The 56,943-nt window shown below is 71.6% G+C and carries 49 protein-coding genes, 2 tRNA genes and 6 pseudogenes; 31 read left to right on the top strand and 26 right to left on the bottom strand.

The features are described 5' to 3' along the window. Window position 1: 1 nt before the first annotated feature. The gene (locus ORI94_RS01845; protein ID WP_266071887.1) at window positions 2–1,093 is read left to right on the top strand and encodes a Yip1 family protein; all 1,092 of its coding nucleotides are present in this window, start codon (window positions 2–4) and stop codon (window positions 1,091–1,093) included. A 69-nt stretch (window positions 1,094–1,162) separates the two neighbouring features. Here the strand turns inward: ORI94_RS01845 and ORI94_RS01840 are convergent, their stop codons facing one another. Continuing rightward, a complete protein-coding gene (locus ORI94_RS01840; protein ID WP_266071975.1) occupies window positions 1,163–1,651 on the bottom strand; it encodes a phosphoribosyltransferase in 489 nt (162 codons plus the stop codon). A gap of 23 nt (window positions 1,652–1,674) precedes the next feature. Then, on the bottom strand, window positions 1,675–2,250 hold the full coding sequence (gene dcd, locus ORI94_RS01835; protein WP_037702868.1) for a dCTP deaminase: 576 nt from the start codon (window positions 2,248–2,250) through the stop codon (window positions 1,675–1,677). Between the two features lie 567 nt (window positions 2,251–2,817). Between dcd and ORI94_RS01830 the strand changes: the two genes are divergently transcribed. Next, a tRNA-Gly gene (locus ORI94_RS01830) sits at window positions 2,818–2,891 on the top strand. A gap of 351 nt (window positions 2,892–3,242) precedes the next feature. Here ORI94_RS01830 and ORI94_RS01825 read toward each other — a convergent pair. After that, a complete protein-coding gene (locus ORI94_RS01825; protein WP_266071886.1) occupies window positions 3,243–3,686 on the bottom strand; it encodes a PIN domain-containing protein in 444 nt (147 codons plus the stop codon). After that, the gene (locus ORI94_RS01820) at window positions 3,683–3,949 is read right to left on the bottom strand and encodes a CopG family transcriptional regulator (RefSeq protein WP_266071885.1); all 267 of its coding nucleotides are present in this window, start codon (window positions 3,947–3,949) and stop codon (window positions 3,683–3,685) included. The genes ORI94_RS01825 and ORI94_RS01820 overlap by 4 nt, the downstream gene beginning before the upstream one ends. 590 nt (window positions 3,950–4,539) lie before the next feature. Here ORI94_RS01820 and ORI94_RS01815 point away from each other — a divergent pair. Continuing rightward, entirely contained in the window at window positions 4,540–5,373 is an 834-nt protein-coding gene (locus ORI94_RS01815; protein ID WP_266071884.1) for a PIG-L family deacetylase, read from the top strand. 647 nt (window positions 5,374–6,020) lie between these two features. On the opposite strand, the gene ORI94_RS01810 is transcribed toward ORI94_RS01815, so the two are convergent. After that, complete coding sequence (locus tag ORI94_RS01810) at window positions 6,021–6,626, bottom strand: lytic polysaccharide monooxygenase auxiliary activity family 9 protein (protein WP_266071883.1); 606 nt, start codon at window positions 6,624–6,626, stop codon at window positions 6,021–6,023. Window positions 6,627–7,128: 502 nt separating this feature from the next. Here ORI94_RS01810 and ORI94_RS01805 point away from each other — a divergent pair. After that, a complete protein-coding gene (locus ORI94_RS01805; protein ID WP_266071882.1) occupies window positions 7,129–7,899 on the top strand; it encodes a calcium-binding protein in 771 nt (256 codons plus the stop codon). A gap of 471 nt (window positions 7,900–8,370) precedes the next feature. Here ORI94_RS01805 and ORI94_RS01800 read toward each other — a convergent pair. Continuing rightward, window positions 8,371–9,068, bottom strand: a pseudogene (locus ORI94_RS01800) (replication initiator); the annotation flags it as partial. A gap of 422 nt (window positions 9,069–9,490) precedes the next feature. On the opposite strand from ORI94_RS01800, the gene ORI94_RS01795 reads away from it, so the two are divergent. Then, complete coding sequence (locus ORI94_RS01795) at window positions 9,491–10,099, top strand: hypothetical protein (protein ID WP_266071881.1); 609 nt, start codon at window positions 9,491–9,493, stop codon at window positions 10,097–10,099. 125 nt (window positions 10,100–10,224) lie between these two features. Here ORI94_RS01795 and ORI94_RS01790 read toward each other — a convergent pair. After that, window positions 10,225–10,810, bottom strand: a pseudogene (locus tag ORI94_RS01790) (transposase family protein); the annotation flags it as partial. Between the two features lie 138 nt (window positions 10,811–10,948). Here ORI94_RS01790 and ORI94_RS01785 point away from each other — a divergent pair. Continuing rightward, a pseudogene (locus ORI94_RS01785) lies at window positions 10,949–11,511 on the top strand (Uma2 family endonuclease); the annotation flags it as partial. 834 nt (window positions 11,512–12,345) lie between these two features. On the opposite strand, the gene ORI94_RS01780 reads toward ORI94_RS01785, so the two are convergent. Both ORI94_RS01780 and ORI94_RS01775 read right to left on the bottom strand, forming a co-directional pair. Next, window positions 12,346–14,430: a hypothetical protein gene (locus ORI94_RS01780; protein ID WP_266071880.1), complete on the bottom strand. Its 2,085-nt coding sequence runs from the start codon at window positions 14,428–14,430 to the stop codon at window positions 12,346–12,348. Between the two features lie 455 nt (window positions 14,431–14,885). Next, the gene (locus ORI94_RS01775) at window positions 14,886–15,131 is read right to left on the bottom strand and encodes a hypothetical protein (protein WP_266071879.1); all 246 of its coding nucleotides are present in this window, start codon (window positions 15,129–15,131) and stop codon (window positions 14,886–14,888) included. A gap of 220 nt (window positions 15,132–15,351) precedes the next feature. Here ORI94_RS01775 and ORI94_RS01770 point away from each other — a divergent pair, with 220 nt between their 5' ends. Continuing rightward, entirely contained in the window at window positions 15,352–16,650 is a 1,299-nt protein-coding gene (locus ORI94_RS01770; protein ID WP_266071878.1) for a sensor histidine kinase, read from the top strand. Between the two features lie 15 nt (window positions 16,651–16,665). Continuing rightward, a complete protein-coding gene (locus tag ORI94_RS01765) occupies window positions 16,666–17,325 on the top strand; it encodes a response regulator transcription factor (protein ID WP_266071877.1) in 660 nt (219 codons plus the stop codon). A gap of 545 nt (window positions 17,326–17,870) precedes the next feature. Here ORI94_RS01765 and ORI94_RS01760 read toward each other — a convergent pair. Beyond that, window positions 17,871–18,386 (bottom strand): annotated as a pseudogene (locus ORI94_RS01760) (transposase); the annotation flags it as partial. Between the two features lie 212 nt (window positions 18,387–18,598). Next, window positions 18,599–19,543, bottom strand: a complete 945-nt coding sequence (locus tag ORI94_RS01755) for an alpha/beta fold hydrolase (RefSeq protein WP_266071876.1) — start codon at window positions 19,541–19,543, stop codon at window positions 18,599–18,601. Between the two features lie 194 nt (window positions 19,544–19,737). Between ORI94_RS01755 and ORI94_RS01750 the strand changes: the two genes are divergently transcribed. Further along, window positions 19,738–20,685, top strand: coding sequence for a helix-turn-helix transcriptional regulator (locus ORI94_RS01750; RefSeq protein WP_266071875.1), 948 nt, complete (start codon window positions 19,738–19,740; stop codon window positions 20,683–20,685). 229 nt (window positions 20,686–20,914) lie between these two features. On the opposite strand, the gene ORI94_RS01745 is transcribed toward ORI94_RS01750, so the two are convergent. After that, window positions 20,915–22,378 (bottom strand): helix-turn-helix domain-containing protein, encoded by a 1,464-nt coding sequence (locus tag ORI94_RS01745; RefSeq protein WP_266071874.1) that lies wholly within the window; start codon window positions 22,376–22,378, stop codon window positions 20,915–20,917. Window positions 22,379–22,682: 304 nt separating this feature from the next. On the opposite strand from ORI94_RS01745, the gene ORI94_RS01740 reads away from it, so the two are divergent. Beyond that, window positions 22,683–23,219: a DUF4232 domain-containing protein gene (locus tag ORI94_RS01740; RefSeq protein WP_266071873.1), complete on the top strand. Its 537-nt coding sequence runs from the start codon at window positions 22,683–22,685 to the stop codon at window positions 23,217–23,219. A 188-nt stretch (window positions 23,220–23,407) separates the two neighbouring features. Next, window positions 23,408–23,491, top strand: a pseudogene (locus ORI94_RS35290) (DUF6584 family protein); the annotation flags it as partial. Window positions 23,492–23,684: 193 nt separating this feature from the next. On the opposite strand, the gene ORI94_RS01735 reads toward ORI94_RS35290, so the two are convergent. Beyond that, window positions 23,685–25,016, bottom strand: a complete 1,332-nt coding sequence (locus ORI94_RS01735) for a phosphatase PAP2 family protein (RefSeq protein ID WP_266071872.1) — start codon at window positions 25,014–25,016, stop codon at window positions 23,685–23,687. 724 nt (window positions 25,017–25,740) lie between these two features. On the opposite strand from ORI94_RS01735, the gene ORI94_RS01730 reads away from it, so the two are divergent. Then, on the top strand, window positions 25,741–27,120 hold the full coding sequence (locus ORI94_RS01730; protein ID WP_266071974.1) for a hypothetical protein: 1,380 nt from the start codon (window positions 25,741–25,743) through the stop codon (window positions 27,118–27,120). Between the two features lie 354 nt (window positions 27,121–27,474). Here ORI94_RS01730 and ORI94_RS01725 read toward each other — a convergent pair whose 3' ends face one another. Next, entirely contained in the window at window positions 27,475–28,047 is a 573-nt protein-coding gene (locus ORI94_RS01725) for a DM13 domain-containing protein (protein WP_266071871.1), read from the bottom strand. 442 nt (window positions 28,048–28,489) lie between these two features. After that, window positions 28,490–29,602 carry an acyltransferase family protein gene (locus ORI94_RS01720; protein WP_266071870.1) on the bottom strand — a complete coding sequence of 371 codons (1,113 nt, stop codon included), beginning with the start codon at window positions 29,600–29,602 and terminating at the stop codon, window positions 28,490–28,492. Window positions 29,603–30,301: 699 nt separating this feature from the next. Here ORI94_RS01720 and ORI94_RS01715 point away from each other — a divergent pair. The 5 genes from ORI94_RS01715 to ORI94_RS01695 all read left to right on the top strand — a co-directional run bounded on the left by ORI94_RS01715 (window position 30,302) and on the right by ORI94_RS01695 (window position 35,583). Beyond that, window positions 30,302–30,958 carry a fasciclin domain-containing protein gene (locus tag ORI94_RS01715; protein ID WP_266071869.1) on the top strand — a complete coding sequence of 219 codons (657 nt, stop codon included), beginning with the start codon at window positions 30,302–30,304 and terminating at the stop codon, window positions 30,956–30,958. 143 nt (window positions 30,959–31,101) lie between these two features. Then, window positions 31,102–32,076: a YihY/virulence factor BrkB family protein gene (locus ORI94_RS01710; RefSeq protein ID WP_266071868.1), complete on the top strand. Its 975-nt coding sequence runs from the start codon at window positions 31,102–31,104 to the stop codon at window positions 32,074–32,076. Between the two features lie 129 nt (window positions 32,077–32,205). After that, window positions 32,206–32,790: a sigma-70 family RNA polymerase sigma factor gene (locus ORI94_RS01705; protein ID WP_266071867.1), complete on the top strand. Its 585-nt coding sequence runs from the start codon at window positions 32,206–32,208 to the stop codon at window positions 32,788–32,790. Further along, on the top strand, window positions 32,787–33,539 hold the full coding sequence (locus ORI94_RS01700) for an anti-sigma factor (RefSeq protein ID WP_266071866.1): 753 nt from the start codon (window positions 32,787–32,789) through the stop codon (window positions 33,537–33,539). Before ORI94_RS01705 ends, ORI94_RS01700 begins: the two co-directional genes overlap by 4 nt. A gap of 415 nt (window positions 33,540–33,954) precedes the next feature. Beyond that, on the top strand, window positions 33,955–35,583 hold the full coding sequence (locus ORI94_RS01695) for a molybdopterin-dependent oxidoreductase (protein WP_266071865.1): 1,629 nt from the start codon (window positions 33,955–33,957) through the stop codon (window positions 35,581–35,583). Here ORI94_RS01695 and ORI94_RS01690 read toward each other — a convergent pair. Together ORI94_RS01690 and ORI94_RS01685 are read right to left on the bottom strand one after the other, a co-directional pair. Further along, window positions 35,570–35,785, bottom strand: a pseudogene (locus ORI94_RS01690) (hypothetical protein); the annotation flags it as partial. The gene ORI94_RS01695 and the pseudogene ORI94_RS01690 sit on opposite strands and share 14 nt — an antisense overlap. A 398-nt stretch (window positions 35,786–36,183) precedes the next feature. Continuing rightward, window positions 36,184–36,585, bottom strand: a complete 402-nt coding sequence (locus tag ORI94_RS01685; protein ID WP_266071864.1) for a RidA family protein — start codon at window positions 36,583–36,585, stop codon at window positions 36,184–36,186. A 115-nt stretch (window positions 36,586–36,700) separates the two neighbouring features. Here ORI94_RS01685 and ORI94_RS01680 point away from each other — a divergent pair, with 115 nt between their 5' ends. Then, a complete protein-coding gene (locus ORI94_RS01680) occupies window positions 36,701–37,081 on the top strand; it encodes a winged helix-turn-helix transcriptional regulator (protein WP_266071863.1) in 381 nt (126 codons plus the stop codon). A 58-nt stretch (window positions 37,082–37,139) separates the two neighbouring features. On the opposite strand, the gene ORI94_RS01675 is transcribed toward ORI94_RS01680, so the two are convergent. From ORI94_RS01675 to ORI94_RS01665, 3 genes are all read right to left on the bottom strand, one after another. Continuing rightward, the gene (locus tag ORI94_RS01675) at window positions 37,140–37,481 is read right to left on the bottom strand and encodes an SCO4225 family membrane protein (protein ID WP_266071862.1); all 342 of its coding nucleotides are present in this window, start codon (window positions 37,479–37,481) and stop codon (window positions 37,140–37,142) included. 95 nt (window positions 37,482–37,576) lie between these two features. Beyond that, complete coding sequence (locus ORI94_RS01670) at window positions 37,577–38,260, bottom strand: response regulator (protein ID WP_266071861.1); 684 nt, start codon at window positions 38,258–38,260, stop codon at window positions 37,577–37,579. Beyond that, on the bottom strand, window positions 38,257–40,680 hold the full coding sequence (locus tag ORI94_RS01665; RefSeq protein WP_266071860.1) for a histidine kinase: 2,424 nt from the start codon (window positions 40,678–40,680) through the stop codon (window positions 38,257–38,259). Before ORI94_RS01665 ends, ORI94_RS01670 begins: the two co-directional genes overlap by 4 nt. Window positions 40,681–41,066: 386 nt before the next feature. Here ORI94_RS01665 and ORI94_RS01660 point away from each other — a divergent pair, with 386 nt between their 5' ends. Beyond that, the gene (locus tag ORI94_RS01660) at window positions 41,067–41,513 is read left to right on the top strand and encodes a DUF5707 domain-containing protein (protein WP_266071859.1); all 447 of its coding nucleotides are present in this window, start codon (window positions 41,067–41,069) and stop codon (window positions 41,511–41,513) included. Window positions 41,514–41,590: 77 nt separating this feature from the next. On the opposite strand, the gene ORI94_RS01655 is transcribed toward ORI94_RS01660, so the two are convergent. Beyond that, the gene (locus tag ORI94_RS01655) at window positions 41,591–42,304 is read right to left on the bottom strand and encodes an ABC transporter (RefSeq protein WP_266071858.1); all 714 of its coding nucleotides are present in this window, start codon (window positions 42,302–42,304) and stop codon (window positions 41,591–41,593) included. Between the two features lie 82 nt (window positions 42,305–42,386). Here ORI94_RS01655 and ORI94_RS01650 point away from each other — a divergent pair, with 82 nt between their 5' ends. Beyond that, window positions 42,387–42,608, top strand: a complete 222-nt coding sequence (locus tag ORI94_RS01650) for a hypothetical protein (RefSeq protein ID WP_266071857.1) — start codon at window positions 42,387–42,389, stop codon at window positions 42,606–42,608. A gap of 868 nt (window positions 42,609–43,476) precedes the next feature. Here ORI94_RS01650 and ORI94_RS01645 read toward each other — a convergent pair. From ORI94_RS01645 to ORI94_RS01635, 3 genes are all read right to left on the bottom strand, one after another. Then, a complete protein-coding gene (locus ORI94_RS01645) occupies window positions 43,477–45,435 on the bottom strand; it encodes a copper resistance CopC/CopD family protein (RefSeq protein WP_266071856.1) in 1,959 nt (652 codons plus the stop codon). Window positions 45,436–45,652: 217 nt separating this feature from the next. Then, window positions 45,653–46,300 (bottom strand): GNAT family N-acetyltransferase, encoded by a 648-nt coding sequence (locus ORI94_RS01640; RefSeq protein ID WP_266071855.1) that lies wholly within the window; start codon window positions 46,298–46,300, stop codon window positions 45,653–45,655. Continuing rightward, window positions 46,293–48,515, bottom strand: a complete 2,223-nt coding sequence (locus ORI94_RS01635; RefSeq protein ID WP_266071854.1) for a penicillin acylase family protein — start codon at window positions 48,513–48,515, stop codon at window positions 46,293–46,295. The genes ORI94_RS01640 and ORI94_RS01635 overlap by 8 nt, the downstream gene beginning before the upstream one ends. 76 nt (window positions 48,516–48,591) lie before the next feature. Between ORI94_RS01635 and ORI94_RS01630 the strand changes: the two genes are divergently transcribed. The 3 genes from ORI94_RS01630 to ORI94_RS01620 all read left to right on the top strand — a co-directional run bounded on the left by ORI94_RS01630 (window position 48,592) and on the right by ORI94_RS01620 (window position 50,592). Next, window positions 48,592–49,353 carry a siderophore-interacting protein gene (locus ORI94_RS01630; protein ID WP_266071973.1) on the top strand — a complete coding sequence of 254 codons (762 nt, stop codon included), beginning with the start codon at window positions 48,592–48,594 and terminating at the stop codon, window positions 49,351–49,353. Window positions 49,354–49,438: 85 nt separating this feature from the next. Continuing rightward, a complete protein-coding gene (locus ORI94_RS01625) occupies window positions 49,439–49,735 on the top strand; it encodes a type II toxin-antitoxin system VapB family antitoxin (RefSeq protein ID WP_042163385.1) in 297 nt (98 codons plus the stop codon). Window positions 49,736–49,971: 236 nt separating this feature from the next. Then, window positions 49,972–50,592, top strand: coding sequence for a LytR C-terminal domain-containing protein (locus tag ORI94_RS01620; protein ID WP_266071972.1), 621 nt, complete (start codon window positions 49,972–49,974; stop codon window positions 50,590–50,592). 238 nt (window positions 50,593–50,830) lie between these two features. On the opposite strand, the gene upp is transcribed toward ORI94_RS01620, so the two are convergent. Next, window positions 50,831–51,466, bottom strand: coding sequence for a uracil phosphoribosyltransferase (upp, locus tag ORI94_RS01615; protein ID WP_042163381.1), 636 nt, complete (start codon window positions 51,464–51,466; stop codon window positions 50,831–50,833). A gap of 263 nt (window positions 51,467–51,729) precedes the next feature. Between upp and ORI94_RS35460 the strand changes: the two genes are divergently transcribed. From ORI94_RS35460 to ORI94_RS01575, 8 genes are all read left to right on the top strand, one after another. Then, window positions 51,730–51,900, top strand: coding sequence for a hypothetical protein (locus ORI94_RS35460; RefSeq protein WP_332429424.1), 171 nt, complete (start codon window positions 51,730–51,732; stop codon window positions 51,898–51,900). A gap of 374 nt (window positions 51,901–52,274) precedes the next feature. After that, window positions 52,275–52,817, top strand: a complete 543-nt coding sequence (locus ORI94_RS01605; RefSeq protein WP_266071852.1) for a hypothetical protein — start codon at window positions 52,275–52,277, stop codon at window positions 52,815–52,817. 47 nt (window positions 52,818–52,864) lie between these two features. Continuing rightward, window positions 52,865–53,296 carry a tRNA adenosine(34) deaminase TadA gene (gene tadA / locus ORI94_RS01600; protein WP_266071971.1) on the top strand — a complete coding sequence of 144 codons (432 nt, stop codon included), beginning with the start codon at window positions 52,865–52,867 and terminating at the stop codon, window positions 53,294–53,296. Window positions 53,297–53,363: 67 nt separating this feature from the next. Then, window positions 53,364–53,448, top strand: a tRNA-Ser gene (locus ORI94_RS01595). Window positions 53,449–53,571: 123 nt separating this feature from the next. After that, on the top strand, window positions 53,572–53,751 hold the full coding sequence (locus ORI94_RS01590) for a hypothetical protein (protein ID WP_266071851.1): 180 nt from the start codon (window positions 53,572–53,574) through the stop codon (window positions 53,749–53,751). Further along, entirely contained in the window at window positions 53,748–54,041 is a 294-nt protein-coding gene (locus ORI94_RS01585; protein WP_042163363.1) for a Dabb family protein, read from the top strand. Before ORI94_RS01590 ends, ORI94_RS01585 begins: the two co-directional genes overlap by 4 nt. Before the next feature lie 162 nt (window positions 54,042–54,203). Next, window positions 54,204–55,142 (top strand): RNA polymerase sigma factor SigF, encoded by a 939-nt coding sequence (locus ORI94_RS01580; protein WP_416237754.1) that lies wholly within the window; start codon window positions 54,204–54,206, stop codon window positions 55,140–55,142. Window positions 55,143–55,386: 244 nt separating this feature from the next. After that, window positions 55,387–56,304: an RNA polymerase sigma factor SigF gene (locus tag ORI94_RS01575; protein ID WP_266071849.1), complete on the top strand. Its 918-nt coding sequence runs from the start codon at window positions 55,387–55,389 to the stop codon at window positions 56,302–56,304. 164 nt (window positions 56,305–56,468) lie between these two features. On the opposite strand, the gene ORI94_RS01570 is transcribed toward ORI94_RS01575, so the two are convergent. Beyond that, complete coding sequence (locus tag ORI94_RS01570; protein WP_042163358.1) at window positions 56,469–56,666, bottom strand: hypothetical protein; 198 nt, start codon at window positions 56,664–56,666, stop codon at window positions 56,469–56,471. Window positions 56,667–56,943: the final 277 nt, after the last annotated feature.

Genomic DNA, 56,943 nt, shown 5'->3' with positions numbered 1-56,943 from the left:
GATGTCACAGCTCAGCCGCAAAGCCGGGCCCGGAACCCCGGGCCCGGCGCGCGGCTCGCCGGGACCAGGTACGTTCGACGACGTGGCTGGATTCAGAATCGGACGCGGCCGGGACAACAACGGCGCTCCTCACGCGCGACCGCACAACCCTCCGTACGGACAGCAGACGCCGCCGGGGCCGTCCTACGGCTCCCCGCAGGCGCCTCAGCCGTACCCTCCCCAGCAGCCGCCCTACGGCAGAGGCGGCAGCGGCGGCGGCAACGGTGGGGGCAACGGGGGCGGCTGGCCGCAGATGAACCGCGGCCCGGCCGGACCGGGCGGCGGCTACGGCGGCCCGCACGGCCCCGGGCGCGGCGGCGGACACGGCGGCGGTCACGACGAGCCCGAATACTTCGGCGACGGCGGCGCGTACCCTCCCGGCGCCCACGCCCCGCACTCCCCCCACGCCCCGCACGACCCCTACGCGGCGAACAACCCGGGCCACACCCAGGCCTTCCAGATCAACGACGACCACTACCCCGGCGACGCGGCCCCCCTGCCGGGTCCGGTGGGGCCCCGGCTGCGCTGGAAGGACCTGCTCAAGGGCGTCGTCACCGCCCCCGACCGGACCTTCCTGCAGATGCGTGACTACACGGTGTGGGGCCCCGCCCTCATCGTGACCTTCCTCTACGGCCTGCTCGCGGTCTTCGGCTTCGACGGCGCCCGCGAGGAGGCGATCAACGCCACCATCACCAACGCCATACCCATCGTCCTGATGACGGCCGTGGCGATGGTGGTCAGCTTCCTCATCCTGGGCGTGGTCACCCATTCCCTGGCCCGCCAGCTCGGCGGCAACGGGAACTGGCAGCCCACGGTCGGCCTGTCCATGCTGATCGCGTCCCTCACGGACGCCCCGCGCCTGATCCTGGCGATGTTCGCGAGCGGCGACGCCACGTTCGTCCAGATCATCGGCTGGGCCACCTGGGTCGCGGGCGGCGCGCTCCTCACCCTGATGGTCAGCCGCTCCCACGACCTCCCCTGGCCGAAGGCCCTGGGCGCCTCGGCGATCCAGCTCCTGGCCCTGCTGTCCCTGATCAAGCTGGGCACGCTGTAGCGCGGCGAGCAGCACACGAGGAAGGGGGCTCCCGGCGGGGTGCCCCCTTCCTCTCCCTCTTCGCCCGCTCTACGCGTCGAGAACCTGCCCGGCCCGCCCGACGACGGGCGGCTGCGCGGACCACGGAAAGTCGATCCACTCGTCGGTCCGCTTCCAGACGTACTCGCACTTCACCAGCGACTGCGTCTTCTCGTACACGACGGCGCTGCGCACCTCGGCGACGGCTTCGAGGCAGAAGTCGCGGACGAGCCTGAGCGTCTTGCCGGTGTCGGCGACGTCGTCGGCGATCAGCACCTTCTTGTCGGTGAAGTCGACGACGTCGGGCACGGGCGCCAGCATGACCGGCATCTCCAGCGTCGTCCCCACGCCGGTGTAGAACTCGACGTTCACGAGATGGAGGTTCTTGCAGTCGAGGGCGTAGGCGAGCCCGCCGGCGACGAAGACACCGCCACGGGCGATGCTCAGCACGACGTCGGGCCGGTACCCGTCGTCGGCGACGGCCTGCGCGAGCTCACGCACGGCGACACCGAACTGCTCGTACGTGAGCTTCTCCCGCACGCCGCTCGCGTCACCCGCGCCGCTCACACCTGGGTCCGGTGGAAGTTGAGGAAGGACCGCGAGGCGGTGGGCCCCCGCTGCCCCTGGTACCGGGACCCGTACCGCTCGCTGCCGTACGGGAACTCGGCGGGCGAGCTGAGCCGGAACAGACACAGCTGGCCGATCTTCATACCGGGCCAGAGCTTGATGGGGAGCGTGGCGAGGTTCGACAGTTCGAGGGTCACGTGACCGGAGAAGCCGGGGTCGATGAACCCGGCGGTCGAGTGCGTGACCAGCCCGAGCCGCCCCAGCGAACTCTTCCCTTCGAGCCGCGAGGCGAGATCGTCGGGGAGCGAGATGACCTCGTACGTGCTGGCCAGCACGAACTCACCGGGGTGCAGGATGAACGGCTCGTCCCCCTCCGGCTCGACGAGCCGGGTCAGATCGGCCTGCTCGACGGAGGGGTCGATGTGCGGGTACCGGTGGTTCTCGAACACCCGGAAGAAGCGGTCGAGGCGCACGTCGACACTGGACGGCTGCACCATGGATTCGTCGTAGGGATCGATCCGTACCCGCCCGGCGTCGATCTCGGCCCGGATGTCCTTGTCTGAGAGAAGCACTCCCCGAGGATACGCAAGACGCGCAGGCCGGCCACCATCCCGCCGCCCCACGCGCCCATGCCCCAGGTGTGCTGCCCCGGCCCGCCGACCGGTCTCACGACCGGCGGGCCGGACCCGGCCCTGCCGCTCTACCGCTTCTCGAAGACCACCGGTACGACGCTGCGAAGCCGCGCACAGCGCGGACAACGCAGCAACCGACCGGGGCCGAGTCGCTCGGCCTGCCGCATCGGGAACGAGGTGGCGGTGAACACGTGCCCATCGGCACAGCGGACGACGGTGCGCTGCATCAAGTCCGAGAGTCCCTTCCCCAAGAACCGCATCTGGCTTCCTGCCCTGACGACAAAAGCCACGTTACGGGATCAAAGAGACGGCCTCGCAGGCGGCACTCCACACCCGGCCACCCCCCGCCCGGGGCCCCCACCGTACGCCCCAACTTCAGCCCTCCGCACCCGCTTCCACCCCTGAGACATCATCAGGCCCCCGGGTACGGGAAACACCGGGGACCTGGCATGGGGTACAGTGGGCGGGCATCCGGACACCGGCCGAGGTCGGCGTTCTGGATCACAAGCGGGTGTAGTTTAATGGTAGAACATCAGCTTCCCAAGCTGAGAGCGCGAGTTCGATTCTCGTCACCCGCTCCATGCGAAACCCCCAGGTCATCGACCCGGGGGTTTTGTCGTCCAGACCGGTGGGCGGGTGCCGCACCATCGGCTCGTCGATGGTGCGGGCGGGCAGTGCCCGCCCGCAGGAGATGCGTGCGGGTCGGCACCGGACCAGGGAAGGCGGCGCCCTGTCACGGGTTCGGCGGTTCTGCTTGGAGACGGCGCTGTCCACGTCGTCCGCCGTCGTAGCCGTCCGGTGCATGTAGGCGAACCGTGTTCTCAGCGACCGTCCCCACCCTGCCACACAACATCCGTGCGTGTCAGAGCCGCACGAGCTGCCCGAGCACCGTCACTTCCCGAGCGAAGAGCGCGAGTTCGGCTCTCGTCGCATCAGAGCGGGAGATCGTCGGGGAGTACCCGGAACGCCTTGTGGTGGCCCAAGGGGCGTACGGCCCGGAAGTCACGTCGGTCGAGGGTGAGGATCGCGTCCGTGTCGTAGTCGGCGGCGAGCGCCACGTTGACCGCGTCGGCGAGGTCGAGGTCGAGCGCGCGGTGGCGGACGCGGACGGACTGGGCGGCGCCCAGGTGGTCCTCCGTGATCTCCGGCATGACGACACGCCCCCGGTTCATCCAGCGCCGGAGGTCGTCGACCGCGCCGAGGGCGGCCTCCCTGCCGAGCTCGCGCGTGGCGACGTGATCCAGTTCGGCCAGCAGCAGCGGGGACATGACCAGGAGGCCGGCCGCCATGATCGCCTCGTTCGCCGCCCGGTGTTCCGGGTGAGCCGAGTCCAGGGCCGCCAGGAGGCCGGACGTGCCGGCGATGACAATGATCACGCGACGGTTCCGGAATCCGAGTCGGTCTCACGGCGGACAGCGTCGGCGACCGCGTCACGGACCTCCGACCTGGAGGATGTGCGCCCCGTCCCCTCAAAGGTGCGCGAGAACAGCGGCTCGTCCCAGACCCTGTTCGCCATGGCCGCGAGGTGGATGCCCTGGCGGATGATCTCGGCCTCACTCATCCCCCGACGCTTCGCGGCCTCCTTGATGATCGCCAGGTCTTCGGGGTCGGCGTAGACGTTCGTGCGCTTCATGGACATGTACCAAGAATAGTCCATGTACCAGATTGACACACGCAGGTGCCTTGTCCTTCGGTTCATCGGATGCCGCAATCGCAGGGGGGCAGAACTGGCCGCGCCCGTCATGGGTGTGAGGCATTGAGCTACGGCACCGCACCGTGCTCGCCGCCTCTTGCACCGAACCACTTCTCGTGGAGGTCGAAGTCCGTAGGGGTGATCCCACATTCTGTGATCTCCCGAGCCGAGGCGAGGGCCCGGCAGCCATGTGCGACCGCATCTGTCGCGCTCAGCCGCTCTACGCATCCCCGGGCCCGCACACCGGTCGGAATCTCACAGCTGGTGTTGGACGGAAGCCGAATCCGACGTGGTGCTGAGACGTGCAGGTCGCGCCTGTCCCCCGGTCGCGTTGAACGCCGACGCTCGAAGGCCAAGTGGCCGCGCCGGGAACAGCCGGTGCGTCCGGCGCGGTTGCACCGACCGAGGGGCCGGCGCCAGACGGCGGGAGCACTGAGGCCGCAAGGTCATCCGCCCCACCAGGATCCGGGCTCCAGGATCGCGGCACGCCCGCCGCGTACTCGGACCAGGACTTATATCCGCAGGAGGACTGTTTCATGACTGACCGACCCTTGACGCTCATGGCAGTACACGCCCACCCCGACGACGAGGCCACCGGAACCGGAGGTGTTCTAGCGCGGTACGCGGCGGAAGGCATCCGCACGGTTCTCGTGACGTGTACCGACGGTGGTTGCGGTGACGGGCCGGGGGGTGTCAAGCCGGGCGATCCCGGGCACGACCCGGCGGCGGTCGCCTTGATGCGTCGTCAAGAACTCAAAGCGAGCTGTGACGTCCTGAAGGTCAGTGATCTGGAGATGCTGGACTATGCCGACTCCGGGATGACGGGCTGGCCGAGCAACGACGCCCCCGGATCCTTCTGGCAGACCCCCGTGGAGGAAGGCGCGGCCCGACTCGCGGAACTCATGCGGCACTACCGACCTGATGTGGTCGTCACCTACGACGAGAACGGCTTCTACGGCCACCCCGACCACATCCAAGCCCACCGCATCACGATGGCGGCGCTGGAGATGACCGCGCTGACACCGAAGGTGTACTGGACCACGATGCCCCGCTCGGGGATGCAGCAGTTCGGCGAGATCATGCGCGAGTTTCATCCGGACATGCCGGAGCCGGACCCTGCCGAGGCCGCCGCGATGGCCGAGATCGGCCTCCCCGACGATGAGGTCACCACGTGGGTGGACACCACCGCGTTCAGCGGTCGGAAGTTCGACGCGTTGGCCGCGCACGCCAGTCAGGGCGAGAACATCTTCTTCCTCAAGATGGGAAAGGAGAGGTTCGGCGAGTTGATGGGCACGGAGACCTTCGTACGTGTCCAGGACGCCACCGGCGCGGCCCTGCCCGAGAATGATCTCTTCGCCGGACTGCGCTGATCCACCCGTAGGACCGGCCGGGAAAGCGCATCGACCGCACGGCGCAATCGAGCGGGTCGCTTACAGCGCTTCGGCGGTGCTCCCTCGAAGGACTTCCCGCGCCTTCGAGTCGGCGGCGTGCCCATGGCGTGCCCGTACGACGGGTCGACCACGGTCAACAGCGGTGCGATCCTGCGCCAGCAGGGGTCACGCTGGAAGCAAACGGCCAGGCCGGAAGTGTCCGGCTACGCAAGCCCCGTCGCTTCCCAAGCTGAGAGCGCGAGTTCGATTCTCGTCACCCGCTCCAAGCGGAACCCCAGGTCAGCGCCCTGGGGTTTCTTTTCGTCTGGTCCAGTTCGGCGGCGGTGTGCCCTGAGTCGCATGGTTGCGCCACTTGTGACGCCGACCTGCTGCAGCTTCTGCCCCTCCTGCTCGGTCGGCCGACGGACCCTCACCGGTAATGCCATACCCGCCCCTGCCCCACGCCGTCCTGACATCCAGCACAACGGCGGTCCGGCAAAGGTTCCCGGTCACAGCGCAAGGAGCGCAGCAAGCCCCGTCGGGGCAGGGTGACCGAATGGGTCCCCTGTCCCGACGGAGCTCGGTCGGTCGGGCGGCGGGTCACCGGCGCCTGGCAGAGGCCGGTGCCGTGTGCGGCGCTTCCCGGCTCAGCCGAAGTTCACGTCGCTGCACCACATGTAGGCCTGGTCGAGGTGCGAGGCCTGCCAGATCACGAACAGGACGTGGTGTCCGGTGTAGCCGGAGGTCTGGACGGGGAACGTGATGTCCTGCGCCGGGGCGAAACGGCCGGTCTGCGTGATGAAGTCGAGGTTGCCCCAGCCCAGGGTCTGGGTCTTGGGGTTGAAGCCCTGCTTGCTGACGTAGACCTTGAAGTAGTCGGCACCGTGGGACGCCTGGTCGTACAGGTGGACCGAGAAGTTGTTGCCGACGGTGGTGGTCTTCCACTGCCCGGGCGTGTTCAGGCTGGCGTTCCTCGAGAGGTTGTTGCTACAGAGCGTCCCGTCGGGGGTCCGCGCCTGGAACTGGCCACCGAGGCCGTCGCGGAGCGCACTCATCCAGTTCCACATGGTGTCGGGATTGGTCTGGAAAGCCTGCCAACACATGGGGTCTTCGGTCCGCATGGCCGGGTTCGTGTGGTTGCTGCCCCACGTCTTCCAGCACTGATACGCGCGGGAGGCGGGGCCGACGATGGTGCCGTGAGCCTGGGCGGGGGCCGACCAGGTCAGTGCGCCGGCGACTACGGCGAACAGCATGACGAGCACCTGGAGAGGCCGGCGGAGGGGCGACCGCGAACGCCCGGTCAACGAACTCTGTTTGCGCATGTGGGGGGAACTCCTTCCAGTTGCAAGCTGTAGTGGGAGCGCTCCCAACGGTAGGCCCGCTGAGTGAAATGTCAATGGAGCAAACGGAGTTGATCACAGGGATGGTCGGCGAGAAGGCAATCTGCCGTGAGCCGGGAGTCAGGACCGTTCCCGGACCGGAACACGAGGATGCGGCCTGGACCGATCTGCGGAGCGACGTCAGGACAGACGTCGGCTGGCGATTCCTGCCACGGCGGCACCGGTGACATGACTGACCGAAGAAGCCCAACCATCACTCCGGAGGGACATCGGCTCACCATGTCGCCGCGTCACTTCGCGGTCTTGCGGATCCGGAGCAGCAGGGAAGACTGCCTTCACGACCGGGTCCGCCCGGTCCCCGTCAGCACCACGCCAAGCAGGTCGGCCCACCGTCACTCCACCGAGACGAGGTCTCATGAACCGAAACCGAGCCGCCGTCGGCGCGGTCGCCGTGGCCCTTTTCACCACCGGCCTCGCCGTCGGCCCGGCAGCCGCAGCCACCGCCACCGAGGCGAAGGCCCGCGTCGGAGCCGACTGGGCAACTCAGTCGATCCTCTTCACCGCCGCCGCAGGGCAGGCCAACAACCTCAACATATTCTCCATGTACACCAGCGACGGGATCCGGCGGATCGGCTTCAGCGACGTGGTCCCGCTCGAACCGGGCGACCACTGTGCGTACTCCAGAGCCGAGGACACCACCTCCGTCGTCTGCGAACTGCCCGCCGACAGCCCTCGGCCCGACAGGATCGACGTCTTACTCGGCGACGGCAACGACAAGATCGCCGCCTTCACCCCCGGGATCGGCACCGTCAGCGGCGGCCCCGGCGACGACGAACTGCACGCCCATACCGCCCGCGCGGTGCTGGGCGGCGCGGGGAACGACATGGTCATGGGACCCGCCGCCCTGCACGGCGGCGACGGCACGGACCACCTGATGGGCGACAGCGGCAACCAGCAGATGTGGGGCGGCCGGGGCGATGACATGATCGAGGGCTACGGCGGTGACGACACCGTGCACGCCGGCCCCGGCGACGACCACGCCATGGGCGGGGACGGCCGTGACCTCGTCCTCGGCGGCCCCGGCAACGACACACTGGACGGCGAAGGCGGTGACGACATCGTCTGCGGTGGCACCGGAAAGGACGTCCTCGAAGGCGGACCCGGCCGCAACATCGTTCTCCCGTAAGTGCGCCTCCATGCCCCGAAGGTCCTGTCCCGCCGCGCGAAACAGCGCCGCGGGCGCCGAGCCACCGCCGTCGGCGACCCGCCACCCGAGCCGCGTCGACCGCGAACGCCGCAGACGGCAGGTCGCCGCGCGACGGTCCTGAATGTCGCGCTGCCCGAGGGGGGCACCACCCTCGGGTTCTCCACCGGCAGCCTCCAGTGGATCACCCTCGGCATCGGGTGCACGGGTCCGTCCAGCCAGATCCCCCTTGACGGCACTCCTGCGGAGACTGTCACTGGCAGTGCCGCCTTCAGCCTCAGCCGCGCACGCCGCGTTGAGCATCGGGCCGCAAGACCGGTCGACCACTCAGCGGCGGTGCCATCCGGCGCCGCCGAGCGCCGAGTACGGCTTTCGGACTTACCCCACTCACTGTGCGCACAGCGCGTTGGAGTGTCCGGCATTCCTGGCGGGCCGTCCTCGGATGGCTCGTGTTCACGGTGCCGTGTCTGGGGATCGGCAGCGCCGTCGGTACACACAGCGCGATGACGGCCGACCACCGCGTGGGCGAGGCCGGTCGGGCGGAGGCGATGGCCGCCGACGGGCACCCGGAGCGCAGGTCCACCGCGGCCGGGGCAAAGGGCTGCGCTGGAACTGTGTGCTCACCCGAAGTCTCCGCCGGCCAGGCATCCGACCGAGCCCGGCGCCGTCGACCTCGTGGTGGCCGTGGAAGCCGAGCATGTGGGCCCAGGCCCGCAGGCGGAGGTCTGCCAGTTCCGGCCGTGCGCCAAGGGTCCAGGCGGTGCGGATCAGGCGGCGGGCGTGGTCGGTGGTGCGGGCGTGGGCCGGCTCGGCGAGGAAGCGGATCGGTCGGTCGGTCGGTCGGTCCAGGGGGCCGGTCGTCGTCTCGGCGCCCTTGGTGGCGTACTCGGCGATTCAGGCGGCCACGGCACGCTCGGTCGGTTCCTGGCCGCCGTCGAAGTCGGCGGAGCGGACCGGGCGGACGTCGAGTTGCCGACCGAAGGCGAAGGTGTGGGCCCGGCCGTCGATTCTCGGGCCGTCCACGCGGGAAGCGACGGCGGGGCGGCGGCGCGGATGGCGTCGGTCGGCAGCTCGGCCGTGGCCCAGGGCGGGGACGGGGTGTCGCCGCCTTCCGGGCCGTCGAGGCGGATGACCGCGGGGAAGTGGACGGCAGAAGGCGCGGCAGTACGAGACTTCCGGTTCGCGCTGCATCCAGATTCTTCCGGCGGGAGTCCCCGTGGTCGCGTTGTCGGACCGTCCAGTTGGTTTCCGCTGCGCTCTTCGAGATGCATGACGAATGGAGCGCCTCACCTCTCCGCCCCCCGAAGACTATATGGGTGATATCTACCGCAAACTCTCTTTTAGTTCCTCCGTGCCACCCAACGCACCGAAATGCAACCGCCAGTTGATTCCCAACACCATGACGAGGGACACTATCCGGCAGATGCGTGTTCCCGACCGAGTGGCACTCGCTTCAGCATCCTCCCGTGCACGTAACCGGAGGCTATTTACCCAGAGATTACTGGGCAGTTGACCTCAGAGTTTCGTGGTAGCGTCATTGTCCGGAGGGACAGTGCAACCTGAAAGGGAAATCGTGAACACGGAGAAGATCGCCGCACGCCGCCTCTCACTGGAAGAGGTGACGAAGCTCGGCGTAAAGGACAGGATCTTCGTCTCCGCCGACACGGCAGAACTCAAGCTTCCCGACTGCTACGCCCCTGCTTTCCTGACCAAGCCCGGCGAGAATTTCGAGGGCGGCTCGGTCACGGCGAGAACCGTATTCCAAGAAGAGGTGTCCTGCCTTCCCGACGACGAGAATGAAGCCGGGATTTACTTGGCCGACGAGAACGGCTCGGTGACCATCGAGGTCCTCCAGTCCGCCGGTGTCGTGCTGGACCTGGCACTTTTCGTCCCGAATGGGGACAGGGGGGCCCTCACGGCCCTTTACGCTGCGGCCCGGCAGGCGTTCGGCGCCGACATCGTGCAGATCTGGCGCCAGGGCCTCAAGGAGGTTCCCGACGTGAAGGTCGACATCTTCGAGGAGCAGATTCCCCGGGGGCGCAAGGGGAGCGACAGCCCCAAGCGGGACCGTCGCGCGATCGACACCTACCCCACCCGTGCGGACTTCATCGAGTTCTCCGCAGGGTGGAAGCCGGTCGTTACGATTCACAGGCCGGTTGTCGACGACACCCCGACCATCTGAGGAGGCGTTACCTCTCGGTTTCGACCGAGAGGTAACGCCGAGAACGCAGCGCCGCACCCGGTCGGCCCCTGAGCGGCTCGGGGAGCCGTCGGAAAACAACTCACGGACGCCGAAGCGTCGTTCCAGCGGAGCTTGCGCAGGAGCCGCCGGCCTTTCAGGGTTGCCATGGCGCGTTCGCCGAGGCTGCGGGTCTTGGCGTGGTCCCGGTTGCGCCGCCGGCGCCGGCCGCGCGGATTCCTGCCCCGGAACGGGACGCGGACGGCGGGACTCGCACCCTGGTACGCCTTGTCCGCCCGGCACTTGAGGCCGTCGGCGGCCAAAGTGGCCGGGATGTCGTGGGTCCGGGCCGCGGTCAGGTCGGAGGGCTCCCGGCAGCGCGTCCGATGCCCGGATCAGGCGTCCGGCCGGGTCGGCGAGCACCCGCACGTCCATGCCGTGGCGCTTCTTCCTGCCCGAGCAGTACGGGCGGTCGGTGGCGATGCGGTCGATCAGCAGCAGCGTGCCGTCGAGGGCGACGTACGCCTTGCTGCGGACCGTGTCCATGGCCTGCTCCAGTGTCGGAGCGAGCGGGGCCAGGAGGTCGGCGGCCTCACGTATGTAGCGGCAGACCGTCGCGATTGCGATGCGGAAACCCGCCGCGGGGCGGGCACAGGTGTCACCGCAGCGCAGGTGCGCGGGGACGAGCAGGGCCTGCCGGCCGCCGGCAGTGCGGGAGCGTGATCGCGTCGGTGGAACTCACGCCCCCGTGGCGGGAGCAGTGACAGGCGGCAGGAAGCGTCGGCCGAGCCGTGGACAGTACGCCGGCTCCAACGGGATCGGGCCCGCCGCACAGTGTCCGGGAGGCGTGTCATGACTGCCGAGATGGGGCCCCGGCGTGGACGCACGAGCAGATCACGGCGGAGCAGTACGAGTCCTGGTCCGAGGAGCAGTGCGCCGGCATCGAGATCGTGGACGGAATGGTCGTCGTGAGCCCCAGCGCCTCCAAGCGGCACAATCGGCCGGCCCGGATCCTGGCGAACGTCCTGGACGCCGCAGCCGGCCCCGGCTGGAACGCCGACACGGACTTCGCCGTCCGGCTGCAGGACGTCCCGCCGACCAGTCGCCGCCCCGACGTCATCGTCCACCGTGCGGACACGATCGACGTCACGCCCACCCGGCCCGAGCACGTACTGCTCGTGGCCGAGGTGGTGTCGCCGGGCCCGGAGACCACCGACCGGATCGTGGAGGTGGACCAGCACGCCAAGGCCGGGATCGGCTTCTACTGGCGGATCGAGCAGGCTGCGACGGGTACACCGCTGGTGTATACGCACCTGCTCGACCCCGCGACGAGGACGTACCGCGAAGGGGACGTGTTCGTCGGCGTCCTGAAGATCACCGCCCCCTTCGCGGCGGAGATCGACCTCGGCCAGATCCGAACCGGTCGCAGGGCAGGCAGAGGGGCTGCTCGGTCTGCGGCGGTGCGCCCGGCGGACTCCCGCGTTTCGTCTGCGGATCATGTGCGGGAGCGCCCAGGACTCCTCGGGCGAGCAGGACACGGAGACGCAGAGCCACGCGGGACACATCCATGCCTTTGGTCGGACCACTTCGCAATGCCGTGCCCACCGCGTGCCCACCGCGTGCCCTTCAGAGCGGACACCCACGGTCGACAGGAGCACGTGCCGAAGCGGCGCGTCATCGTCGTCGAGCGCGTACTTGCAGGCCAGCGCCAGGGCGGCCGTCCCAGCGTCATCGCTTCCCAAGCGGGGAGCGCGAGTTCGACCCCCGTCACCCGCTCCACGTAAACCCCCAGGTCACAGGCTCGGGGGTTCTTTGTTGCGCCGTGATCAGTTGCCGTCTGCCACAAGCACGCCAGATCCGCACCACGACGGCAGCTTCGGCCGAGATCACCGCCGAGTCCAGCAAGAAGCACCGGCACCACGCGGTCAAGCCTGCCGGAGACCCTCCGCGGCTTCGGCCGGCTGGTGCACTCCGGCCGCAATCAACCGTGCCGTGCTCAGCGGCGACCCGAGATCCCGGCTCGGGCGTTTGCACCACTCCTCCTGCACGCTCTGGAGTCACACGGTGATGGTGGGTTCCCTGAAAGAGGCGGGACCAGGCCGCATCGTGGCCATGCGCGGCCGCGGGGCGGCCACGGGCGGAGGCGAGCGCGATGACACCGCAGACTGGACGCATGGGCCGTAACGACGCCTTGCGCGCGGCAAGGCTGGGAGTGGGTCGGCGAACCGTCGAACAGGCCGCCGCCCGGCTCACCGAACACGGGCAACAGTTGCTGGACGAGCCGAGGGGCCCCGTCCCCCCTCGACCAGCTCCCACGCGTGGGCGAACAACTCGGGCACGGTACGGGTGGGAAGAGGGAGTGGGTTCTCCAGCCGGCCGTTGTACGAGCGTTCCACCCCCAGCAGTTCCGCCTTCCACGCCTCCATGGGCTGGTAGGGCTTCCCGGCGTGGATCCACTCGCCCGGCAGGAAGATCCGGCGGCCCGTCCTCGCGCGCCTGTCCTCGACGACCAGACCGCGCTCGACCAGCACGGCGGCGGCCTTCTGGTGCCGGTCGGCCTTCCAGCCGTTCCACACACGGATGTTGCGGTCGCCCGGCGCGTACAGGGTCAGCAGTTGCAGGTAGAGCGCTGCCGCGTCCTCGTCGATGCCGAGCCCGCAGGCCGCCCGTGCCAGCACGTCGGGCGTGGAGACCGCCGGATTCGTCTCGTACGACCCCGGAGGCAGCGAAGAGTCCTCGAGCCGCTCGACGATGCGCGCGCAGGCCGGTCCACGCAGCCACTCGACCCTCTCGATCCCGGGATCGTGACGGGGGTCCGCCCGGGCCGCCGACAACGTCCGGGAGCGTTCGTCGTCGCCGTAGAACGCCGGGCGGAAGTACAGCCGGGGCTGGGACCGGTCGCCCCTGCGGTCGACGACGCCGTCCACGACCACGGTCAGTCCGTCGTCGACGCTCGCGACCTCCAGCGGTTCCGGGCCGACGTAGGGACGCGAGCCGAACCTGTCGTGCACATCGGCGACCCGGCGTCCCACCGTGTGGCTGAGAATGCCGGCGTTCAGCAGCAGGCCCGGATGGTCCACCCGCTCCCGCAGCGCCCGTAGGAGGGCGGGTGCTCCGGCGCGGACCGGGTCACCGGCGGGAAGCTCCGCGTAGACCCGGAAGAGGTTCGACACGGCGACGTGCAAGATGTCCTTGAAATCGTTGAGGTCCCAGCCCCCGGCAGTCAGGAAGGGGCCGGATTCGCTGTTCCGGATCCAGGGGTCGAGGTGGGAACCGAGACCGCGTACCGAAGCGTGGTCGGTGAACGCCGCGCAGAAGCGGCCCGCCGACAGCGGGAACGGGTGCAGCTCGATGGCCGCGTTGAAGGTGCGCTCCGGGACCACGGTCCGGCGGCCGTACCGATCCCGCCACGCATGCGCGACCCGCTCCGCCACCACGCGCATGCCCTGCGGCTCCCACAGCTCGGCGGGGTCCTCGGGCAGTACGTCCGCCAGCAGTTCGAGGCGGTCCAGCGAGCCCATCCGGCAGGGCTCGTGGACGCCGTCCTCGATCTCGGCCACCTTGAGCCGGTGGATCCTCCGCTCCCTGTCGTCGAGGTACGGCAGATGCCCTCCGGCAAGCATCCCCGCCAGAGCGAAGGACGCCGCCGCACGGCCCATCCCCGTTCCGTCCCTCAGCACGGCCACCGCGTCGAGGTCCCACGGCACCGGGCCGCGCTCCCGGACGAGGCCCACCAGCCGGCGCACCTGCTCGGCATCACCCCATCCCCCACGCGGGACGTCGGTCACCTCCTCGATCACCCCCAGGCTCGGCGGATCCGACTCCCCCGCCCGCAGGTCGACGAACTTCCGCAGCCCTTCGGTGGGCCGGCCGACCACGACAGCCGCCCCCCGCTCGTCCCGGACCACCACGGGGCCGCCCTCGGTCACCCGTACGAGGCCAGTGCGCATCCGGGCCCGCGGATCGGCGAAGGGACCGTCCGCCCAGATCTCCAGCAGCGCGAGCAACCGCCGGCGCCGCTCGTCGCGGGTGGGCTCCACCACGGCACGCAACGCCACGGCACCGATACGCCCGATGAACCGTGACCAGGACCCCTCCCCCGCTGTTCCCGGCCCCTCGTCCGGCCCGGACGGCTCTCCCGTCCCGGCGAGACAGCGCCCCGTCCGCTCGACAGCGGCCAGCGCCCCCTTGCCGCTCCAGTACCCCAGGCCGTCCACGAGCCCGCCCAGCGCGGCCGCCAGGCCGTGATCGTCGAGGGCCGCCGTCCCGGCCCGTGCCGTCAGCAGCCCACTCCCGGTCATCCCGTCTCCCCGTACCGCACTCGAACGCTCCATGAGGCGATCATGACGTACCGGTCCGACAGCGGACGCGGCGCCTGACGGACCGTCATGTCCGCCCGTACTCACCTCACGGCGGCGCACTGCGGTCCACCCGGCGGCGTAGTGCGGTCCACCCCCGGGCCACCTGGCAGAGACACATTTCACCCCAGGGCCCATGCAGCCGCGAAGGCGTCCCTGGGCTCGGCATACGCGTCAGCAGGGTCAGGCACAGAGCCGTTCGTGCGCACGCTCCGTCGGCCCTCGTCCGAAGCCGTGCCCACGGCGTGCCCGTAAGAGCGGACAGTCACGGTCAACAGCAGTACAACGGAGCTCACCACCACGTCGGTACATTGCGTCCGAGCAGGTCAGCAGGGCCCTTGACCGCCCAGCCCAGGACGGCTCCCCTCGGCGCCCGCACCACAAGGTCGTGTGCGGTGGTCGCCGAGCGGCGGGCCCGGGCGGAGGGGCGTTCACCGGCGGCCCCGCAGATGGCGCGCGACGAGGGTGCCCGCGCTGAGGAGGGTGACCACGCCGCAGGTCAGGTGCACCCAGGTGTCCGCTTCGGCGTAGGTCGCCGCCGTGTTGACGACCCCGCTGACCACGATCAGGATCCAGAGCAGCGTACGGATGACCTCCCCGCCGGTGACGGCGGGCGACGGTGCTTCGTGCGTGCCGTCGGCGGGGGTGGTGAGGCGGCAAGGGTCGGTGGTCGCCATGGGGTTTCTCCCGTGGTGCTGAGCGGTGGGTCCGGGGTTCCGGCTGATGTCACAGACGCTAGGGATCAGCACCCCTCCCGGCCGATCCCGCAACCCGCCCGGTTCGGGGTGCAGCAGGCTGTACCCCGCTCCTCGGCCGACGGCCAACTGGTTTGCGCCATAAAATCGTTCGCGAGGCGGGGAGTACGTTCGTGGGACAGGGCGGAAGGGAGGGGGACGGATGGCGGTCCAGCAGGACGCCACGGCCGGTGACCGGCGGGACGCCACGGCCGGTGACCGGCGGGTGAGTCCGAAGGAAGCCGTCGTACGGACCACGCGTGCGGCCGGTGCCGCGATCGCGCAGCTCGTCTCCGGGCTCGGTACGGCCTTCCTGGCGCTGCTCGTGCTGCTCTTGCTGGCCGTCACCGCCGTGACCAGCCTGGTCGGGGTGGGACTGCTCATGGCGCCCGCGGTCCTGAGCGCGCTGCACGCCCTGGCCGACCGGGAGCGCGACCGGCTCGGCCGCCGGGGTCCCGAGGTCATCGCCCCAAAACCTCCGCCGACGCGGCTGCGGCTCGCCCTCGTCGACCCCACCACCCGACGGGAGCTGCGCTGGCTGGCCCGGCACGCCACCCTGGGGTTCCTCCTGGGGCTCCTCGGCGTCCTCCTGCCGATCACCGCCGTGCGCGACAGCCTCTTTCCGCTGTACTGGAAGCTCCTGCCCGAGAACACGACCGCCACCTCCGTGGGGCTCGGCAACGCGCACTCCTGGCCGGACACGCTCGCCGTGGCCATGCTGGGCGTGGGCTGGACCGCCATCATCCTGGGGCTCGGCCCCGGCATGGCCCGTGCGCAGGACCGCCCCGGACGCCTGCTCCTGGCGGCCGGGCCGGAAACGGATCTGTCGCTCCGCATCGCCGAACTCACCGCCACCCGTGCCGCCGCCCTGGACGCCCACGCCACCGAACTGCGGCGCATCGAGCGCTCCCTGCACGACGGCACCCAGAACCGGATCGTCTCCGTCACCGTCCTGCTCGGCGCCGCCCGCCGCATGGTGGCCCGCGACCCGGCGGGCGCCGACGAGCTCCTCGAACGCGCCCAGTCCGCCGCCGAGCAGGCCCTCGCGGAACTGCGCACGGTCTCCCGGAGCATCCTGCCCCCGGTGCTGGACGACCGCGGGCTGGCCGGCGCGCTCTCGGGGCTCGCCGCGAACTGCGCGGTGCCCTGCCGGATCGACGTGGAGGTGCCCGGGCGCTGTGCCGCCTCCGTCGAGGCGACCGCCTACTTCGTCGTGGCCGAGGCCCTGACCAACGTCGCCAAGCACAGCGGCGCCGCATGCGCCACCGTCACCGCGCACAGCCGCGGCGGACGTCTCCACCTGTGCGTCGAGGACGACGGCCGGGGCGGCGCGGACCAGGACGGCGGTTCCGGACTCGCCGGCATCCGCCGCCGGATCGCGGCGTACGACGGCACCTTCTCCCTGGCCAGCCCGCCGGGCGGCCCGACAACCCTGAAGGTGGATCTTCCCTGTGGATCGTGACATGCGGAGCGTGACGTGCGGATCGTGATTGCCGAGGACGACCCCTTGCTGCGCGAGGGCCTCGCCCTGCTGCTGCGCGCCGAGGCGCTCGACGTGGTGGCCACCGCGGGCACCCCCGGCGAGGCGCTGGACGCCATCGACGGGCACGGACCGGACGTCGCCATCTTCGACGTGCGGATGCCGCCGACCCACACCGACGAGGGGATCGTCGCGGCGGTCGAGGCCCGGCGCAGGCGTCCCGGCCTGGCCGTCCTCGTGCTGTCCGCGTACGTCGAGCAGTCCTTCGCCACCGAGCTGCTCACCGGCGGTGTGAGCGGCCTCGGCTATCTGCTCAAGGAACGCGTCGGCCGGGTGGAGGAGTTCCTGGACGCGCTGCGGCGTGTGGCGGACGGCGGCACCGCCATCGACCCCGAGGTCGTCGCCCAGCTCTTCACCCGCTCCCACCAGGACACCCGCCTCGACCGACTCAGCCCCCGCGAGCGGGAGGTACTCGCCCTGATGGCCGAAGGGCTCGGCAACACCGCCATCGCGGAACGGCTCGTCGTCACCGAGGGCGCCGTCCACAAGCACATCCGCAACATCTTCGCCAAGCTCGACCTGGCGCCGACGGACCGGGTGGACCGGCGGGTCGCCGCGGTCCTGCGGTATCTGGAGGATCCACGGCGACCGGCCTGAGCACGGCAGGCTCCACCGCGGGCCGGCCCGCCGACGTGATCACGGGCCGTGTGCGCGGTGACCACAGGCCACGTGCGCGCCGGGCCCACGGCTCACCGGGCCGCCGTCACCGGCCGGGCACGGGACCGGTGCGTCGGACGCCGTGCGCCGGCGGGGTGTTCTCCGGGCGGGACGTGCGGGCCGGCCCGGCCAAGCCCGGAGCACCGTTCCAGCAGGCGCCCTGCCCGCTGTCCCTGGAGCCGGCGCGGATGCTCTTCGCCGATTCCGATCCGTGCGTACACCGCATGGCGGCCCGGCCCTTCCTCCTGAAAGCGGTACTGGAGGGAAGAGTCCGCAAGCACATCCCGGATTACCTCCTGATCACTGAGCAGAGACCCCTCGTCGTGGACGTCAAGCCCAGTCGTCGGCTATCGAAGCCCGAGGTGGCCTTCACCTTCGCCTGGACCCGGCGAGCGGTGGAGTCGCGAGGGTGGAAGCACGAGGTCTGGAGCGAGCCGCCGGCTGCGGAGCTGGAGAGGTCATGTCCCGTGTCGTGGTGTAGGGGATCAGTCGTCTGACGCAGCGGGCAGCGCGGTGGGGCCGTCGGTGTGGAGGGCGGCCATGCTCTCGGTGGAGAGGCAGCGGCGGGGGAAGGCGATCCACTCGTCGTGGAGTTCGGCGGGGACCGCGGTGGCGAGCCGTAGGACGGCGGGCGGGTTCGGGAAGACCCGGACGACGTCGGTGCGGCGCTTGATCTCCCGGTTCAGCCGCTCGAGCGGGTTCGTCGACTGGATCTTCTTTCCGTGCTGGTGGGGGAAGTCCGCGAAGGCGGTCAGGTCTTCCTTCGCGTCCGGCAGCATCTCTCTGACCCTGGGGAACTGTCGGCCGGGCATGTCGGCGACGGTGTCGAGCCGGGTGCGGACGGCGTCCGCGGTGGGCTGGGCGAAGAGCGTGCGGATCGTCGCTGCGACCGTCTCCGCCGGGCCCTTTGGCGCGGCGAAGGCGTTGCGGACGAAGTGGACACGACATCTTTGCCAGGCGGCGCCGAGCATGACCTTCCGGATCGCTTTGACGAGGCCGCTGTCAGACGCTCCGGCGGGGCCCCGGGGGAGGGGGCCCCGCCGCTGCCTCGCTGTGCCGCTGTCCCCCCGTGAGTCTGCCCCCGGCTTGCCGTACGGCCGGTGGCCGTGGCTGACCGGACGGTGGCGGCTGCTCGGACCTCGGCCGAAGAGAGATTCACACACTGCCCGACGACTCGAAGAGCCTCAGGCGACACGGACCGGATCACGAGCCACTAAATGGCATCCTGCTGTTCCAGCCATTTCGCAATCGCCTGGTTCGTTTCTTCGGGCTTCTCCTGTTGGATCCAATGACCGCAATCCAGATTGACCACTTCCACATGGGGCACGAACTCTGCCGTCTTTTCAGACCTCTGGACCACATCCCGGTCACCGTAGATCATGAGTGTGGGCTGCCGGATGATCGGGTCCACGTCCGCCAGCAAGCGCCAGTTGCGGTCAAGGTTCCTGTACCAATTCACACTGGCCGTGAACCCCGTCGATTCGAAGGCGGAGACGAAAACGGCCAGTTCACTGTCGCTCATGACGGGATCGCCGAGTGGCGTTTCCGCTCTGGCGAGATCGATCAGAGCCATACCCGGCCGAGGCTCCCTGGGGGGCTCGTTCTTCCGGTACATGTTGCGAAGGAACTGGAAGGTGTTCTCTTCGAACACGGCGTCCGCGACGCCTGGCTGCCGATTGAAGTGGACGAAATAGAAGTCGCCGCCAAGCACATCTTCCATGGACTCGATCCAGGGCTTTTCTCCGCGCTCCTGGTAAGGCAAACTCAGGTTGATCACTTTGTTTACCCGGTTCGGATGCAGCAGGGCCAGTCCCCAGACGACCATCGCGCCCCAGTCATGACCGACAAAGGCGGCATCTTCGTATCCGTAGTGATCGAGAAGTGCGACGAGATCACCCGACAGGTGCTCAATGTCGTAGTCCGTCACTTCGGTCGGACGGGATGAGTTCCCGTAACCCCGCTGGTTCGGGACGATGACATGGTAGCCCGCCGCGGCGAGGGCGGGCATCTGATGGCGCCAGGAAAAGGCGTGCTCCGGCCAGCCATGACAGAGCACAATTGGCTTTCCGGCATTCTGCCGGCCTGCTTCAAAGACTTCAAGCTCCACACCGTTGACCGAGACAAGAGTGGGCTTGGGGAAATCGGCCGGATCGAACATTGCATTTCCTCTCTTCCTTTTCGGGGTGATCAGGCTCAGGCGACGAAGGTTCCCGAAGACAGCGTCGGCGCACCCCCGACGGGCCGGGGGCCGACACGGCCGTGGGCAGGGGGACTCGCCGGTGAGGCCATGTCGCCATCCTGCCGACCGAAACCGGTCACCCCATGACCGGTTTTTGTGGAAGTGTCGTCGGCATGCGAACCGACCGGCTGGTGGCCATCCTCCTCCTGCTGCAACGGCGCGAGCAGGTGACAGCAGCAGAGGTCGCCCGAGAGCTGGAGGTCTCCGAGCGCACCGCCCGCCGCGACCTCGACGCCCTGGCCATGGCCGGGGTGCCCGTGTACTCCCTGCAGGGCCGAAGCGGCGGCTGGCGCCTCGTGGGCGGCGCCCGCACCGACCTGTCCGGGCTGACCGCCAGCGAGGCCCGCGCCCTGTTCCTGGTCGCCGGCCCGGCCTCGGCCGCGACACCGGCCGTGAAATCAGCACTGCGCAAGCTCGTCCATGCCCTGCCGGAACCCTTCCGGGTCCAGGCCGAGGCAGCAGCGTCGTCGCTGGTCACGGACCCGCAACGATGGGGGTCGAGCCGGATCGAGCACCGGCCGCCCCGCTTCCTCGACGAACTCCAGGACGCGGTGATCCGCGGAGTCCAGGTACGGCTCGGCTACATCGACCGCGAAGGCACCGAAACCGAGAGAACCGTCCACCCCCTGGGCATCGTCGCCAAAGGCCCGTCGTGGTACCTCGTCTCCGACACCGAGGCAGGCCGGCGGACCTTCCGGATCGACCGCGTGTCGTCCGCCGACCCGACCGACGATCCCGTGCGCCGCCCCGAGGACTTCGACCTTGCCGAGAGCTGGCACGAGATCGCCGACGAGGTCGACCGCAAGCGAACGCCCCTCGAAATCCGGGCGGTGTGCGCGCCCCACGGGATAGGCCTGCTCCGGATGGCGCTCGGCGGTCGGCTCGAGGTGGGAGGTTCCACGACCGACGGCCGCATCGAGGTCGTGATCCGCGGCCACAACGAGTACGTGCTCGCCGGCGAGCTTGCCTGGCTGGTCGAATGGCTCGAGGTGACTGGCCCTCCGGGTGTGCGAGCCCACCTGGCCTCGATCGGCGACGCGCTCGTTGAGCGATACGGTTGAGACCGTCCCATGGTGTCGAAGTGCGGACCTTGGAGGCGTCCTCGCGGAAAGCGGTGCCCCGGACGGAGTGGAGCCTGTTTTCGATCACCCGGTGCGCCCTCAAGATCGTCGCGATGCGCATGACACCGAAAGCGGGAACCTGCAGGCGTGCCCCTCGCGTGCCCTCAAGCCGGGGTCTCCTCCGCCCGGCTTCGGCCCGGACACGTTCTCGGTGCCGGGACCCTGGAGATCAGTTCTCCCCCACGCGGAACCACTCGGTGCCGCCGACCAGGTGCTCGTAGACGGGACGGCCCCGACTGCCGCTGGTGCGGAACGGTTTTCCGTGGTCGTCGATCCGTGTGGTTCCCTGACGGCCGCCGCTGGACCACTGCAGCTCCACGTACCAGTTCACATCGTGGGCATCGGCGTGGGCGGTGATGTACAGCACCTCGGGATCGGACTGGCTGACCTTGTAGGGGAGACCGCGCTGGCCGGCCTTCGGCACGATGGTGGGGTGACCGGCGTCGAGGTCCGTGTCGAACGACCTCGTCTCCACGCCCCCGCCGCAGCCCGACGACCCCAGGTACGCGTTCCAGGCCGGGGGCACGCTCGAGTTGACCACACGGACGTGCAGGGACTCGATGACGACGGTCTCGTCCCCGGTGCCCTGGACGGTCAGCGCCACCCGCTGCCGGTCGGCGGCGACGGCGCCGTGCGCCTTCACCCAGCCCGGCACGTCCTGCCCCATCACCGGCGGCGAGACCTCGTCGGCAGGCCGGTCGATCAGGTACTTCCCCTCGCACTGCGGGTCTTCCCAGGCATAGGTGCGGGTGCTCACCGTGAGCGGGACCTCAGCGCCGTCCCGGGCGCGGCCCGTGCCAGTGCTGTGCCCCGACATGTCGGTGCTGTGTGCCGACGGCTTGGCACCGGGCGTTGCCGGGGCCGGGGCCGAGGAGCGGCTCGGACGCACCGAGGGGGACGTGGACGCCGACGGGTGCGGCGTGGAGGCGGCGGAGGACGGCTCGTGGGAAGAGGTCACGGGGCCGGCCGGCCGGCCATTCTCCGCCAGGTCCGTTCCCCCGCCCTTCAGGCCGATCGTGAGCGCGGTGGACACGGCGACGACGACGGCGGTGCTCGCCGCGATCAGGGCCCACCGCCTGCGGGCGGTCCGGACGGGCGCCGGCCTGCGGCCAGCGAGCACGGTGGCCGCAGGCGGCGGTCCGGCGACGGACTCGGGAGGGCCCCCGAGCTCGCTCATGGACGTGGGCGGCGGCGCGGACGCGGGAGCGAGCGGCGGCGCGAGCGCGGGCGGGGTGTCCGGCACGGCCTCCGGCTGAGGTTGGTCCGTGCGTGCCTGCGCGGAGCGTGGCCCCGGGCCCGAGCCGGACGTGGACGCTCCGGCCCGCTCCGCGGAGCCCGGTTCCGGGTCCGGTTCCGAGTCCGCTGCGGTCCGCCGGGCACGTTCCCGCGCCGCGTCCGCCAGGACCCAGCGCCGGTGTAACTCGACCAGTTCCCCGGGAGTCGCCCTGCACACCCGGGCGATGCGGGAGACGACCGCGTTGTCGGCCGGGACCCCTTCCCCCTTGCAGTACCGGTGCAGCGTCGAGGTACTCATGTGCGCCCGCTTCGCCAGAGCCTCGTAACTCAACCCGGACCGCTGCTTCAACTCGCTCAGCAGCGCCGCGAAATCAGCAATCTCCTCAGCCGCCCCCACCAGTCCCCCATCCCGTTCGGCATCCCATGAAGGTCGCGTTTCTCCAGGTCAGAGCCGTTCGTGCATCCCAGCGTTCCGAAACTCCCGATGGAATGGCGAAGGGGACGCCGCATGGCACAGCCTTGGGCCATCCAAGCACGGCGTCTCGCCGGACACGGTGAACGGCCCCGCTCGACTCCACTCTCACGGCCCGCGCTTTCGGCGTGCCCACCCGCACCCCCGCAGCACGGGCAGGACCAGACCGACCGGCACGGTTCACCACCGAGAACCCATCTTCCTGACGTTCACAGAAAGCAGTCCCTTCATGCGTATCGCCACTCGCTTCGCCTCCCGCGCGGCCGCCTCCTCCATGGTCGTCGCCGCCGCCCTCACGCTCGTCGGCCTCCAGACCGCCTCCGCCGCCACGAAGGGAGCCTCCTCGGCCGTCACCTGCACCACGGCGAACACCAAGCTGACCGTCACCGAGGCGACCCGACCGATCAACCACCTGCTGCTCAAGGCCACCAACACCGGTACCGAGCCCTGCTACGCCTACAGCGCCCCCTACCTGAGGGCCGGCGCCGACGCCCAGGTCCCGCTGCCGTGGGCCGAGGAGACCACGCCGCAGGCCGTGGTGGTGCTCGAGCCCGGTGAGTCCGCGTACGCGGGCATCACGACGTACTCCCCCGACGGCGAAGGGGGCAGCACCGCGAAGACCCTGGGCGTGTCCCTCACCGACAAGAAGGGCAACGCGATCAACGAGGAGAGGACCCTGAAGCTGCCGAACGGCGGTGTCTTCTTCAACAGCGCCGCCACCGTCACCTACTGGCAGGACAACCCGGCGGACGCCCTCTTCTGGTAACCACTCGGCGTCCCACGCCACAGCCGCCGGCCGCACCGGGCGTCCCGCCTTCACCGGGGGACGAGGTGCCGCCGGCAGACCGGCACCGTCCTGGGCGCGGGTGCCGCCGACGACGTGCATCAGCAGGACCACGGAGTCGATCCACGAAGAGCAGTCAAGACATTGCCCCTCTGCCCGAGCATGCACGTATGCCGCTGCCGGACACCCTCGCCCGAGTCGACGCGGATCTGTCAGCCGGTCGGGTGCCCATGGCCCGCACACGTCTGCGCGGGGCTGGTGCGTGGCAGCCTGTTGGGGCCCCTGGTGTTCGTTTCTGTCCAGCGGTCAGGACACGGGGCACGAGGGCGGCGGGGCCGATGCCCCGGTGGCACGGGTGCTCTTGTGACGCCGGCGTCGCGGCCTCGCTCGGGCAGCACTCGGGCAGCGCTCGGACGACATCGGACGACCAGCGGATGCAGGGGCGGTTCAGATCAGTTCGGGCTGCGGTCGCGGTTGTGGTTCGGGGTGCCGTGCTGGTGCGGTCCGGCGTGACCACAGTGCGGTGGTCCGCGCGTAGCCGTGGACCACGGAGGTCATCGCCAGCAGGAGCAGGGGCCCGGACACCCACGGATACTCGGCCATCCGCAAGGGCAGCCAGCGGTACGACACCAGCAGCGCGGCGAAGACCGATGCGCCGTAGACGACCAACCGGATCCCTGATCGGTCCCAGCCGCGGTCGAGTGAGCGCAGAGCCGCCTCGATCGTGAGCGTGAACACCACGCCGGCGATGAGGTCCACGCCGTAGTGGTAGCCGAATCCCAGCGTTGCGCAGAGCGTGGCGATCAGCCAGAACGTTCCTGCATGGCGCAGAAGCCGTGGGCCCTTGCGGGAATGGATGAAGATCGCGGTCGCCCACGCCGTGTGCAGGCTGGGCATGCAGTTCCGTGGGGTGATCTCGTCGAACGGCATGGGGTGCGGGGTGCTGATCGGCGGCAGCGTCTGCGGCCACAGGTCGGCCACGGCCCAGGGCTCGCTGGGCGGCATGGCCGGTGCCCACAGGCTGACCGCCGACCAGTGCTCGGTGCCTGTGCCGTAGGCGAAGATCGGCCCGACCACCGGGAAGATCATGTAGAAGGCCGGCCCGAGGAGGCCGATCACCAGGAACGTGCGCACCAGGTGGTGGCGCGGGAAGCGGCGCTCGACCGCCACGTCGCGCAGTTGGTACAGCGCGACGACGACCGCGGCCACCGCGAGCTGGCCGTAGACGAAGTCGAGGACGTTGAAGCCGATGGGGCCGGTGGCCGTCACGATCCGGCCAACCAGCCACGACGGGTTGCCCAGCGCGTGATCGGCGGTTGCCACGTACTGGTCGAGCACCGCCGGGCGGGTCTTCGAGGTGATGAGCAGCCAGGTGTCGCCGGTCTTGCGGCCGGCCACCAGCAGCAGTCCCAGCCCGACGCCTTTCAGCAGCAGGACTCGTTCCCGGCCGGTGCGGCGGGTGACAGCGACGACCGCACAGCCCAGGATCACCCACAAGGCGCCGTTGCCGAAGGGGTGACCGTCGGTCGTCCTGGCGTCGGCCGCCCACCGGACCGCCAGGAAGGCGACGTCGACACCGATCGCCGTCCCCACCGCGATGAACCGTTCCCGCCAGGTGAGCACCACCATCGTCAACGCCATGGCGGCGTACAACAGGCCCCCCGACTTGGGGGCGGATATCACCTCCCGCACCTGGAGGGCGACCGGTCCCGGCACGCCGTAGCGACGCGCGGCGAGCTCCAGCGCGACGAGGAACCCCAGGGCCGCGACAACGACCACGGCCCAGAGCCCGAACCGTGGTTGACGCCATGGGAAGAACGCGGCTCTCCTACTTATTCGGGAAAGGTTCCGCGCTGGCACGTGTCTCAATTTTTGTCAGCTTTGCTGTATTTCGCTCACGGCGGAGCGGATGTCGTTCATCGTCTTCCGAGCGGAACCACACCCTCCTCACGAGGAGCAGCCCGTCGGGGCAAGACGGAAAGAACGCAGTCCGGGTTCCGGCATCATTCTCACCGGCCCCGCAGCCGGCCCCGCAGCCGGCCCCGCGATCCGGCTGGGCCGGCCCTCGTCTCCCGTGGGCCCGTGAGCCCGTGGGCCCGTGGGCCCACGGCGCCGGGTTTGACGGCAGAACCGCGTGCGCAGGCTGCCGCCCGTTCCCGTGGGCGGCGTTCGTCACCGGTCGCGGCGGCGGTTGGTGATCAGCAAGCCGGTGGACGTTCACGGGAGACGCCGGCGCTGCCGGCGACTGCCGAGGCCGTGCGGGGGGCGGGGGCCGGGGCGTGAACGGCATGTGCGGAGGATGCTACGGCGAACGGCGAACGGCGGACGGCGGACGGGGAGCCCGTCGGGGGCGCCCCCACCATGGCGACGAGGTGGGCGCCGGCACCGTCCTTTATTCCCTGCGGTCGCCTGCGGCGCCCGCGTACGATCCCCTCGCCGCTCGTACACCAGTGCACATCAGGGCACTGCTTACGGGCATTCGACAGGGAGGGACCACTTGACCATGTCCTTCGGCGCGGGATTACGTGCCGTCCTCGCTTCCGTGGGAGTCCTCGGCCTCACGCTGACCGCCGGCACCTCGCCCGCGAGCGCCGCTGACGGGACACCCACCGCACCCACTCAGCTGTTCAACGGCAACCGGCACTGCTCGGCCGACGTGAACCGGCCCACCCACCTCTGGGCCCGCGACGGCCTGGTCATCACGGGCATCCCCGGCACCACCGGCGACTCCCTGGTGACTGCGCGGTACCAGATCTGGCCGGTCGCCGACCCGGATCAGGTCACCACGGTCACCCGCGACCGGGCCGGACCCCGGTTCGAGGCTCCCGCCACCGTACCCGCCGCCGCGCTCAACGACGGACAGACCTACGCCTGGCAGGCGCAGACAGTGGCCGGGGACGCGGCCTCGGAGTGGTCTGCTCCCTGCTACGTCACGATCGACAACACCCGCCCCGCGAACGCGCCCGCCCTCTCCTCGCCGAACTACCCTCCGGACGGGTGGAACCAGGGCGGCCAGCCGGTCACGTTCACGCTGAGCGCCAACGGCGACGACGACGTCACCGGTTTCCAGTTCTCCTGGCAGCAGGACTTCCCGGTCATCGGCACCAGCATCGGCGACTACGGCATCCCGCAGCCCGTCGACCCGTACTCGAACCCCGAGTACTTCAAGCGCGCCGACGCCCCCGGCGGTTCGGCAACGCTCAGCCTGATCCCGCCGCACGGTGCCGGCGTGATGACCTTGTGGGTGCGCAGCCTGGACCGGGCCTTCAACGGCTCGGCGACCACCGGCTACACGTTCCGCGTCGGTTCCACGGCTCCGACTGTCACCCCGGCCGTCCCGTCGCCCGAGTTCGGCAGGAAGACCCTGTTCACGCTCCGGCCCGACGCGGTGCTCCAGTCGACGAGCCCGGTCGTCGGTTACTCCGTACGGACCAGCGACCACCAGGGCGGCACCAGGACCGTCGACGTCACGGCGGCGGAGGACGGCACCGCGCAGGTGGAGCTCACGCTCGACGGCATCCACGGCGAATTCATCCAGGTGACCAGCAGGAGCGCGAACGGCTGGGTCAGCGACACGGCATCGTGGAACATCAGCTACGACACGACACCCACCGTCACCTCGGACGTCTACCCCGAGAACGGATCGGGCGGCGGCGTCGGCGTCCCGGGCACGTTCACGTTCGCGCCGAAGGTGGAAGACGTCGTGAGCTACACGTACTCCTTCGACGGGGGCCCGGAGGTCGTGGTCGCCGCGGGCACCGACCACACCGCGAGCGTCGACTGGACGCCGGACACGAACGGCTTCCACTACCTCACGGTCTACGCGACGACCGGCTCAGGCATCCAACTGGCCGCCTACGATTACTACTTCACCGTGAACTGACCTCGCGAACGGACCACCGCCCAGCACGCCCGGACCCGTCGAAACCGCCGGTGGGCCCGGGCGGTCGCGGTCCCCGTGACACCCGACGGGCGCGGGCGCCCGGTGGGGGGTCACGCGGTGTACACCACGGCTGCGAACTGGGGGAGCGCCACGACCAGCAGGAAGGCGCCCCGCTCCACCCAGCGGTACTTCCTGCGGACGATCTCGCTGGTGACCAGCAGGGAGGCGAGCAGCGGTCCGGCAGGATCACCCGAGGCACGGGAGCCGTCGGCCCGTCACCGGACGGCTCGGTGGAAGAAGGCACGCGCGGGAACCTCGAGGAGGACGGCCCGCGCGGGAGCTCCGCCGTTCGCGTCAGGCCCGGGCGAGCTCCGCCGCGCCGAAGGAGACGTCGAAGCGGTCGCACCAGATGCTGACGCTGCTGAACCGGGCCGGGTCGACGCCTTCGGGCAGGGCGTAGTTGTGGCTGCCCTTGTTGCCCTTGAGCTTGCCGAGGCTGACGTACTCCCCGTCGTCGAAGACGTGCCAGCCGGCGGTTCCCTCCTTCACCGGCGCGTCGGTCAGCCACACGCGCAGGTCGGGTCCGTTACTGGTGTCGAGCTGCTCCAGGCGCACCACGTGGGAACCGTCGGCCAGCTGCACCAGCTTCACCGTGCCGGACGTCGCGTGCTCGTGGCTGATCAGCTCGCCGCTCGCCAGCGTCGTCGGTCCGGACGGGGCCGGCGGCGCGGAGGACGCACCGGACGGTGTCTCGACCGGCTCCGGCGAGGCCGCTGCTGCCGCGGCGGGCAGCGACTCCTGCACCGTCTCGTCCTGCCACAGCTTCCACGGTTGGAACCAGTACAGCCCGAAGCCGACCGCGGCGACCGCCACCACCAGCACACCGACCGTCCACGGCCTGACCAACGCGCTCCGCACCCGTCCCATACCGCCTCCTTCTGCGAGTCACTCAACTCTCTACCCATTCAACGGGTCGAGCGGCCGTTCCGGGCCCCCCGGCGGATGACGAAACCCTTACGTCCGCCACGGACCGCCGGTCAGCAGTGCCCGGGGAAGGACCCGGCGGGCGGTCCTGCGAGTGGCCACGCTTCACCGGCCCCTCCCCTGGATCCGGCCCGTCCCCTGGATCCGGCCCGTCCTCTGGATCCGGTCCGGTCGCCGGCGTCGGCCCGGCAACAGCCGACGGACCGAGCGGCGCCGACCGGCAGAACCGGACGACCTCGTGGGCGGCGGCCGCTTCCGCCGCTGCCGCGGTCCTGACGGCAGGGGTGACGGGCGTGACGGGCGAAGTGGCGGAGGCCACCGTCGCGCCGGGGCCCCCTGCGAACGACCTGCTGCCGCGGGTCGCCGGCACCGGCCGCGTAGCGGTTCAGCCCTTGGCCGGTCGTTCGGCCGGGTCCCGGCAAAGGGCCCAGGACAGGTCCGGCTCGGTCACCGGACGAAGGACACGGCGCACCGGCGGGGTGCACATCAGGGTGACGGCGACGGCCGCGACGAGGGTGAGGGCGATCTTCCCCGCGGGGTCGTGCAGCCACTCGTGGGCGTCGATGAAGCCCGAGTACTTGGCGCCCTTGGTCAGGAAGCCGTGGAGCAGGTACCCGCAGATGGTGCCGGCGCCGAGCACCGTGAACCACGTGCGCCGACGCGGGACCCAGGCCAGGAAGGCGGCCGTCAGCAGCAGGGAGCAGCCGAACAGCGCGAGGGTCATGGCCGCGCCGGTCCACCACGGTTCCCCGATCTCCTGCGCGCTGGAGCGGCGGAAGAACCACTCGTTGCGCATGCGGGTGGCCGCCCAGTACGCGAAGGCGAGCGCGCCGGCGAAGACGGGTACCGCCAGCACCCTGACCGCGCGACGGTCCAGGAGCCGGAAGTGCTCGGGCTTCAGGCACAGGCCGAGCACGAAGAACGGGAGGAACTGCAGGACCCGCTGCAGGTCGAGGTCCTCCCCGATGCCGGGGGTGACGGATGCCAGCACCGCGACGGCCAGGGCGACGGCGAGAGGGTGACGCAGCTGCTGCCACAGGGGCGTGGTGAGCCGCCAGATGAACAGCGCGGCGAGGAACCAGGTGAGCAGGAACGGATCGAGCAGGCTGATGGCGAAGTCGGGTTCGTCGGCGGCGTAGCGCCGGAACAGGGAGTAGGCGGTCTCGAAGACCACGTACGGAACCACGATGCCGCTGAGCAGACGCCCGATCTGGCGGGGGCGGCCGGCGAAGCTGCGCGACAGGTAGCCGGAGATGACGATGAACGCCGGCATGTGGAAGGTGTAGACGAGGATGTACAGCGCCTTGGTCGCGCGAGTGCTCTCGACGAGCTCCCACGCGTGTCCCACGGCCACCAGGACGATCAGCAGGTACTTCGCGTTGTCGAAGAACGCGTCGCGTGTGCCACCGCCGGCAGGGGTGCCGGTCCCCGGCTTCGCCGTCGGCCCCGGGAGCGGGGAACGGGCCTGCGCGACGGCATTCGATATGTCGTTCGACAAGACTCAACCTTCGCGTCGCAGAAGAGGGTCACCGGGCTCCGGGACACCGAACCGACGGCACGAACCGCCAGGAAACCGTCACCGTCACCATCAGACCCGGGGCGTGCTCCCCCGGGCCGGAGATGTTACAGGTGCTCCCGCCGACCCCTGCCGGGCCGGTACGGGGGCAGAGGGGGGCGGTCGGACGAGGTCGGCGATACGGACGTCCACCGCCGCGACGGCCATGCCCGGCTCGCGGTCCGCGGCTCCCCGCACCGTCCGGTGGTGCGGTCTGTCTGCGGGCCCCCGCCACCGGGGGCTCCTCTCGTCCGGTCTCCCAGGGTTCGGCACCTGCGCGCCGCGCCCGTTACGGACGGCTTCTCCGCGGAGGCGCCCGGCGGATGCCCGGCCCGGTGGGACCACCGGGGGGCAGACCCCCCTGGTCCGTAGCGGGAACGCATGCGGATTGGTCCGGAAAAAAGATTCACCCGAACGGGGGATACGACCCATCCGCCGCAGGCGCGGAACCGGATTCCCCCCGTGACCGGACACGAGAAGAGCCACGCGATCCGCGGGCCCGGACGGGCCCCGGCGGCGGGTGCGCTCCGGCGCCCGCCCGGTCGTGACCGTCGGCCGGGACCCGAGCCACTGACGAACCACTGATCCCTCTCCCTCATTGACGACGCAGCGTCGGCTGCACCTGACCGCAGGAGAAACACGATGACCACCCGTATCCGCCGTACCGCCGGCACCCTGGCCGCCGCCGCCCTGCTTCCCCTCGCCCTGAGCGCCTGCTCCGACGACAGCGGCGACTCCGCCACGGCCGACACCTCCTCGGCGGCGTCCGCCTCGGCACCGGCCTCGGACGACGGCATGGGCGGCTCCGACGCCACCCCCGCCGGCCAGCCCTTCGGACCGGCCTGCTCCTCCGTCCCCGAGGACGGCGCCGGATCCTTCGACGGCATGGCCAAGGACCCGGTGGCGACCGCCGCCTCCCACAACCCCGCCCTGTCCACCCTGGTCGGCGCGGTGAAGAAGGCCGGCCTCGTCGACACCCTGAACAACGCCCAGGACATCACCGTGTTCGCGCCGACCAACGACGCCTTCGCCAAGATCCCCGAGAAGGACCTCGAGAAGGTCCTCAACGACAAGGAACAGCTCACCCGGATCCTCACCCACCACGTCGTCGGCCAGAAGCTCACTCCCGAGGACCTGGAGAGCGGCTCCTACGAAACGCTCGAGAAGTCCGAGCTCACCACCGCCGGCTCCGGCGAGGAGTACACCGTGAACGACTCCGCCAAGGTCGTCTGCGGCAGCGTCAGGACCGCCAACGCCGAGGTCCACATCATCGACACCGTCCTCATGCCCGCTGCCTGACGGTGCGGGGAGACACGGGGCCGGGGCCCCGGAGATGCCCCGGCCCCGTCGGTGTTCCGCGGACGTTTGCGGGCATCCGCGTCACCACCGGGGCGGGTCCCGAGAGACGTAGGCACGTCGCCCGACGCAGAGAGGGGCATGCCATGACCACGCAGAGCGCAGCCACCACGAAGGACCCGGAGGACCCGCCGGCACCACGCCCCGGCGACACGGCGCAGGCGACCACAAGCGTGTCCGGTGGCGTCAGCGGCGCGGGCCGGCCCGCCGCGTGGGGGCCGGCGCTGCGGCGCACCCCGGTGTCCCTGTGGAACGACGACATCTCCGACTACGCCGCGGCCCTGACGTACTACGCGATCCTGGCGGTGGTGCCGGCGATGCTGGTGACCGTCCTGGCGTTCGGCACGTTCAGCCCGAACACGGCCGAGGAGTTCGTCACCCACGTCACCGCGTACGCCCCCGCCGAGTCCGCCGACGCCCTGCACGCCGTCCTGTCGCGCGTACTGAACGCGGGCGGGGGCGCCTGGCCGCTTCTGGTGGCCGGCACCGTCAGCGCGTTGTGGTCCGCCTCCAGCTACCTCGCCGTCTTCCGCCGTGCCCTGCACCGCATGCACCGGGTCGAGGACCGGCGTTCGCCCTGGCGCACGGCGCACCGCATCGTGCTCACCGCCCTCGCCCTGCTCGCCCTGCTCCTGGCCGGTTCGCTCGCCCTGCTGCTGACCGGGCCGCTGGCGCAGGCCCTGGGCCGGATCATCGGCCTGGGCACCACGGCGGCCTGGGGCTGGAGCCTGCTGCGCTGGCCGCTGCTGCTGTGCCTGGTGGCACTGCTGGTCGTCGTGGTCTTCCACACCGGGCCCGCCCCGGCCCGCCGCAACGGCCACAGCGTGCCGGGCGGCATACTGGCCGCCGCGCTCTGGCTGGCCGTCTCCACGGGGTTCACCCTGTACACCTCCACCCTGGCCACCTACAGCAGGCTCTACGGCTCCCTCGCCGGCGTCGTCGTCTTCCTCGTCTGGCTCTGGCTGTCCAACCTCGCGCTGCTCACCGGCGCTCAGTTCACGGCGGAACTCGGCAAGGACGGGTCCGCGGGAGCGGACACCGGCGCGCCCCCAGTGCCGTAGGGCCCGCCCGTGCCGTAGGGCTCGCCCGTGTCGTCGTGCGCGATCGCGGTGCCGCCGCCACCGTGACCAATCCGGGGCTGTGGCGGTAACGGATTACGACCGGACATGTCCCGACCGCGGAGGCCCTCGGTGGAAGAAGCAGTGCATATCGTCGGAAGTCCCTCGACGAGACCCGACCTGCAGGAGCTGGTGGGGCGGGTGGCTCTGGGGGACGAGGAGGCGTTCGCCGGGGTCTACGACGCCGTGGCGGGGCCGGTGCTGGGTGTCGTGCGCGCCGTGCTGCGCGATCAGGCACAGTCCGAGGAAGTGACGCAGGAGGTACTGGTGGAGGTGTGGCGGACCTCCCCCCGCTACCGGCCCGACCGCGGAACGGCCATCAACTGGATCCTCACCCTGGCGCACCGTCGGGCCGTGGACCGGGTGCGGTCGGTGGACGCCGCCGCCGCCCGGGACCACAAGGCAGCCCTGCTGGACCGGCTTCCCGAGTACGACGAGGTGGCCGAACACGTCGAGGCACGGCTGGAGCGGGAACAGGTACGGCGCTGTCTGCGCACGCTGACCGAACTCCAGCGCCAGGCCGTCACCCTCGCGTACTACCGGGGGCTGACCTACCGCGAGGTGGCGGAGGCACTGGCGCTTCCGCTGGGGACCGTCAAGACCCGACTGCGTGACGGACTCATCCGGCTGCGCGACTGCCTGGGAGTGACCGCGTGACGACCACCGATCTGCACCGGCTGACGGGCGCCTACGCCCTGCACGCGTTGTCCGACGAGGAGAGCTCCGCGTTCGAGCGGCACCTGGCGGGCTGCGAGCCGTGCGCGCAGGAGACGGCCGAACTGGGCTCCACCGCGGCGCGCCTGGGCCTCGCCGTCGCCACGACGCCCCCGCCGGCCCTGCGCGACCAGGTGCTGCGCCGGATCTCCACGGTCCGGCAGCAGACGCCCGGTACCCGCGCCCGTCCCCTCCCCGCCCGGGCCGGCCTGCGGGCCCGGACCCTGTCCAGGTGGGCGCTCGCCGCCTGTCTCGCGGCGGCCGCGACGCTCGGCGGGACGGCCGTGTGGCAGCACCAGCGGGCCGAGGACGCCCGCGACCAGGCACGGCGCGCCGTGCAGGCGGCGGACGAGATCGCCGCCGTACTGGCCGCACCGGACGCCAGGACACTGGCGTCCGGGCTGGGCGACGGCGCCACCGGCACCGTCGTCGTCTCCCGCGACCGGGACAGGGCCGTGTTCGTCGCCTCCGGGATGGCCCGCCCGCCCGGCGGGAAGGTCTACCAGCTGTGGTTCGACGACGGCGGCACCATGCGGTCGGCCGGACTGATGGACCCCGCCCGCAGCGACCAGGCCGTTCTCATGCGGGGCGCGGTCGACGGGGCGTCGGGCATGGGCATCACCGTCGAACCCGGCGGCGGCTCGAAGCAGCCCACCACCGAACCCGTCGCCCTGATGTCCCTCCCCACCTGAGCGAACGCCCCGACGAGAACACCGGCAGGGACGGAGAGGCCTGACGGTCCGGCATCCGGACCGTCGGGCCGCGTCGCGCCCGTCGCCGCTCGGGTGAACGGCGACGGGGGCGGCGGGCGGCTCCGGCCGGCGGCCGGGACCTTGCCGGAGACCGCCCCGGTCCACCTGACGGCAGAAGGCTTCTTCGTCCCCCGCCTCCTCGTCCCCCGCCTCCTCGTCCCCGCGCCTCCTCGTCCCCGCGCCCTCGTCCCCGCCTCCTCGTCCCCGCGCCCTCCTCCCCGCAGCTCCGAGTCCGCAGCTCCGCACCTCCGTTTCCCCCTCCGTGGCCGGAATCGGCGCGCAGGGGCCGGAGAGGGAAATCCGTTCGATCGTGGCGGCGACCAATCCGGCCAACCGGCGAAAACGGATTCCCCGCGTGACCGAGAACGAGGAAGAACCACGGAGCCCGAAGAGTCCGCGCAGGCCGATACGGCTGCTGCCGGCCGCGCTGAGCGGGGCGTTGGCGGGTTTCGCCGCCCTGGCGGTGGCCGAGGCGGTGGCGGGAGCGGTGCGTCCGCAGGCCGGTCCCGTCGTCGCGGTCGGCGGCGCGGTGATCGACCGTACGCCCGCCGCCGTGAAGGACTGGGCGATCCGCACGTTCGGCACCGCCGACAAGCTGGTTCTTCAGCTGGGAATTCTCGCGGTACTGACGCTCTTCGCCCTGGCGCTCGGAGTGGCCGCGCTGCGGTTCCGGCGCGGCGCGGCGGCCGGTGTGCTGCTGTTCGGCGCCGTCGGCGCGGTCGCGGCGACGGGCAGGCCCGACGCGAACGGCATCACCGACGCCCTGCCCTCCGTCGTCGGCGCCGTCCTCGGAGCCGCGCTGCTGTACGTCCTCGTGGGCCGCCTCGCGCCCCGGGACCCCGCGCCGGGCACACCACCACCGCGCGGTGAGGAAGCGCCGCCGCAGGACGGGACGTGGGACCGCCGCGGCTTCGTGGTCACGGCGGGCGCCGCCGCGGCCGTGACCGCCGGAGCCGGTCTGCTCGGCCGCTCCCTGAACGGGGCCGGCCGCCGGGACGCGGTCGCCTCGCGCCAGAACGTGGTCCTGCCCGCACCCGGCTCCCCGGCCCGGCCCGTCCCCCGGGGCGCCCGGCTGCGGATCCCCGGGGTCAGCCCCTTCGTGACGCCCAACGGTGACTTCTACCGCGTCGACACCGCCCTGGTCGTGCCCAAGGTCGACGCGACGCGCTGGAACCTGCGCCTCCACGGCGAGGGCGTCACCCGGCCGGTCACCCTCTCCTACGACGACCTGCTGCGGCGCGAACTGATCGAGCGCGACATCACGCTCACCTGCGTGTCGAACGAGGTCGGTGGCCCCTACGTCGGCAACGCCCGCTGGACCGGCGTCCGCCTCGCCGATCTGCTGGCCGAGTGCGGGGTCGAACCGCCCTCCCGGGGAGGCCCGGCCGACCAGCTGGTGGCCCGTTCCGTGGACGGCATGACGATCGGCAGTCCCGTCGAGGACCTGATGGACGGCCGCGACGCCCTCCTCGCCCTGGGCATGAACGGCGAACCGCTGCCCTTCGAGCACGGCTTCCCGGTCCGCATGGTGGTGCCCGGCCTCTACGGCTACGTCTCCGCCTGCAAGTGGATCCAGGACATCGAGCTCACCACGTTCGACGCCTACGACCCCTACTGGGTCGAGCGGGACTGGGCCCGCGAGGCACCAGTCAAGACGCAGTGCCGCATCGACACCCCCAAGCCCTTCGCCCGCCCGTCGGCCGGCACGGTCGTGGTCGCCGGGGTCGCCTGGGCACAGCACCGCGGCATCGACAAGGTCGAGATCCGTGTGGACGACGGCCCCTGGCAGGAGGCCCGGCTGGCGGCGGAGGCCTCGCGCGACACCTGGCGGCAGTGGTCCTTTCCCTGGCAGGCCGCCAAGGGGGGCCGCACGCTCACCGTCCGTGCCACCGACCGCACCGGTGAGACGCAGACCGAGAAGCGCACCCGCACCGTCCCCGACGGCGCCAGTGGATGGCACTCCGTCGTGGTCACCGTCGAGTGAGTCCCCGTCCGCGGGCACGGCCGGTACCGCCGGACCTGTCCCCGCTCACCGGCCGGGAACGGTTCTCCTTCGTGAAGAGGTACTGCTGCACGTCGAGGCAGCCGGCCCAAAACCCTGCCTCGGAGTACGCCAGACGGAAGGTCCACAGCCTGTGGAAGACCTCGTCGAAGCCGAGCGCGGCAACCTCGTCGGCGCGCTCGGTGAGCGGGTTGGCGCAACGCCGGACCGGCCGGGAGAGGAGGAACAGGGGGCGAGGGACAGGGGGCGAGGGGCGTTCCACCAGGGCCCTCGGGGGATCACACGGAGCCAGGGCAGGACCGCCCCGCCCCCGCACGGAGCGGGCGTGCCCCGTGCGCGACTCGGCGGAGTCGGGCACCCGGTGCCGGTCAGGTCGGCTTGCGGCAGTGCAGCACGTCCGGGGTGCGGGAGGAGCCGGGACGGCCGGTGCAGGCGATGCCGGCCGCGTACTCGTCGGCGGCGCACCGGCTCTTGTGGCGGCCGTGGACGAAGTCGCCGCCCCGGGGGGACGGGCCCCTGTCGGCGCCTGGAGCCCCGGCTGCGCGGGTACCTCGCGCGAGCGCCGCGGATGCGGTCCCGGGACTACGCCGTCGGCCTCGTGTCGACGACGCAGCTGATCTCGACGACCTGGCCGGGGAACGTCAGTTCGCTGACACCGACGGCGGTGCTGACCGGGTGGTGGGCGCCGAAGTACGCCCGGTTGCCCTCCGCCACCGCGTCGGCGTTCCGCAGCAGGTTCACCACGTACAGGGTCTGCGAGACGATCTGGTCGCGGGTGACGCCGTAGTGGTCCAGGACCTTGTCGATGTTGGTGTGGGTCAGTTCGAGCTGGGCGGCGAAGTCCCCGGCGTGACGGAACGCGCCCTCCTCGTCGAGCGAGAGCTGACCGGACACGTGGATCAGGTCGCCGGACCTGATCGCCTGCGCGTAGCCGAAGTCGCTCTCGGCCGGGATGCCGTGGTGGAAGACGTCGGTGGTGGTCATGGTGCTCGTCCTTCCGATGGGGGTGCCCACACGTGCTCTCTTGTGGTTACTCAGGCACTGTAGGAAAGTGGCTGTTGAACGGGAAGAACGCACTTTTCGGTGACTGGGGAACCAGATGGGAACCAAGCAGTACACGGGATCACCCGAGGACGCGGACCTGAGGCGCGCGGATTCCCTGGCGCGGGAGATCTTCTCGGACGTCGCCAACAAGTGGGCGCTACTGATCATCGAAGGGCTCGGTGAGCGGACCCTGCGCTTCAGCGAGGTGCGGGATGCGGTCGAGGGCATCAGCCACAAGATGCTCACCCAGAACCTGCGCATGCTGGAGCGCTACGGTCTGGTCGAGCGCACGGTGTACCCCACTGTGCCGCCGCGGGTCGAGTACACCCTCACCGAACCGGGCCGGGCCCTGCGCGCCATGGTCGACGGGATGTGCGGCTGGACCCACCAGTACCTCGGCCACATCGATGCCGCCCGGCAGCGCTTCGACACCTGACAGAACCCGCCGGCCCCCGGGGCGGCGCGCGGTGCCCGGCGGCCCCGCACCCGGCTGCTCAGCCGGCCGGGCCCGGGCGGCCGCCGCGGCGGAGTGTGCGGGCGCACCAGCCGATGACCGCGGCGTTGGCCAGCGCGCCGCCGACGATCGCGGCAATGACCGTCATGGGACCGCCCGGCAGCAGGAGCAGCACGATACTCACCGGGGCCGTGGCCAGCAGCGGGATGACGCCCGCGAAGGACGCGTCCGGGCCGTCGCCGGCAACGGTCACCACCAGCGCCCACACGAGCAGGGCGGCACAGACCCCGAGGTAGACGAGGGTGAAGACATCACCGAAGAGGTGGCGCAGCCGACGGGAAAGGGATCGGGCAGGACTGACAGATCCGTCGGAGTCGGTCATGGCGGGCCTTTGTCTCTCGGTGCCAGGAGTGTCAGGAGTGTCAGGGGTGTCGCGGGTTCGGAGGTCGCCGGAGGCGCCAGGTGTGATCAGGGGCGTCAGAAGTGGGCGCCGGGCGGGTGCGGGCGGGCGAGACCGACGTCGTACGCGAGGATCGTCGCCTGCACCCGGTCGCGCAGTCCGAGCTTGCGCAGCAACGCGTTCACGTGGGACTTCACCGTGCCGACGGTGATGCCGAGTTCGGCGCCGATCTCCAGGTTGGTGAGTCCGGACGCCACCAGGGTCAGGACGTACCGCTCCCGCGCGGTCAGGCTGTCCAGCTCGGGGTGGGTTCCCCCGGTGTGGATCCGGGTGGGCGCGCCGGACGCGTAGTGGCTGACGAGCCTGCGGGTCGCGGACGGGGAGAGCACGCTCTCGCCGGCGGCCACCACCCGGATGCCCTGGAGCAGTTCGGCGGGGTGCACGTCCTTGAGCAGGAAGCCGGAGGCGCCGGCGCGCAGCGCGTCGAAGACGTACACGTCGAGGTCGAAGGTGGTCAGCACCAGGACACGGGGCGCGTTCTCCTTTCCGGTGATGATCCGGGTGGCGGCGATGCCGTCCAGTTCGGGCATCCGGACATCCATGACGACGACGTCGGGGGCCAGTTCCTCCGCGAGCCGCACCGCGGCGGCGCCGTCGGCGGCCTCGCCGACGACCGTCAGGTCCTCCTCGGCCCCGATCACGGCGGCGAACCCCGCCCGCACGATGCCCTGGTCGTCGACGACCAGCACCTTGAGGCTCATCGTTTCCTCTCCCCCTCGTCCCCCCGTCCGGCGGCCGGCGCGCCGGTGGCCCCGGGTGTGCCGCCGGCCTCCGCGTCCGGAGCCCCCGTGCCCGGAGCCCTCGTGTCCGGAGCCAGGGGCAGCCGGAGGTGGACGGTGTCCGCCGGGCCGGTGGTCACCGTACCGTCGAGCGCCTCGACCCTCGTCACGAGCCGTTCCCGCACGACGCCGCGGGCGGCGCCCGGCACCCCGGTGACCGTGAGCGTCAACATGCCGTCGTGCACGTCGAGTTCCAGGACCACCGGTCCCTCTCCGCTCGCCGCGAGCACGGTCTCGGCCGCATGGTACGCGGTCAGGTCGACCGCGGTGGGCAGCCGCTCGGGCACCCCGCCGGTCAACCGTATCTCCACGTCACGGCCGGTGGCCCGGCACTGGTGGGCGAGCAGGTCGAGGGCCTGGAGGGTGGGCTGCGGCCGCCGTACGACCTCCGTCCCGCCCTCCCGGACCGTGTCGAGGAGGGCGCGCATCGCGGTCAGGGCCTCGCGGGCTCGTTCCGCGGCCTTGTCGAGCCGGCCCGCCTGCGCCTCCGCGACCATGTCGGCGGTGCGGGCCAGCACGGTGGTCTCCAGCCCGGCGGCGATCCGGCGGCGCTCGGCCCACGCGTCCCGGACGGCCTCCTCGGTCCAGGCGGCGAGACGTTCGTCCCGTGTGCCCCGGGCGGACCGGTCGCGCCGGCCGCGCAGGGTCCCGCCCCACAGGGCCGCGCCGGCCGCCACGGACGCCCCGGCCGTCGCCGACGCGGCGACGGTCCAGACGGAGGCCGTGGTGCCCCGGTCCAGGACGGCGGCGGTCGCGGCCGCCGCGTGCACCACTACGGCTCCCGCCACCGCCGCGACCGCGCGAAGCCACCGGGACAGGTGCGGACGGTTCCCGGCGGGGGACGTGCCGACGTCGGTACGAGCCGTCTGCGCCGCGTGTGCGGCGAGCGCACCGCAGGTGGCGAGCATGCTCAGCGCGGGGGGCAGGACGACCGGCCCGGTGTAGTCGCCGACCGCCATCGCCACCGGCCACAGCGGGGCCAGTGCGAGCAGGAGGCCCGTGGCCGCACGGGGCGCCCGGCGCCGCCACAGCAGCGCGACCGCCTGTGCCGCGGCCAGCAGCGCGAAGAGCGCGCCGGCGGACACCTGTGACCCGTTCGGCGCCTCCTCCGCCTTGATGACCAGTACGGGAAGGAGCGGTTGCAGGACGAGGCCGGCCGCGGCCGTCACCTGAGCGAGCCGGTAGCCGCGCGGGACGGACCGCTTCACCGGGTCCGCGGTCCGGCCGGGCAGGACGGCACACACCTCCCAGCCGCCGTCCGCTGTCGGGCCGCTGGTCAGTGTTCCTCCCGCCTCCCGCGCCCGGGACCGCAGGAAGGCCGTGCCCCGTCCTCCGCCGAGGCCCGCGCCGTGCGCCGTCGCCCCGGCCGGTGGTGCCGAGCTCGTGACCACGACGTCCGTACGCGTGTCGCCGTACCGGCACCGCACCCGCGTGTGCGCGCCGGGGGCGTGCCGGGCCACGTTGGTCAGCGCCTCGCGCACGATGCCGAAAGCCGCGTCGGCGACGGAGCCGTCCGGCAAGGGGTCCGTCTCGTGGTCCACTTGCTGGCCGAGCCGCCGGAACCCCTCGACCAGGTCCCGCAACCGGTCCTCCGGAGACGGCAGTTCCTCCCGGGAGGGCGACGGGGCCCGTACCGCGCCGAGCGCGCGGGTCACCTCGTGGCCGGTGTCGACGGCGAACCGAAGTGCCTCGTCGGCCAGCTCGGGGCGGGTCTCGCGCAGTCCGAGCGCCGCGCCCGCCGTGACCACGACAGCCGTCAGGTGGTGGGCGCTGACGTCGTGCAGCTCCCTTTCCATGCGGCGTCGTTCGGCTGCCGGAAGACGATGGCGTTCGGACTCGGCGCGCTTCAGCAGTTGTTCGGCCGTCCGCCGTGCGTAACGGGCCCGCCGTACGAACAGGCCGGTGCCGCACGCGGTGGCGTACAGCAGGGCGGTGAGGACGAGGTCGAGCCCGTCCTGGGCGCTGAGCCCGTGCAGGCTGATCATGTGCAGGAACTGCCAGGCGGCGAGCGCCACCGTGCACGTCACCGAGGTGAAGGCGTCGCGTTCGGTCGCCACGGTGAACAGCACCAGTGCGACACCCGCGGTCCCGAGTACCGCCATCGCCCCGACGGGCAGCGGTCCGGCACCCAGCGCACAGGCGGCGGCGACCAGGACGAGGGTGGTCACCGGTCGGGTACGGCGCAGGGTGAGGGCGGCCGTCACCGGTCCGGCGGCCAGGACCGCCACGAGGAGATCGGACGCGGGCGGGACGGCCCCGCGCACCAGCTCCGCTCCCGGCCACACCACGGCCTGGGCACAGATCAGCAGGACCGGGAGCAGCCGGTCGTCGGTTCGCTTCATGAGGCGCCAAGGCTATGTCCGCAGGTGGGCGGCCCGACTCCGGCTGGAGGCGGATCCTCTTCTCTTACCTGGGTTGCAGGCGCGGCGCCGCCCGCCCGGTGGAGACGCCGAAGCCCTCCTCCGTCTCAGGTTCCACACGGCAGTCGTCCCTCGGCCCGAGGACCGGGGGCACCCCCGGCCATAGTCTCGATCACATCGGGAAAGCAGCCCGCCACCGGCTCGACCAGCGGTTTCGGTCAGCGGTTTCGGTCAGCGGTTTCGGTCAGTGGATCCCATCCGGCGCACCACTTTCCCGCTGCCCGGTCCGACAGGTGCGACCTCACCTGCTCCTGCACCGCCATCCGAGCGAGTTCCAACGAACTCGCCTACATCCAGGGGGATTTACCATGACCAAGCGTGTTCTCATCGGGTCCGTCGCCGGTGCCGTCCTCGTCGGCGGAGCCGCCGCCGGCCTCGCCGCGGCCTCGGCGCCCGAGAAGCCGTCCCTGAAGAACAGCTCGGCCGACCACACCGCTGCGTCCGGTGATAGCGCGGGCACGTTCACCTTCGTCACGGACGTGAGGGACGACTCGGGCGTCGAGAACCTCAACGTCCTGGCGTGGCCCACGGCTTCGAAGCTGGACCCGACCGAGGCGGAGCTCCGCGAGGTGGACACCGCCACGTGCCGGAGCACTTCGGCCGAGACCTCCCGCTGCACCTACACCCTGAAGGTCACCGAGAAGGAGGAGGCGGAGCTCGACGCGGGCACCTGGCAGGTCTCGGTACTGGCGACGGCCAAGGACGGGGACACCCTGTTCGTGCCCTCCGCCGCCACCTTCGACATCAAGCGCTGACCCGCCGCACCGCGGCCCCGTGGGCCCCGCCGGACGGAACCGCCGTCCCGGACGGCGGACGGCGGGGCCCTTCGCGCTCAGTCCAGGACGTGTCGCAGGTAGGAGCGCGGGTCGGCCAGGTAGCGGCGCCAGTGCTCGACCAGGGCGAGTTCGCCCCAGGCCGTCCGGCGCATGCCGTGGTCGCCGACCTCGACGATGTCCGCGCCGGGCAGGGCGGTCAGCAGCGGAGAGTGCGTGGCGCAGACGACCTGGCCGCCGCGCTTCACCAACTGGTCGATGTGGCCGAGCAGTTCCAGGCACGACGTGAACGACAGCGCCGCCTCCGGCTCGTCCATCACGTACAGGCCGGGATGGAGGAACTTTCCCCGGAACGCCGCGAGGAAGCCCTCGCCGTGGCTGACCGAATCCGGTGCGAACCCTTCCCGGTCCAGCGCGTCCAGCGCCGTCTCGGCACGCAGGAAGAAACCCTTGCGGGCACGCCAGCTGCCCAGCATGTGGCGCCCGCGCGGCGCCGCGTCGAAGCGGATCCGCTCGCCCAGCACCGACTTCGGGCGGTGAGTGGCATAGCGCCAGTCGTGCGAACCGCCCCAGGAGTCCAGACCGAAGCCTTCGGCGAGGGCCTCGACCAGTGTCGACTTGCCCGAGCCGTTCTCGCCGACCAGATAGGTCACCGGCGCGGTGAGGCGCAGACCGTCCGCCACGAGCCCTCGCACGCAGGGCACGGACCAGGGCCATTTCCCCTCGTCCCCGTCGGACGAGACACCAGATACGTACGCACGTTCGACAATCACACTCCGAGTTTCCCATGGAGCCGGGAGTAGTGGACCGTGGACGACGGTAGCAAGCGGCGTCCGCAGGCCCATACTGGTGACAATGACAAAGCCACTTGCACCGAAGCGCATTCTGCCCACCAGCCCCTTCAAAGCCCCGGTCGCACCTCCGCCCAAGCACTTCACCGTGGGCGACCAGGTCACGCACGACATGTACGGTCTCGGCCGGGTGATCGGCATCGAGGACGGAATCGCGGCACTCGTGGATTTCGGTTCGGCGCAGCAGCGGATCCTGAGCCCGTACGCCAAGATGAGCAAGCTGTAGCAGGACCAGCCGCACCCGTAGCCGCAGCCGGAGCCGAAGGTGCCGCTGCGATCTGCGTCACAGTCTTCACCGCGGCTCCAGGACCGCCGGGCCCGGTCACCACATGCCAGACCCATTCACGGCCCCGCACCGAATCGGAGACCTCCCATCGAACCGACCTCGCTGTTCTCCGCCCCGGAAGGGGCACCGCGCCGGACCACCGCGGCATCGCCACCTCCGGCGGCGGACCCCTTCCAGGCCCCGGACTTCGGGGAGGACGAGACCTTCCCGTTCGAGGATGCGGGGACGTCGCCCTTCCCCGACCAGAACACGGGTGCGCCCCGCCGCAGGGCACGCTAGGACCTGGGGCGAGCGTGACGCCTGCCGTGCGACGCCCGGCAGGCACTCCCGCCGCACCGGACGAGAGCCCGGGTACGCCCGCCCGGTACGAGGGCTTCCGGACGGCACGCCCCGAGCACGCTCCCCCGAGCTCTCGGCTTCGCTCGAGCAGGCGGACCCACGTGACGCCGCGCGGACGCCCTGCGGACGACGACGCCACTCTCGCCGCAGGCCCTGGCCCGCGGCCGCGTGAACAGGCACGACAGGACCCCGGACCGCCGAGCGGCCGCCGGGGTCCTCGGCATCTCCCTGCCGCACGCGGGGCGTCAGCGCGGCCCGGTGGCCCCGATGCGCCGGCGGAGGCCGGCGAGCACGGTGCGCACCGCGCCTCCCGCGCACGTTCCACGACCGCCGTACGGCCTCGGCGAGGGCGGCCCCACACCCGCTCCCGAGCCCGCGGGCGCCCCCGGCCCGGACTCGACTCGGCAGTCACCACCGCAGCCACCGCCGCCGCACACGAAGAAACCGACGGGCGTCCGGTCCCTGCTGCTCAGGGTTCGATGCGCACGGAATGGGACTCGGTCACCTGGTCCACCTCCGAGACCCTGATCGTCGCCTTCATCGTCCAGGTGCCCGGCAGGGGGAGGGTGAGGTCGCTGGTGGCCCAGTAGCCGCCGCGGTCGGTCAGGCCCGCGTCGATCGGGCCGATGTCCTTCTCGGCGAGGGTGAAGGAGAGGCGGAGTTCCGGGACCGAGTCCAGGGCGCCGGCGGAGTCGAACGCCACCGCCTGGATGCCGTTCTCGCCCACCCGGCCCGGGTCCAGGGTGATCTGCACGTCGCCCTTCCCGCCGGGGACGTCGATGGCGTACGGGATCGTGACCACCGTCGCCGCGGGCAGTCCGGCGACCGGGGCCGCCCCCGCCTCCGTCGCTGCCGCCTCGGCCTCGGCCCGGGACGGGAGGGTACCGGTCAGCACCGTCGTGACCAGCAGCACCACGACCGCCACCGCCGCTTCCACCAGCACGGAGACGCGCAGGGCGCGGCGGTGGCGGTCGAGGGGCGGGTCGTCGGGGCCGGGCACCTCGGACGGGCCCGGAGCGGGCGGGCGGGGACCCGGAGGGCCGTCGTCCGGGGTGGGCCCTGCGGGGGCGGTGGGCTGCGTGGGGGCGTCCGGCGACGGCTTGTCCGGGGCGGCGGAGGCCACCAGTTCCGGGGTCCGTTCCCGCACGGCCGCCGAGGCCCTTCCCGCGGACTTCTCCGTATCCGCATCCGCTGCTGTATCCGCGGCTGCGGCTGTATCCGCGGCTGCCGAAGCCGCCGTCGCCAGGCGGAGCGTCAGGCGGCGGGACAGGCCCGCCGCCAGCAGCAGTGCGGCCGTCGTCACGAGCTTGACGGTCAGGGTCCTCCCGTACGACGAGTCCGCGAGCGCCGACCAGGAGCCGAGGCCCCGCCAGGACTGGTAGACGCCGGTGACGACGAGGACCGTCACCGAGAGGAAGGCGAGGCGGGAGAAGCGGGTGACCGCGGCGACGGGCGGCGGGGTGCCGGCGCGGAACAGGACGATGAGCAGGGCCGTGAGGCCGCCGAGCCAGCAGGCCGTCGCCAGCAGGTGCAGTACGGACGACGTCATCGCCAGCGGGACCTGGATACCGGCCGAGGCGTGCTCGGCCGACGCCCACGTCAACGCGAGGGCGACGGCCAGGGCGGTGCCCGCGGCGAGCCGGGCCGGCGGTGTCCGGTCGTCCGGCCCCCCGTGGCCCCGCCGCGGCAGGGGCGGGCGGCGCAGGCGCAGGAGGAGCGCCGCCGTCAGCACCAGCAGGGCGGCCCGGGCCAGCAGCGCGATGCCCGGCCGCTCGGTGAGGACGCCGGTGAAGGCCGCGAGGTCGAACGCGGTCGCCGGGGACGTGCCGTTCTCGTACGGGGCCCGCAGGACGAGGAGGACCACGGTGGACGTCGACAGCGTCCACCAGCCCGTGACGAGCGGCATCCGCAGCGGGGCGGTGTCCGGCGGCCGGCACAGGGCCGCGAACGCCACCGTACCGATGAGCAGCGCGGCGGCGATGTACGCGAGATAACGGCCGGTGTCGTAGAGGCTCGCGGTGACCGGGTGCTCCGCCGGGGGCGCGGGTACCGCGGCTGCGGTGGGCGAGGGTTCGCCGATGGAGAAAGTGAAGGCGCCGGAGACGGGATGGCTGTCCGCGGAGACCACCCGCCAGGCGACCGTGTAGGTGCCGTCGTCGAGCCCGTCGGGCAGGCCGACGCGCGCGGTGTCGGACCTGCCGTCGGCGTGCTCCGGCTCGCCCAGCGGCACCCGGTGGTTGTCGGGGCTGTAGATCCGGAAGGAGTCGTCGAGCAGGGCGACGGACTCCGTGAAGGCCAGGGTGACGTGCCGGGGGGCGGACCGGACGACGCTTCCGTCCTCGGGGTCGGCCCCGCGGAGCGCCGCGTGGGCGCTCGCCGGGCCCGCACTGCCGAGCAGGAGCAGCACCAGCACGGTGCCCAGCAGCACCAGCCCCTGAAGTCGCCGGGTCCCGGAGCTCGTCGCTCCGCGGCCCGTCGCCCCGGGTCCCGCACCCCGTCCGACACCGCCCGCCGCCCCACCGCGCCGTCGCTGCACGTCGTTCCCACCTCCCGGCCATCCGGCAATCCGGCCTCAGGTGGGTACGGGCGTCAGGCGCGAAATGCTCACCACCCGGCGGAACGGCGGTCCGCCGGGCCGGCCCGCGTCACCTGTCGCCGAAGGCCGCCTCCCGGGTGAGGAAGGCGAGTCGGGCCTTCTTCTCCGGCAGGTACACGTCCGGCAGGTCGATCTCGGGCAGGACGACCTCGGGGCCGGCCGTGAAACCCTGCCGCAGGAAGCGGGCGACCGCCTTCCCGTTGGCCACGTCCGGGTCGACCACCACGCGCCTGCGGTCCAGGCCCAGCAGGACGAACCCCATGAGCACGGCCACCAGCCCGGCGGTCCACCCGGAACGCGCCCCCTCCGGGCCGGCCGGAGCGAGCAGCAGGTGGACGCCGATGTCGCCGGGCTCGACGGGGTAGCAGTCGCCGACCCGGTCGGCCTCCGGCTCGTACGTCTGGAGCAGCGCGGCCGGTTCACCGTCCTTGACGACGAGGTACGCGTGATGGGTGTCGAGCGTGCCCATATGGGCGTAGATCTCGGCCACCTGCTGCTCGGTGAGGCCGTTCATGCCCCAGAAGAAGGCCCGTTCGCCGCTCACCCAGTGGTGCAGTACGGGCGCGTCCGCCGACGGGTCGAGCGGCAGCACGCGTACGGAGCCGAAGCCGTCGGCCACGTGCTCGTGAACGGCCACCCGGGAGGCGTACGGGTCGGACGGGGCGGGCGGGGCGGACGGGTCGGACGGGTCAGACATCGGTCTCCTCCTGAAGCTCACCGGTCTCCTCGCGCTCTTCCTCTTCGCGCTCTTCGTGCTCCCCGGCCTGTCCGGTCTCTCCCTGCGGGGTCCGGACCACGTCCTCCCTGCGGAGCCCGTCCCAGTCGGTGACGACCGGAACCAGGTCCCCCGCGAGCCACAGCGGCAGCTGGTCGCGGTGGTGGGGCGAGCCGGGGACACCCGAGGCACCGAGCGGCACCACCCAGCGGCTGTCCTCGCGGCGGGCCAGGTCCCAGACGTAACGGGCGGCCGGACCACGCGCCGAGAGGTCGGTGAGACCGGGTACGGAGGAGGTGCACAGCACGCAGTCGTGGTCGCCGGAGAGCGCGGGTTCGTCGTACGGCGCCGTGGGCGGCAGGGCCCGCCAGGGCGCCAGCCGGTGGGTGTCGCCCCAGGTGCCGCTCGGGGCACCGGCCGGGTGCCGGGCGGCCACCTCCTCCAGCGCCGCGCGTACCGCCGCCGGCCGGTCGATGCCGTACAGCTCCTTCGCGTTCAGGAGGTGTTCGAGCGCGTAGCCGATCCGCGGTACCAGCGCGAGCCAGGGCTGGAACACCTCCGGGTAGGCCGGGGGCGAGGTCAGCCCGGCGAACACGGGGTGCGCCGCCAACCGCCGTACGAGCGCGCCGCGCACCGCCGCGTACAGCGCCGCACCGGCGCTGTCCGCGTCCATGTGCCGGTCCCAGGCCAGCAGCCGGTCGCGCAGGCCGGCCGCCGCACCGGTCAGGCCGTCGAGGGCGGCGGCGTGATCGAGGAGGGCGGCGGCGGAGGCGAGGTGGGTGTCCGTGTGGAGGGCGGGCATCCCGGCGGCCGACCAGCGGTCCCGCCGTGCGAGCAGCGCGGCGATACGGTCGGCGCGGTGCGGCGCGGCGAACTCGACGCCGAGTGGGGCCGCCGGGCCGCGCTGGTTCGCCATCACGGCGACGCCGTCGGCCAGTCCGGCGCGCGGCGACTCGTGCCAGCCGTCCCAGTCGTGGCCGGGCTCCCACGCCGGTACCGGACGGATCCGGTTGGCCTCGGCCCGGACCGGCACCCGGCCGGCCACCCGGTGCAGGGTGCCGCCCCCGGTGTCGGCGGCCTGGACCACGTTGACCGGCTCGGCCCACAGGTCGACGGCCCGGTCCACGTCGGCGACCCGGCGGGCCCGCAGCAGCGGCAGCAGGGCACTGAAGCCCAGGTCGCCGGTGACGCGGGGCGGGTAGCGCAGGGCGACGGCGACCGGGGGCGCGCCGGGCTCGGGCACCCCGTCGTCGAGGCCCTCGGGGCCGCCGATGACCACCGGCCCCCGGGCGGTCTCGATCACCTCGACCCCGACCGGGTCCTCGCCGGCGACCTCGATGGTCTCGGTGTGCCGGGCGGCCCGGTGCCAGACGCCGTCCGGACCGAGCGCCTCCACACTCGTGCCGGTGCGGCGCAACCGCTCCCGGTAGAGGTCCTGGTAGTCGGCCATGGCGTTGGTGATCGCCCAGGCGACCGTGCCGGTGTGGCCGAAGTGGGCGATGCCGGGGACGCCGGGCACGGCGAGGCCGACGACGTCGAACTCCGGGCAGGACAGGTGGATCTGCTGGTAGACGCCGGGGTCCTCGATGAAGCGGTGCGGGTCCCCCGCGATCACCGCCTGCCCGGTCACCGTCCGCTCCCCGGCGACCAGCCAGCCGTTGCTTCCGCAGGTGCCGGGGCCGTCGGCGGCGAACAGTCCCACGGCGTCCGGCCCGAGCCGCTCCACGACCTGCTCGCGCCAGAGCTTCGCGGGGAACCCGGCGAACAGGACGTGCGCGGCGAGCCAGACCGCGAGCGGCGTCCAGGGCTCCCAACGGCCGGGCGCGAGGGCCACACGGGCGAACTCGGGGGCCGCGGAGTGGGGAGCACCCGGGGCCGCCGCCGCGGCCAGCCCTTCGTTGACCCCCTCCACGTACGCCCGGAGCCACCGCCCCGTCTCCGGGTCCCGCCGGTCCAGTGCGGCGAGGCAGCGGCGGGCCGTGTCGGCCAGGCGGACACGGCGGGCGAAACGGTCCCAGGGCAGTGCCTCGGGGCCGAGGAAGGACGCCGAGGTGCCCTGTGCCCTGTGTCGTTCGGTCTCCAGCTGCCAGGCCCGGTCGAGGGCGGTGACCCGGCCCTGGACACGGGCGAGTTCGACGGCGTCACCCGCGCGCAGATGCGGAATGCCCCAGGCGTCCCGGAAGATCTCGCCGGCCACGGTGGCCCCCCTTCGCTTTAGGTTAGGCTCTCCTAAGTAAACCGTGACGGAATCGTACGCGAGAGGCGAACGGACGATGGGGCAGGGGCGGGGCTGGGAGGGCGCGGTCCTCAAACTGATGCGCGCCAAGGACTTCGAGTTCACGGTGACGCGTGCCGAGGACGTCACCCCCGACTACCGGCGGCTGCGCTTCACCGACGGGGGCATGCTCGCCGCGACCGGCGTCCACCCGACGATGTGGGTGCGGCTGTGGTTCGACAACGCGGGCACACCGCACCAGCGTGCGTACACCCTCGTCGACCCCGACCCGGCGGCCGGCACCTTCGGCCTGGAGTTCGCCCTGCACGAGGGGTGCGCCAGCGACTGGGCGCGGGCGGCGAAGCCCGGTGACACCATCGAGGCGACCGTGCAGGGCACGGGCTTCGACGCGCCCCGCCCCGCCCCCTCGCACGTCTTCGCGGTGGGCGACCCGGCCTCCCTCCCGGCGATCAACTCCCTGCTGGGCGCCCTGGGATCCGCACCGGCGACCATCTGGTTCGAGGGCACCCTGGACGGGCTGCCCTGCCTCGCCGACCCGGAGCGGCACGAGGTGCGCGAGGTCCCGCGCCTCGGCTCCGGCACCCACCTCGTCGAACGGGTCCGGGCGGACCTGCCCGGGTTGCTGCGGGCCCACCCCGACCCGTACGTCTGGGTCGCCTGCGACACCGCCACCACCCGGACGCTGTCGGCGTTCCTGCGCAAGGAACTGGGCGTACCCAAGCAGCGGATGCACGCCCTGGGGTACTGGCGCGCGGACCGACCGCACCCGAATTCGGACAGACGAGCCCCCTTTGCCTGAAATGGTTCAAGATCTGTACGCACTTGCCCGTGCCGCCGCAGCCAGGAGGCTGCGCCCGGAACGTCCGGGCCGGTAGGCTTCCCGTGTGATCTTCAAGCGCATCGGAAACGGCCGGCCGTACCCCGACCACGGCCGGGAAAGCACCCGGTCGTGGGCGGACGTCGCGCCGCGCCCGGTCCGCCTCGATCAGCTCGTCACGACGAAGCAGCAGCTCGACCTCGAGACCCTCCTCGCCGAGGACTCGACCTTCTACGGCGACCTCTTCGCGCACGTCGTGAAATGGCAGGGCGATCTGTACCTGGAGGACGGGCTGCACCGCGCGGTACGGGCGGCGCTCCAGCAGCGCCAGGTGCTGCACGCCCGCGTCCTCGAACTGGACTGACACCCCCGCCCGCGGCCTGCGGCCCGGACGCATGTCGCCGGACGCCGTGTCAGCAGGACGCATGTCAGCAGTACGCCAGCACGTCGGCGGGGCCCTTCGCCCCTGCCGGACGCACCCCTGCGGACACGCGCTTTGACCCTTTCGGGGTGGGCTGCGCCCTATCGGATGATCACCTGGTAGGCATAGTCGTCGGAGCGCATTACGCTGCGCCCATGAGCATGCTGACTCCTCCCGGCATGGGCGGCCAGTACCGGATCCGGGGTGACAAGTACCCGCGGATGCGCCGACCCCGACGCCACGGCAGGCTCGTCGTCCTGGCCATCACCTCCGTCACGGCGCTCGGCGTGGCCGGCTGGGGCACGCTGCAGCTCTTCGACGTCTTCACCGGGGGCGGCAACCCCGCCTCCGCGGTCGGCGTCAAGGCGGGCTGCACCACCGGGGCGAGCCCCTCGCCCCGCCCGAGCCCCAGTGCCGCGCTGCCCGAACCCGACCGGATCACGGTCAACGTCCTCAACGCCACGACCAGGTCCGGCCTGGCCAAGAAGACCGCCGACGAGCTGGAGAAACGCGGTTTCAAGATCGGCGACGTCGGCAACGCGGCCAAGGAGTACGACAAGAAGGTCAAGGGCAGCGGAGTGCTCCTCGGCCCCGCGTCCGCTCTCAGGACCACGCTGCCGGTGCTCGGCACCCAGCTCGCCGACGCCGAACGCCGCACCGAGGCATCCCGCAAGGGCGGCGAGATCGACCTGATCATCGGCGACGCCTTCACCCGGCTGACGGCCGAGGCGGACGCCGGCCGCGCCCTCGCCGCGCTGAACGCCCCCGAGCCCGCACCCACCACGAAGAAGAGCTGCTGACCCTGAGGCAGGGGCAGGGGCAGGGGCAGGGGCAGGGGCAGGGGCAGAGGGCAGGAAGAAGCACAAGCACACAGAAGCGGGGGGGGGGGGGCGGGGGGGGCCCCCCCCCCCCCCCCCCCGCCCCCCCCCCCCCCGGGCCGCCCCCCCCCCCCCCCCCCCCCCGCTTCGTACCGGCCCCGGTATCGCCCGGGTACGGCTCCGTACCGGCTGCGTACCGGCGACGGACGGGCCTGCTCGGCTACTCGGCCGCCCCGTACATCCGGTCCCCCGCGTCGCCGAGGCCCGGCACGATGTAACCGTGCTCGTTGAGGCGCTCGTCGACCGACGCCGTCACGACGGTCACCGGGGTGCCGGCCAGCTCGCGCTCCATGACCTCGACGCCCTCCGGCGCGGCCAGCAGCACCACGGCGGTCACATCGTCCGCGCCCCGCTTGATCAGCTCCTGGATCGCGGCGACCAGCGTGCCGCCGGTGGCGAGCATCGGGTCCAGCACGTACACCTGACGCCCGGAGAGGTCCTCCGGCATCCGGGTGGCGTACGTCGAGGCCTGCAGCGTCTCCTCGTTGCGGATCATGCCGAGGAAGCCCACCTCGGCGGTCGGCAGCAGCCGGACCATGCCGTCCAGCATGCCGAGGCCGGCCCGCAGGATCGGCACCACCAGCGGGCGCGGGTGGGAGAGCTTGACACCCGTGGTCCGCTCCACCGGCGTGTGGATGTCGACCTGCTCGGTGCGCACGTCGCGCGTGGCCTCGTAGGCGAGGAGGGTGACCAGTTCGTCGGCGAGACGGCGGAAGGTCGCGGAGTCGGTGCGCTGGTCGCGCAGCGTGGTGAGCTTGTGTGCGACCAGGGGGTGGTCGACGACGTGGAGACGCATGTCCCCACACTAACCGGGCGGGGACGGGCCCGGTTCCCCCGCACACGGCAGGCCCCGCGGTCCGCCACCGCTCCTTCGATGGCGTCAAACCGCTCGTCCGGGGGAAGGTGGCAGGGACGGACTGGGGTGATGAAGCAATGCCTGAGCGGAATTCCCGAGATGAGCCGTCGGTACGGAAGACACCCGGCGGCCCGCGCGATGAGGTCGGCGAGCGCCGGGGCGGCCGCCCGCCGGAGGTGTCCGGCGTCTCCGGGGTGCCCGGCATGACCGGACCACCCGGGGCTGACGAGACGGACGCCGAGCGGCGGCGGCGCCGCGCCCGGTTCCTGCGCGAACTCGCCGAGGCCAGAGAACTGCGTGACCGGGTCCAGCCGCGCCGCGCCAAGGCGGCCCGGCTGCGGCACGCGATGCGCATGCGGACCTTCCGCTGGTAGGAATCCCCTGGCGGTCCCGGAACGGGGCGCCCCCGGTGGGCGAGGCACCGCGGACACGACGGAAACAGGCCCGGCTGCGGGAAGACCGCGGCCCATGCGGGTGTTTGCCGGGTGGCCGTACCAGGACGGCAGTCCGAGCCGCGTACGATCCGCTGTGACGACGGCGGGCGCGCCGACGGGTCCCGGGCAGGTTCCGGGGGAATACTCGGCGGCGCGGGTCAAAACTGCCGGACACAGGGAGCCGAAGACGTCCCCTGTCGGCCTTGTTTCTGCCACGATTCCGAGTGGGCGGGGCTCATGGAGCACTCCTCGTCCACACACCTCCGCCGGGGGGAACCCCAACCGGCACGCCTAAGACCAGTGGGAGAGTCACGGTGTACTTCGCCGCACTGCTCGCGCGCACCGAAGACGGGTGGGAAGCGAGCGACACGGAGCTCGACGATGTGGAGACTCTGTCGGATCTGGCCGATCTGGCCCGGGAAGCCGCCCCCGACGAGGACACGGTGCTCGTGCTGATCGAGCAGGAGGACGGCTGGTTCGGCGTCGTCCGCGTGGACGGCGAGGACGACCCTCGCATCTACGTGTCCGACGCCGCGGCCGCCGCCCGCAGCAGCTACGGCGAGATCCTGCTCACCGACGAGCTGCTCGGCCGGGAACCGGGGGACGACGGCCCCGACCTGGACACTCTCGACCTCGACGGCACGGAGGACGGTGAACCGGACGACGCCGCCGACGACGAGGACGTCGCGGCGGACACCGGTCCCGCCGACTCCGTGCCGCACGGGCCGGTCGGCGACGCCCTGGTCCTGGACGACCTGGGGGTGAGCGAGAAGGACCTGCGCTCGCTGTCCGGGGACGCCCTGGGCACGATCGCCGAGGTCCTGGGCGTCGCCGAGGTCCTGGAGACCGTCCGCTGACCGGGCCCGCCCCACCCGATCCGGTGCGCGCCCCATGGCGGGCCGCGATGCGGCTCGCCCTGGCCGAGGCCGAGCGGGCCGACCGGAGCGGGGACGTCCCCGTCGGCGCCGTCGTCCTGGCGCCGGACGGCAGCACCGTGCTGGCCTCCGGGCACAACGAGCGCGAGGCCGGCCGCGATCCCACCGCGCACGCGGAGCTGCTCGTCCTGCGGCGGGCCGCCGCGGCGCTCGGACAGTGGCGGCTGACCGGCTGCACCCTCGTGGTGACGCTGGAACCCTGCACGATGTGCGCGGGCGCCGTCCAGCAGTCCCGGGTCGACCGGATCGTCTACGGCGCCCGGGACGAGAAGGCGGGCGCGGTCGGCTCCCTCTGGGACGTCGTCCGCGACCGGCGGCTCAACCACCGGCCCGAGGTCGTCGAAGGGGTGCTCGCCGAGGAGTGCGCGCACCTGCTCACGGCGTTCTTCCGGGACCGCTGACGGCGGGGCCGCCGCATCCCGCACACCGATTTCAAACCACTGCGCCGCGTGCTGTAGGGTCTCTCTCGGTAGCGTGTCCGAGCGGCCGAAGGAGCTCGCCTCGAAAGCGAGTGTGGCGCAAGTCACCGAGGGTTCAAATCCCTCCGCTACCGCCGGTGAAGGGCCTCGTCGTCGGACGGGGCCCTTCGTGCGATCATGGGCCCGCTCGGCACGCAGGGGTGGCGCCGGTGCACCACGGTGGCACCGGGGCGCAACAGTGACAGGGGAGGGCCGCGATGGCGGTGAACGCGAAGAAGGTCGCCGTCTACGTCCTCGTGGTCTTCGCGCTGTACGTGATCATCACGGATCCGGCGAAGGCGGCGGACTACGTCCAGATAGCGTTCGAGGGCATATCCGACGCCGCGACCGCCGTCGGTGACTTCATGACATGGATCGCCGGCGGAGGAGACCGATGATCCGCCACCTGGTCCTGTTCAGGCTGAACGAGGGCGTGGAGCGCGACGACCCGCGCGTCGTCGCGGGCGTGGAGGCGTTCCGCTCCCTCGAGGGCAGGATCCCGGAGATCCGCTTCTGGGAGTGCGCCTGGAACATCAGCGACCGGCCCATCGCCTACGACTTCGCCATCAACTCGGCGTTCGACGACGCCGACGCGCTGCGCCGGTACGTGGAGCACCCGGAGCACCGGGCGGGCGTCGGCCTGTGGCGCGAGTTCGCCACCTGGGTGATCGCCGACTACGAGTTCTGAGCCTTCGCCCCCGCAGCCCCCTGTCGCGACGACGGGGGGCTTTCCCGCGTTCCCGGCGCTCCTCTCCCCCAACACGGAATATGCGGTGCTTGCACACGGTGAGCATGTCTTGTGATGCTATGACCGCTTTTGACGGATGAGTTGACCGATGAAGAGGTGGCGTTGACCGTGTCGGCCAGTACCGCGCCGCCCCAGGACCAGGTGTCCGCCCTGACTCCGGCTCCGGCCCAGTCCCCGGACACCCCGGGCACCCCGGACACGTCCGCCGCCCCTCCTGTCCCCCTCGCCACTCCTCCCGGCACTCCACCGCCCGCCACCGCCCCGTCACCCGCCAAACGACGCGGGGCGGACACCCGGGCACTGACCCAGGTGCTCTTCGGCCAGCTCAAGAACCTCCAGCCGGGCACGCCGGAGCACTCCCGCGTACGCGCCGCGCTCATCGAGGCCAACCTGCCACTCGTGCGCTACGCGGCCGCCCGCTTCCGCTCCCGCAACGAGCCGATGGAGGACGTGGTCCAGGTCGGCACCATCGGGCTCATCAACGCCATCGACCGCTTCGACCCGGAGCGGGGCGTGCAGTTCCCGACGTTCGCGATGCCGACGGTGGTCGGCGAGATCAAGCGGTACTTCCGCGACAACGTCCGGACCGTCCACGTACCGCGCCGGCTGCACGAGCTGTGGGTACAGGTCAACAGCGCGACCGAGGACCTCACGACCGCCTTCGGGCGCTCCCCGACGACCGCCGAGATCGCCGAACGGCTGCGCATCACCGAGGAGGAGGTGCTCTCCTGCATCGAGGCCGGGCGGTCGTACCACGCCACCTCCCTGGAGGCCGCGCAGGAGGGCGACGGGCTCCCCGGGATCCTCGACCGGCTCGGCTACGAGGACCCGGCCCTGGACGGCGTCGAACACCGCGACCTCGTCCGGCACCTGCTCGTCCAGCTTCCCGAGCGGGAACAGCGGATCCTGCTGCTGCGGTACTACAGCAACCTCACCCAGTCGCAGATCAGCGCCGAACTGGGCGTCTCCCAGATGCACGTGTCCCGGCTGCTCGCGCGCAGCTTCCAGCGACTGCGGTCCGCAAACAGGATCGACGCGTAACCCCCGAGAGCGAATCGCTCACCAGTACCCTTACGCGTGCTTCTGGCCTGAAACACCGCCAGACCCCTTGTTTCCAGGGCTGATTCGCAGGATCGATGTCGACATGTCACTACAGCGCGTTGCCGACATGTGACATTCTGCCGGAAGCGCGTTTGCCGAAGCCCCGGCTCCGGTATTCAGGTGAAGGCTGCGTTCCTCGGACGGGAACGCCGCCGCGACCGTCCCGCGACCCAAAGGGGGTGGCATGTCCGCAGACCAGGGCAGCTCGAAGGTGCTCACGCTCGCGGAGAGCGAGACAGCTCCCAATGCTCTCGACGTACTCGGCCCCATCGACGATGCTCCGGCCCTCGCGGCCGCGCCGGCTCCGGACCTTCCGGAGACAACCCTTCCGGACACGGCGGCGATCGACACCCGCACCCTGTCCCGCTCCCTGTTCCTGCGGCTCGCCGCACTCGACGAGAACAGTCCGGAGCGCGGCTACGTCCGGGACACCCTGATCGAGCTCAACCTCCCACTGGTGCGGTACGCGGCGGCCCGTTTCCGCTCGCGCAACGAGCCGATGGAGGACATCGTCCAGGTCGGCACCATCGGGCTGATCAAGGCGATCGACCGTTTCGACTGCGAACGGGGCGTGGAGTTCCCGACGTTCGCGATGCCGACGGTGGTCGGCGAGATCAAGCGCTTCTTCCGCGACACGTCGTGGTCGGTGCGGGTGCCGCGCCGGCTGCAGGAACTGCGCCTGGCGCTGACGAAGGCCGGCGACGAGCTCTCCCAGAAGCTCGACCGCTCCCCGACGGTCGCCGAACTCGCCGCGGTGCTGGGCGTGTCCGAGGAGGACGTCGTCGACGGACTCGCGGTCGGCAACGCGTACACGGCGTCCTCGCTGGACTCGCCGGCGCCCGAGGACGACGGCGGCGAGGGTTCGCTCGCGGACCGCCTCGGCTACGAGGACACGGCGCTGGAGGGCGTGGAGTACCGGGAGTCGCTCAAGCCCCTGCTGGCCAAGCTGCCGCCCCGGGAGCGGCGGATCATCATGCTGCGCTTCTTCGCCAACATGACGCAGTCACAGATCGGCGAGGAGGTCGGCATCTCCCAGATGCACGTCTCCCGGCTGCTCACCCGGACCCTGGCCCAGCTGCGCGAGGGTCTCATCGCGGACTGAGAGACACCGGTCGGGCCGGGACACACCGACCGCCGGCAGCCACTGACGCTCACCCTCGGGCGCCGGTCCACGGCCCCGCCGGTCACCGGACCGGACGCGGACCCGTGGCCGCCGGGGCGCCCCTCACGGGCGCAACGGCGGCCTCCGCGCGTCCTGCCGCCGGGTCAGCGCAGCGCCAGCCAGGCCACGGCCGCGACGATCGCCACGGCGACGACGACGCCGACGATCAGACCGATACGCGGACCGCCACCGCTCGTCGCGGCGGCCTGCTGCCCCTGAGGGGCGTCGTCGACGAACGCGCGGAACATCTGGGTGCTGCCGGCGGGGTCGTGGTTGCCCTGTGGGGCCTGGGAGTTAGCCATGGCCCGAGACACTAGCGAACCACGCGCGCAGGTCCCAAGCTGGGGCACCTCCCCAGCACCCGCGCGGGGCGAGGGCACGGGTGGACGGCGCGGGTCGATGGCACGGGGTGATCGCGATGGCGGTCGGAGCGTCCGGCCGGAGCGCCGAGCCAGTGGCGCGGAAGGGCCGACGATCCGACGATCCGCCCCACCTGCACGTTTACGAATCACGATGCTTGTCTTTGCCAAGTTTTGGGAGCTTGAACCTCGTTTTTATTTGCCTTCAGCAACCATCCAC

This window comes from Streptomyces sp. NEAU-W12, from assembly GCF_026242095.1.
Taxonomy (GTDB): Bacteria; Actinomycetota; Actinomycetes; order Streptomycetales; family Streptomycetaceae; genus Streptomyces.
This window is presented reverse-complemented; position numbering and strand designations above follow the sequence as displayed.

Bases quoted from the DNA above. Each gene is read 5' to 3' on its own strand.
- ORI94_RS01845 (WP_266071887.1), top strand. From the start codon at position 2: ATGTCACAGCTCAGCCGCAAAGCCGGGCCCGGAACCCCGGGCCCGGCG.
- ORI94_RS01820 (WP_266071885.1), bottom strand. From the start codon at position 3,949: ATGTCCATGAAGCGCACGAACGTCTACGCCGACCCCGAAGACCTGGCG.
- ORI94_RS01815 (WP_266071884.1), top strand. From the start codon at position 4,540: ATGACTGACCGACCCTTGACGCTCATGGCAGTACACGCCCACCCCGAC.
- ORI94_RS01810 (WP_266071883.1), bottom strand. From the start codon at position 6,626: ATGCTGTTCGCCGTAGTCGCCGGCGCACTGACCTGGTCGGCCCCCGCC.
- ORI94_RS01805 (WP_266071882.1), top strand. From the start codon at position 7,129: ATGAACCGAAACCGAGCCGCCGTCGGCGCGGTCGCCGTGGCCCTTTTC.
- ORI94_RS01780 (WP_266071880.1), bottom strand. From the start codon at position 14,430: ATGGAGCGTTCGAGTGCGGTACGGGGAGACGGGATGACCGGGAGTGGG.
- ORI94_RS01775 (WP_266071879.1), bottom strand. From the start codon at position 15,131: ATGGCGACCACCGACCCTTGCCGCCTCACCACCCCCGCCGACGGCACG.
- ORI94_RS01770 (WP_266071878.1), top strand. From the start codon at position 15,352: ATGGCGGTCCAGCAGGACGCCACGGCCGGTGACCGGCGGGACGCCACG.
- ORI94_RS01755 (WP_266071876.1), bottom strand. From the start codon at position 19,543: ATGTTCGATCCGGCCGATTTCCCCAAGCCCACTCTTGTCTCGGTCAAC.
- ORI94_RS01750 (WP_266071875.1), top strand. From the start codon at position 19,738: ATGCGAACCGACCGGCTGGTGGCCATCCTCCTCCTGCTGCAACGGCGC.
- ORI94_RS01740 (WP_266071873.1), top strand. From the start codon at position 22,683: ATGCGTATCGCCACTCGCTTCGCCTCCCGCGCGGCCGCCTCCTCCATG.
- ORI94_RS01730 (WP_266071974.1), top strand. From the start codon at position 25,741: ATGTCCTTCGGCGCGGGATTACGTGCCGTCCTCGCTTCCGTGGGAGTC.
- ORI94_RS01725 (WP_266071871.1), bottom strand. From the start codon at position 28,047: ATGGGACGGGTGCGGAGCGCGTTGGTCAGGCCGTGGACGGTCGGTGTG.
- ORI94_RS01715 (WP_266071869.1), top strand. From the start codon at position 30,302: ATGACCACCCGTATCCGCCGTACCGCCGGCACCCTGGCCGCCGCCGCC.
- ORI94_RS01710 (WP_266071868.1), top strand. From the start codon at position 31,102: ATGACCACGCAGAGCGCAGCCACCACGAAGGACCCGGAGGACCCGCCG.
- ORI94_RS01685 (WP_266071864.1), bottom strand. From the start codon at position 36,585: ATGACCACCACCGACGTCTTCCACCACGGCATCCCGGCCGAGAGCGAC.
- ORI94_RS01680 (WP_266071863.1), top strand. From the start codon at position 36,701: ATGGGAACCAAGCAGTACACGGGATCACCCGAGGACGCGGACCTGAGG.
- ORI94_RS01675 (WP_266071862.1), bottom strand. From the start codon at position 37,481: ATGACCGACTCCGACGGATCTGTCAGTCCTGCCCGATCCCTTTCCCGT.
- ORI94_RS01670 (WP_266071861.1), bottom strand. From the start codon at position 38,260: ATGAGCCTCAAGGTGCTGGTCGTCGACGACCAGGGCATCGTGCGGGCG.
- ORI94_RS01665 (WP_266071860.1), bottom strand. From the start codon at position 40,680: ATGAAGCGAACCGACGACCGGCTGCTCCCGGTCCTGCTGATCTGTGCC.
- ORI94_RS01660 (WP_266071859.1), top strand. From the start codon at position 41,067: ATGACCAAGCGTGTTCTCATCGGGTCCGTCGCCGGTGCCGTCCTCGTC.
- ORI94_RS01650 (WP_266071857.1), top strand. From the start codon at position 42,387: ATGACAAAGCCACTTGCACCGAAGCGCATTCTGCCCACCAGCCCCTTC.
- ORI94_RS01640 (WP_266071855.1), bottom strand. From the start codon at position 46,300: ATGTCTGACCCGTCCGACCCGTCCGCCCCGCCCGCCCCGTCCGACCCG.
- ORI94_RS01630 (WP_266071973.1), top strand. From the start codon at position 48,592: ATGGGGCAGGGGCGGGGCTGGGAGGGCGCGGTCCTCAAACTGATGCGC.
- ORI94_RS01620 (WP_266071972.1), top strand. From the start codon at position 49,972: ATGGGCGGCCAGTACCGGATCCGGGGTGACAAGTACCCGCGGATGCGC.
- upp (WP_042163381.1), bottom strand. From the start codon at position 51,466: ATGCGTCTCCACGTCGTCGACCACCCCCTGGTCGCACACAAGCTCACC.
- ORI94_RS35460 (WP_332429424.1), top strand. From the start codon at position 51,730: ATGACCGGACCACCCGGGGCTGACGAGACGGACGCCGAGCGGCGGCGG.
- tadA (WP_266071971.1), top strand. From the start codon at position 52,865: ATGCGGCTCGCCCTGGCCGAGGCCGAGCGGGCCGACCGGAGCGGGGAC.
- ORI94_RS01590 (WP_266071851.1), top strand. From the start codon at position 53,572: ATGGCGGTGAACGCGAAGAAGGTCGCCGTCTACGTCCTCGTGGTCTTC.
- ORI94_RS01585 (WP_042163363.1), top strand. From the start codon at position 53,748: ATGATCCGCCACCTGGTCCTGTTCAGGCTGAACGAGGGCGTGGAGCGC.
- ORI94_RS01575 (WP_266071849.1), top strand. From the start codon at position 55,387: ATGTCCGCAGACCAGGGCAGCTCGAAGGTGCTCACGCTCGCGGAGAGC.
- ORI94_RS01570 (WP_042163358.1), bottom strand. From the start codon at position 56,666: ATGGCTAACTCCCAGGCCCCACAGGGCAACCACGACCCCGCCGGCAGC.